Source organism: Tessaracoccus sp., assembly GCF_016714275.1.
Classification (GTDB): Bacteria; Actinomycetota; Actinomycetes; order Propionibacteriales; family Propionibacteriaceae; genus Arachnia.
In genome coordinates, this window is the sequence record NZ_JADJNP010000003.1 from 1 (window position 1) to 56,082 (window position 56,082).

The window sequence follows — 56,082 nt, forward strand, 5'->3', positions numbered from 1 at the left end:
GGCGATGGTGAAGTTCGCGACCGCGATACCCGACGGGGCGAACCTCAGCTCGGGTCTGCGGTGAGGGCCGACGACGGTGATGAGGGTGTCGTTCGCCACGGCTCAGCCCTCCCCGAGCTCGGCCCGGCGAAGACACGCGTTGGTGTTTGATCCCGGCGAAGTCGACGACCATACAGAGGCACCCGACCGGCCATTGCTGCCCGCCGCGTACGCCTTCGCCTGCGGCGTGGCCCTCTGATCGGGTTTTCGACCCCGCCGCGCTGCACGGCGGCGACCTCGACGACCTCCCCGGTACGGCGGGTATCGATCACGTCGTCGCCGACGATCGCCCACCGCTGCGTCTTCAGGCGGTCACCGCGGGGGAGGACACGGTCCCGGGTGATCGACTCCGGTAGTGTTCCTCGCACCAGGCCAGCAGCGCGGCCTCGTCGGGGACCTGGATAGAGTCCTTCGTGCGGGTCAGAGTACACGCAGGCCGAAGTCGGTCTCGAGCTGCTTCGATCGGGTCTGGCGGCGGAACGCGTCGGCTTCGGCCTTGGCGTCGTCGAGTGCCGCCTTCAGGCCGTAGGACAGCAGGTAGGCGCGGCGTACACCTCAGCAGGTGTCATCTCGACGGCGGGTTGGGGTGTGTTAAGAGCATGGCTGGGCTCCGCTACCTGGGCGAGGTAGGTTTCGAGGGCCTCCCGGTCGGGGAGGGCTGGTGAGGTGGTAGCAGGGACGCAGTTCCGCTGGTGAGAATCGCTCGCCGAGGTGAGGTCTGGTCGGCCGCCGGGGCGGCGGCGTAGAACAGGCGCTCTTCGCGGGAGGTGATCCCGAGACGGTCGGAGTGCGAGAGGAGGTGCCGCATCCGGTCCCCGTCGGCCACCGAAGCCGCAACGAGCGCGGCAGGCGCGCCCCCCGCAGGCGCGGCGGCGGGTTCCTCGGCGGCGCGGAGGCGAAAGCATTCCGCGGCGCTGCCGCGTAGGTCTCCTCGCCCTTCCTCGACCACTGCGAGAGGCGGCGAAGTCGGTAGCTGAGATCGGCTCGCCGTGGTGGGTCATCCACCAGCTGTCGAGGCGCTCCCATGTCGGCAGACCTTCTCCGCGCGGGCGAGGAGATCGGCAGCTGCCTGTGTATCTCGACTGCGAGCGACGCTGCCCGTCCGGGTGTCCGGTAGCTCCGATCCGGTCACCTTGTCGATCCCGAGGCGCCACACGTCGGGCGCAGTCCGGCCGACGGGAACGGGGTGAGTGTCCGGATCGGTCTGATGGGCAGCGGCGCAGACACCCGTGATGACCAGTCGGTGCGGGACCGCATTTGGATGGTGAGGGTCACGTCGTGGGGCGGCGACGCAGCAGGCCTCGACCTTCCACTCCTTGTCCTTTGTCGGCTGGTCATGCGGTCCGCGGCGGTGACGAGTTCGAAGCGAGCGGTGCAGGGATCACGAGGCCGCGGTGCGCGCACGCGTCCATCAACCTGCACGCCACTTCGCAGCGGCCTTGTTCCACAAGTCGACACCGATCGACACGTCATCAACCAGGGAACGAAAGCCTTACCGACCTTCGCGGCCCTCGGGCCCGCGGCACAATTCCGCGATCGTCTGGGCCTCGTCGGTGAGCATCAGCCACCATCGACATCGAGTCGAGGACGATCGAGCTCGGCTGCGTCTCCTCGGTCTCAACCGCGTTGACCGCTCGGACGGCGCCCAGAATCCCAGTGTAGGGCCGTCAAAAGTAACTCAAACGATGTCGAAGTCGCTGACCAGGCCATGGAGTTCGTCAGGGTCGTCCCTCACGCCACCAGGTGATCCGGTAGGTGCGGCCGACGAGAGGCGACTTCGATGCCTCGGCGGCGGCCAGGACTTCCGGCCTTGTCCATGCCGGCGAGGAGGATCAGCAACCACGCGGGCCGGTTAGTGGGTTTTGCGGGCGCAGCGGTTCGTAGTCCCGCTTCCGTTGAATGCGGACCTGAAGTCGGTGGTGGCGGCCTTCTCCCGGAGCGCCACGCCACGCCCTCGCCAGAGCTGGTGAAGGTGGCCATGATCCAGGTGCCCACGGGTCGCCAACACCGGCGATCGGTTCGCCAGTCATGAGTTGCGCGCGCGCCATCTGCCGTCGGCCTCGCGTGTGCAGTGATGCAGCTGCTCCGGAACGGGCTGAGAGCAGGGACCTGGATGCTGACCTGCACATCGGCGGGGAGGAGAGAGCGACGGCAGATGCGGCTCGAGGATCAAGGCGTGGTAGGTCACCAGCTCCTCAACCTCGACCGGGCAGTGGCCCGATTCGATGAAGCTTGAGGCGGAAGTCCCGCACCAGGTCGCCCGACGGCGTCACGGATCTTGTCAGCCTGCTCGCGCAGGCCTTCAGCGCGGCAGCCCAGGCTGCAGCTCGTCGGTCTCGATCAACTCCGCGACGTCGGGAGCGGTCGCTCCTTGTCGCACTCCACCGCCAGGCGTCGCGGCGAACCAGGTAGCCGGTGCAGGACCCACATGGGAAGACGACGGCGCTCACAGCGTCACCGCCAGCCACACACGATCGCGAACCCGACCATGCCCACGAAGGCTGCGACCCAGCCGAACAACGCCCAGCCGGATCCCAGAACAAGAGGCCCGCTCGAACGCGCGACTGATTCGGGTCAGGAAGGTTGCGGTTCATCGCGTCTTCCCCCTCCGCGACAGCCCCTTGACGTCCTCGACGAGGTGCGAAGGGAAGGATCGGAAGGGGACCGCAGGGGTGCGGCGTCGCAGTGAAGCCGCACCGTGCCGGTACGGGCGTGCGCTTGCAGCTCGTCCCGCGACAGGCCGGTCAGCTTGACGGCCTCGCGGGAGGACGGGACTCGCTCGACCGGCACGGTTGTGAGAGGCCGCATCCGCGGGCGTCGCGATAGCGGTGGTCATTGGTTTATCTCCGATCTTGAGGTGCGCAGATGATGAGCGCGCGGCAGTGATGAGCCAGAGCCCGGGGCCGGTCACGCCTACACTCCGCCGCTTCCAGTTCAGCCTTGACGGCCTCCCGGATGCGCTTCCTCTTCCTGGCCCGCCTGGCGGATAGCGACGGCGGTCGGGTGCAGCGCCTCGTGGGGCTCACACAGCGCGATGGCAGGCGAGCAGGCCCGGGGCGTCGGCCCGGGGCGACCTCGGCACCCCTGGATTCCGGGCCATCCCTCGTCCTGGAGACCGGCTCACGGAGCTGGTCAGGTCTTGTGGTGCGTAGCAGCCGACGGTGACGCCAGCCGTTCTGCGGTGGGGCCGTACAAGGCGTCGCCGGAGGGCAGAACCTGGACGTGGGGCCAGCCGCGGAACCATGCGCGCTCCGAAGTACGCGCCCTTCCCGAGAAGTGCGCGCCCCTGAGGTCCGCGCCCGTGGAGTACGCGCCCGTGAGGTACGCGCCCGTGAGGGTACGCGCCCTGAGATCCCGCGCCCTAGGTACGCGCCCGTGGTACGCGCGCCCGTGGTACGCGCCCGTGAGAGGTACGCGCCCGTGAGGCCGCGCCCCAGGTACGCGCCCGTGGTACGCCCCTGAGGTCCGCGCACGTGAACGCGCCGCGTGGTACGCGCCCCTGAGATCCGCGCCCGTGGTACGCGCCCGTGAGTCCGCGCCCGTAGTACGCGCCCGTGGTACGCGCCCGTGGGCCGCGCGGAGGCCGTGAGGTACGCGCCCGTGAGGTCCGCGCCCGTGAGGTACGCGCCCGTGAGGTCCGCGCCCCTGAGGTACGCGCCCCTGAGGTCCGCGCGCCGGCCCGCTGCGCGGGCCGCCTCGACGATCTCAAGCACCTGTGCTCTCGTCATCAGGTGGAAGTAGGGTTGGCCACGATCCGATGTCCTTTCTAATTGATCTGTCGCCCACACCCGCTGCCGCGGGTGAGGGCATCTTTCATTCGGTCGGGTGAGGCCGGGGCGATGAGCACGATGAAAGGTCGGACCGGGATCTGCGCCACGATGACCCATGCGAGTCCCCAGGCGGCACCGAGTCGCGCACCTACCAGTGGGCGTGCTCGAGCTCACCAGCAGTGATCTCAGGGGTCTGCGGGAGCTGGAACACCGGAGCCGCGGTGGGGGTGGCGTAGGCGCCTGTCCTGCGGATCTGAGGGAGTACCTCGGCGGTGATCCAGCGGCGGAACGTGACGGCCTCGGGCTTGTCCGAGCGGATCACGACCTCGTACATGCCCGCCTCGGACACGATGGTCATCTCCTGCGAGCCGCCAGGGGTGCTCATCAGGTGAGCACCCCTCATGTCATCGGCGATCCCGCATCGCGCGACGCGGCTGGGCTTGGCGAGGTCGAGGACCTTGCAGAGATCGGCGAGGACGAACCAGGGCTCGCCGTTGATCTCGACGACACGGACCTGGTGGTCCTCGAACTGGAACGGGGTGATGGAGTTCATGCTGAGTGTCCTTCCGGGCGGTAGGTGTCGTTGATGAGGCGTCCCGTGTTCATGCTCATGCGGCCCTCCGCTTCGACGGGACGGACGCATGGTCCACGGAGACCTGAGACTTTTCGAGCACGAAGAGGTCGTCTGCGACCGGACCTAGCGCCTCCCGAATGCCGCGCACTGTCGCGGCTGACGCGGTGCGTCGATGACCGTGCACCAGGTGGTTGATGGTGGACACGTTGACCCCGGATGCCTGAGCGAGCTGGTAGCCCGACGTGATGTCTCGCGCGGTCATGGCGGCGTGCAGACGGTCCAGCGAGGACAGGCGGAACCGAGCGCGCGAGTCGGTCACGCTTGCCGACTTCTTTCGGACCCAGGTGGGCTGCTTGTTCATTGATCGAACCTCCTGTGGTACACAGTACACGTGTACCGTGTACCGCGCAAGAGTGCATAGGGTTGTGCACCCTGACGGCGCTCTGATTGGCGGTTGAGTAGGGCTATCGGAGTTCAACCCGTGTAATTTGTGCACATGTCCTACACACTGCCCATTGCACTAGTCGGCGCGCATCGTGCACGGTGGCTGTCGTGAGCGATCTGTCGACCTACCTCGCAAACGCGAAGCTGGACCGCAGCATCGACGACATCGCGGCAGCAGCCCGGCGGGGCGGCCATCCGCTCAGTCGTAGCGTCATCGCGAAGTACCTTCGCGGCGAGCACGGCACCAACCCGCCGGAGTCAACGCTAGCGGCTCTGGCGGTCGGGCTCGGCGTCGACGTTCGGGAACTGCGCCGTCTGGCCGGCAAGCCAGCGGGGGAACTCGGGCCGTACGTCCCGACCGCGGAAGCCGCGTCGCTCACGCAACGTCAGAGGGACGCCCTCGATCAGATGATCAAGGCGTTCGTGAGTGAAGGAGGTAGCAATGATGGTTCGGCACCTGAGGCGAAGAAGAGGCTGCGCGTCGTCGACGGCGCGATGACGCCGAAGCACGAAGCGATGGTCGACGACGGCAACGTGATGGTCGACTGGGCCGCAGCCGACGGCAGCGACCTAACTTCACCCCCGTCCGCACGCGACGGCAGGGGACATGACACAATCAACACAGCCCGCGATCCACAGCAGGACGCGGGCGAAGAATCACAAGACGACGGCGGGATGAACCCCGCGTAGGTGGGGAACATGAAGAGGACCGCGGCTCTGGGGCTGATCGCGCTCGCGGCACTAACCGCATGCGGAGGAGCCGCCACGCCGGCACCGATGGTGGCCGTCACCGTAACGGCGCCCGGCCCTACGGTCACCGCCACGGTGATGGTGCAGCCGCTCCGGGTCGACTCGCTTGACGAACTGAAGGCCGAGCTGGCCGACGTCGGGCTCACCTGCCCAACCTGGGAGGAGCGGCTCGACGAGTACGGCGCGAAGTGCGCCGACCCTCGCGTTATCGCTCACTTCTACCCTGAGGTCGAGGGCAACGACATCGACCTGACCGTCACGATGGGCAGCCTGCTCACCCATGACCCGGGTGTTGCGGTCTACCGGATGCCCTTCAACTGGGTGGTGTCCGTGCCCGAAGGGTTCGCCGACAAGGTGGAGGCTTGGGGTGGGTTCCGTGTCGAGTGAATCCGGCCCCGAGTATGTCGAGCCGACACAACCCGATGAGCCAGCCCAAACGGCGGCCTGGATCGAACCGCCCATCCCACCCGCGCCCCCGGCGAAGACAAGGCCGCGGTGGATGATCCCCGCCATCGCGGCCGTCGCAGGCCTCGCGCTCGGCGCCAGCATCGCCGGCGGGATCGCCGAGAGCACCATCAGCAAGTGGAGCGCGAAGGTCCACACCCTCACAGCCGAACGTGACCACTTCAAGACCTCATTCGCGACCGCCACCGAGCAGCGCGACGCCGCACTGGGCGCTATGGACGAAGCAAAAGACGCCGTGGCCCGGCGAGAGGCGGCCGCCGACACGTGGGAAGCTCAACTCGATGAGCGAGCCGACGGCCTCGACGACCGCGAGGCGGAGCTTGACGAGCGTGCCGACGAGTTGGACGACCAGGAGTCGAGCCTGACCGCGAGAGAGAAGGCCGTCGGGATCGCCGAGAAGAAGGCCGAGGCGAAGTCGATCTACGAGGGCGTGTGGATGGTCGGCGAGGACATCAAGCCCGGCGAGTACCGGCTCCGCGAAGCCTTCACCGGAGACATCTGCTACTGGGAGATCAGCAAGGATGGCCGGATCGTTGACAACGACTTGGTGACCGGCGGTCGCCCGACCGTGACCCTGCGCAAGGGGCAGGAGTTCAAGAACCAGGGCTGCGGGGTCTGGGGCAAGCTCTGACGGCTGGTGCGGTACCTTGAACCGGGCACGTCGCACGTCGGGGAGGAAAGAGGATGGATCAGAATGAGGGGCTTGGACCCGACACACAGGAAGGCGAGGTAGCATCGAGCCATGAGCAGCGAGGCAATCTTGAACGGGTTCCGGAGTATTCGCCTGTTCCCCACGGAGACGGTCCAGGGGCAGATCCGGCAGTCGCACGAGCGGCAAGCGCAGGCTATCCAGCGATTGAGGACCCTCTCCCCGGGATCGACCAACTCGTCACCGTCCAGACCCTCGAAGCGCTAGTCCAGCGCCAGTGGATCGGCCCGATGGCCGATCCCGAAACACTGGCTCGCTACGACCAAGTGGTACCTGGGATGGGGGAGCGCCTGTTGAAGGTCTACGAGTCCCAGACAGTTCAGGTATCAGATCGAGAAGACGCGATCGTCAAGAACCGCCACGAGATCGACAAGAACGGACAGGCTTGGGCGGGCATGCTTGCCCTGGTTTGCGTGCTGGCTGCCATCCCGATGCTGGCGCTCGGCAATATCGCTGGCGGCGCCATCATCCTTGGAATGCCCGTGGTTGTTTTGATCGGATCGTTCATCCCCGCGAAGAAGAAGGACGAGTAACCCCTACCTCTAGGGGTGGGGGCAAGTTTCTGTCGGACCCGCCCGCAATAATCGTCCGCATGTTCGATCCCTGGCAGGTGTTCGCAGCGCTCCCCGGCTGGCAACTCCTCTGGCAACCCGTCCCCACACGCGCCCAAATCTGCTGGTCCCGGCGCACGATCCTTCTCGACCCGCGCCTCCCCGTCCCCGCCCAGCGCGTCGCCCTCACCCACGAACTCGTACACGTCGCCCGTGGCCCCTACCTGCTGCGTGTCCGGCGCCGCGAGGAAGCCGCCGTGCGGCGCGAGACCGCGCTCCTGCTGGTCGACATCGTGCACCTCGCCGACGCGCCGCCGCATGGTCCCGCTGCGCGGTCGTGATCGCCGACCAACTCGACGTCGACGCCGATACCGTCACCGCGCGAGCGGAGGCGCTGACCCTCGACGATCGCGCCTGGATCGATGCCCGCCTCGAATACGTCCACTTCCCCTGAACGGAGACCCCGGCATGGCAATCCAGGATCTGTGGCGCGGCCGGGATGGTGCGCCGACCCGCCGCAGCGGAACGGGGAAGCGGTGGCGCGTAGTCGTCGAGGGCCACCCCACCAAGGCCTTCGAGATCAAGGCCGACGCAAAGGAGTGGGAGCGGAAGCTGCTCGCGCAGGCACCCTCGAGGCCGAGGCCGGCGGTGCCGCTCGACGGCCTGATCGACGAGTACCTCGCGGGGAAGCAGCACCTCAGCCGAGACTCGATCAACGCTCTCCGCGCGGGCGCCGGCCACGTCCGGGCTCGCTTCGGCGACACGATGGCCGGCGACATCGACCACCAAGACGTGCAGGTCTGGGCCTCCAACCTGCAGGCCGAGCACGGTCCGCGGCAGCCGGACGGCACCCGGGGGCTCCGCCCGGCCGCCGCGGCGACGAAGGCCAAGGCCGTGCAGGTGCTGCGCTGCTCTCTCGACATCGCGGTCAAGCGCGGGCACCTGGACAGCAACCCCGCCCGCGGCGTCGATGTCGGGAAGCCCGCGAAAGACGACCCGCAGTTCCTCACGATCAAGAAGCTGCGCCGGCTCGCCGTGGCGGCCGGGGAGTACCGCGCGATGATCTGGCTGCTCGGGACCTGCGGGCCGCGGATCAGCGAGGCCGTCGCCGCGAACGTCGGCGACGTGGATCGGAAGCGGCGACGGCTGCGGATCCCTAAGTCGAAGAACGGAGAGGCCCGCGACGTGCCGATCCTCCCCGCCGTCCTCAAGCTCCTGGATCTCGACCGCGACCGGACGGAGCCGCTCTTCGTGTCCCCACGCGGAGCCCGGCTGAATGCGGACAACTGGCGGGCGCGCGTGTTCACGAAGGCCGTCAAGGCGGCGAGGCTTCCGAAGATGGACGTCCACGATCTGCGGCACACCGCAGCCTCTTTGATGATCGCCTCGGGAGCTACCGTTAAGGATGTCCAGTACGCGCTGGGGCACAAGTCCGCGAAGGTCACACTCGACCTCTACGGGCACAGGTTCGCGGCGCATCTCGGCGGGGCTCGCGAAAGGGGGGTCGAAGAGTGGGGGGGAGGTTGTAGACGCAGACTCGATCGGGCTCGCCTAGGTTCGTACCGAGATGGCTTTGGACTAGGGATGACGCTGCCCTGATAAGGCAGAGGTCACTGGTTCAAGTCCAGTTAGGCCCACCGGCATAAAACCCTTAGTCAACGCCAGTTGGCCGGGGGTTTCGTCGTTTCAGGAGTGTCTGGTCTGCCTGGCGCGCTCACGGGGCTGGCAAAGCGAATGGCGGGCGAACTTCGACCAGTGCTCCGTCCACGATGCGGAGGGTCCGATCTGCCCAGTGCGTGAGTGTTTCGTCATGCGTTGCGAGGAGCACGGTGAGCCCGTTGTTGCATGCCTCGTCGATCAGGCCGATGATCGAAGTTGTTGTGGCGGCGTCGAGGGCTGAGGTTGGTTCGTCCGCGAGCAGTAGTGCCGGACCGACTGCGAGGGCTCTTGCGAGCGAGACGCGTTGTCGTTGTCCGCCGGAGATTGCGGATGGACGTCTCCGGTGGGTCTCAGGGTCGAGACCGAGCCTCGCGAGCGTGTGGTCGGTAACCTCCGCGGCAGTTGCCCGCGACTGCCCGCGCAGAAGTTGGAGGGGGCGCCGAACCGCGGTGCGGACTCGATGTGCCGGGTTAAGTTCTTGGTACGGGTTCTGGCCGACAACCTGGACGGCTGCGCGTGTCTCGGTATCGCGTTCCCGCACCGTTCGGAGGGGGATACCGTTGAGTCGCAGTTCCCCACTCTCTGGGTGGTGCAGGCCGGCGATCGTGCGCAGCATTGTGGTTTTCCCGCTCCCTGACGGGCCAAGGATCACGACTCGCTCACCTGCGTGAATCTCCAGCGCTTCGACGCGCAGCACCGGTGTGGCTCCTTTGGGTTGTGCCAGGACGAGGTTGTTGATCTCGAGGAGCACCCGTCTGGGCCTATCGGGCGTCCGGCTCGTGTGCGGACGGATCGGGGTCGGATGAACGGGGTCGAGTGAGACGACGTCGTCGGCGAGGACGGAGAGTCTGTCGTCGTGGGTGACGATGAGCACTGCTGTGCCGGCCGCGCGCGCCGCCGCCAGCTGGGTGTGCACGGCTGCTGCCGCGTCTGTATCGAGTCCCCGAGTGGGCTCATCGAGTATGAGCAACCGCGGCTGCGGCAGGAGGGCGCGGCATAGCGCGACTCGCTGTGCTTGCCCGCCGGAGAGCTGGCCGGGTTTGCGGCTTGCGTACGTCTCGTCGAGTCCGAGCTGCGCGAGCAACTCCGTCGCGTGGCGGCGGGCCTCTGGAGTATCTCTCATGTGTTCGACGGCGAGGGAGAGGACGCTGTGGTGAGGGTGCAGGCTTGCGCCTGATTCTTGAGCGCAGACGCCCACTTCGCGATGGCGCCAGCGTCTGGCTTTGGTGCCGGTGGGTATGGGCTGACCTGTCCAGGTCACGGTTCCTCGGATACGGCGCAGGCCTGGTGGTAATGCCCCGAGCACGGCCGACAGCAGCGTTGACTTTCCGCTTCCCGATGGGCCACGCACCGCGACGATAGTGCCGGGCCTGACCTGAAGCGTTGCGCTGTCCAGCACACGGAGGCCGTCTTCGCTCGCGATCGTCAGGTCGCGCACGTCGAGACCGGGACTCATCGACGTTCCCGGGCGGTGATGCCGGCCGAGGCGAGCGCGATGCCACAGGCGAGCACGGTGAGCGCGATGGCCGGCGCGACGACGGCCCCGGGGTTGAGCACCGCGCCGGGAAGGTCTTCGCGCAGCATGAGCGCCCAGTCGGGCGCGGGTGGTCGTGCCCCGAAGCCGAGCACCCCGAGCGCAGAGGCGAGCTGCAGGGCGACGACGAACCGCATCCCGATATCGGCTGTGACGATCCCGGAGAGCGCCGGCAGGATCTCGCGCCCGAGGATGGCGGTCGTGGTCTCGCCGCGAGCGACAGCGACCTCGACGAACGCGGCATCCTTGATCTGGCGGGTGCTTTCGCGGATGAGCCGGGCGGTGAGTGGCGCACCGATCAACACCGAACCGACGACCACGGCGACCGGGCCGGGAAGAGCAAGTGCCAGCACGAGTGCGGCGAGCAGGACGGGGAACGCCAGCAGTACATCGGCGACTGCCCGCGTGGCGCGGTCGAAGAGACCGCCGCACCAGCCGGCCAACATACCGAGGGCGGTGCCCAGCACCGACGTCGCCAGCCCACCGGCCAACGCTGTGAGGGAGAGCATGGTTCCGCCGTGCAGCGTTCGTGAGAGCACATCCCGACCGAGCGAGTCGGTGCCAAGCAGTGCTGTCGCCGACGGCGTGTCCCATGGCTGCCCGACCACGGCGTTGATCGGATACGGCGCAAGGATCCCGCCGGCCATCGCCAGGAAGAGCATGACCGCGGCTAGTGCGATCCGCACGATCGTCACGATGCGCCCCGTTCTCTTCGGTAGGCCGTGATATCGCCGAGAAGGTCGGCAACCAAGAGTCCTGCGAGCACCGCGATCGCGCCGAGCATCGCGATGGCCTGCACGACGGCGACATCTCGGGTGGCGACGCCGGTCACCAGCATCTCGCCCAGACCAGAGATCCCGAACACGGCTTCGACCAGTGCCGTCCCCGCGATGAGGGAACCGCCGACGACCGCGGACACCTGCACGATCGGCGCAGCGAGCGGCCTCGCCAGATAGCGCATCGCGACTGTGACTCTGGGCACTCCGCGCAGGCGGGCATCGCGAACGTGAGGGGAGGTGATCGCGTCGACGGCTGCTCCGCGGATCAACACCGCTGCGAATGCTGCTGAAGGCAGAGCCAAAGTCGCCACGGGCAACACCAGCCGATCCGGTTGAGCGAGCGGGGGCACGCCTGGGGCGAGGAAGGACACGGCCGGGAACCAGCCGAGCACACCTGCAAACAAGGCGATGAGCCCTACCGCGACAACGACCTGCGGGATCGCGACTGCTGCAGTGAGGCCGACACCGGCCGTGCGGCGTCCTCGTGCAGCCGCCCGAGCTGCGGGAACAGTCGCGGCAGCGGCCAGCGGGATGGCGATGAGAACCGCGAGGCCGGCGAGGGTCGCCGTGATTGGTAGGCGCTGCGCGATCATCTCGCTCACCGGACGCCCGGAAACTGCCGAGGCGCCGAGATCTCCGTGCAGAGCGCCGGCCGCCCAGGCGAACCAGCGCACGATCGCCAGGCGGTCGAGCCCCTGTTCGGCGCGGATCCGCTCGATGTCCTCTGGCGTCGCGTAGCTGCCCGCCCGGATCTCGGCCGCGTCGCCGGGCATCAGCTCGACCGCCAGCCCGACGAACGCGCACACCGCAACCAGTGCCACCGCGGCGCGCACGAGACGGGCGGACAGCCTGCGGATCACCGCTAAGACGTCTTCGACAACTGATCGAGATACAGCCGCGAGAACCCAGGACCAGTCGGAGCCCCCGTCACCCCTTCGGCAGCGAGGTCGACTCCGTCGCCGAAGCCCCAGACCACATACCCGCCGTCGAGCTGTACCTCCCGCTGCAGCTCACCGAACATCTTTGCGCGCTCAGCGTCGTCGGCCGTGGCGAGGGCCTCAGCGAACGTCGCATCCCACTCGGGGAAGGTCCACGCGGTCTCGTTCGCAGGCGACGGCGAGATGAGCGCGATGCGGGCGAGATCCGAGAACGGGATGCCGCCGTAGTAGCCGATGTAGAACGGGGCGCTTCCCCACACCTGGGTGAAGTAGGTGTCCGCCGGTTCAAGCGACACCTCGACACGGACCCCCGCCTCAGCGAGCTGTTCGGCCGCGAGTGTGGCGGTGGTGTCCATCCCCGGATACATGGCGGTGCTCTGCAGTTTCACATCGAACCCATCGGGATAGCCGGCTTCGGCCAGGAGCGCGCGGGCGCGCTCCACGTCGCGGGTGCGCTGCTCGATCACCGGGCCGGCGTTCGGGGAGAGCACGTCGTCGCCGACGCTGCCCAGGCCGAGGAACACGGTGTCAACGAGTGCCTGGCGGTCGATCGCCAGCTTGATCGCTTCGCGTACCTTCGGGTTGTCGAACGGGGCGGTGTCCAACCTCATGACGAGCGGATATAGCGTGACACCCGGGCGCCGCACTACCTGAGCATCACCGGACTGTTCCGCCGCGCGCGCGGCAGCAGGGCTCACATTGCCCGCGAAGTCCGCTTCACCGGAGGTCACCGCAGCCGCCCTGGCCTGCAGATCGGGAACCGCCCGCAGCTCGATCGTCTCCGCCGGCGGCTTGGGCCCCCACCAATCGTCGTTGCGCTTCAACGTGGTGGTCTGAGCATCCGAATCGGTGACGACGAACGGGCCAGAACCGGGAACCGGAGACGTGAAGTCATCCGAGCCCTCCGGAACCACCATCGACACCGCCTCGAGCGCCTGCGCCAATCCCGCGTTCGGGCTGTGCAGCACGATCCGCAGAGTGTGGTCGTCCGGCGCGGACGACGCAGCACCGTCCACCTCGGCGAGACGCCCGAAGTTCTCTGCGCCCATCTGCCCGATCCGCTGCAACGAGTACAGGGCGTCGGCGGCGCGCACGGGCCTGCCATCGCTGAAGGTCACGCCCTCGCGGATCCTGATGGTCCACGTCTGCAGGTCAGGATCCGGCTCCCACGATTCGGCAAGCGCCGGCTCCGTACCGCCCTTCCCGTCCGGCCGTGTCAGGGCGTCGTAGACCAGAGCCGCGCGCACGGCGTCCGATTCGTTCGCGAACGAGGAATGCGGATCGAGTGAGCTCGCCGTCGGCGAGCCCGCGACGACAATACGCAGCGGGTCGCCACCAGAGCTCTGGCCGGGCTCAGAACCGGCACCAGGAGCCGAACAGGCCGCGAGCGTCACTGCGACGACGGCGACGACGGGCCAAGCCCTCCAACGGCGACCTGGCGCACGGGATGTTCTCAGGAGTGTCCTTCGAATCTAGGTTAACATGAGAGTGACAATCACTCTCAATAACGTAGGATCCTAGTATGACCGAAGACTTCTACACCGACAACGCCGAGTGGTATGCAGCGCTGGTCGCCGGAACCAGGGGCGAGCTCGATGCCGCGGTGCGTGACCTCCTCGGGCCGCTACCAGGCGGCGCCGTCGTCGACATCGCTTCCGGCGTCGGCAGCTGCCTGCCGGCGCTGCAGGACCTGGGCGCGGAGCGGCTGTTCGCCGTCGAACCGTCCAGGGCCATGCGCGCCGGCCTCATGACGACCATCGCCCATGATCCAGAGCTGATGTCGAGGACCACGATCGTCCCGATGGCGTTTCCCCAAGCTCTGGAACACCTGCCCTCCCAGTGGTCGGCCGGAATCATGTTCAACGCGATCGGACACCTCGAAGACAGGGCGAGTTCAACTGGTCGATGCAACACCGCCTTGTTCGAGTAACTGTAGCTGTTCGGTGAATACCTCGGCGGGGGTCTTCCATCCGAGGGTCTTGCGGGGCCGGTTGTTGAGGGCGAGAGCAACGGCCTCGAGGTCGTCGGCGGTCCATCGGGACAGGTCGGTTCCCTTCGGGAAGTACTGGCGTAGCAGCCCGTTGGTGTTCTCGTTCGTGGGCCGCTGCCAGGGGCTGTGGGGGTCGGCGAAGAAGACCTTCGTGCCGGTGTCGAGGGCGAACACGGCGTGACCGGCGAGTTCTTTGCCGCGGTCCCAGGTGAGGGTCTTGCGGAGTTGTTCGGGCAGCTTGGTCATGGACGTGGTCAGTGCGGTGTTCATCGCGACTGCACCGTATCCGCCCAGCGCGGGACCGTTCTTAACCCGCGGGGTCTCGCCCCAGCCGTCCAGCCGGGGTAGGTGGACCAGCAGTGTCGAGCGGCTGCTGCGCTCGACCAGGGTGCCGATCGCGGAACGTCCGGTGCCGATGATCAGGTCCCCTTCCCAGTGGCCGGGCACGGCACGATCGGCTGCCTCAGCAGGGCGTTCGCTGATCACCACATCCGCGGTCACATGGCCTTGCGGCTTGTTCTTGGTCCGGGCGCGAGGCACGCGTAGCGCGCGCCCGGTACGCAGGCAGGCGACCAGTTCCCGCTTCAACGCGCCGCGTCCTTCGATGTACAAGGACTGATAGATCGCCTCGTGGCTGATACGCATGGACTCATCATCGGGGAAATCGATCTTCAGCCGATGGGAGATCTGTTCCGGGCTCCAGGCGGTCGACCAACGGCGGTCCTGCCGAAACGGCTTGTTCCTCCCCTTCCACGCCGTTGCCCGGGGCCCGGCCACGACCGTGCCGTCCGGGCGGCGCACCTGCCCGTCAAGGCGGTCCTGGACGTAGGCGTGCAACGCCGGGTTGGTAGCGAGTTTGGCCTTCTTGGGTCGCTTCGCTGCTTGCTGTGCTTTCCACTGCGCCACTCCAGCGCGATAGCCCCGCCGATCAGCCCTGGTGGCAGCGTTGCGACGCAGCTCACGAGAGATCGTCGAGGGATCCCGACCGATCCGGCGAGCGATCTCCCGCACCCCGCGATCCTGAGCGTTCAGCACCGCGATCTCCTCCCGCTCAGCGAACGACAGATAGCGGCCAGTGGGCTCAACAAGACTGATCGGTGTCATCCCGCCAGCGTGACGGAACCAGCGCGACGCGACCGGCGTCGACACGCCCACGCCCACCGCCGCGTCCTCGGTCCGGACCCCCTGGGCGATCAAACGCCAGAACGCTCGCTGCACCGCGCGCGACGGCTCGGGCCGCCCCGGCGACCGCATCGCCGGCCGCAAGGCCCGATCCGCTGCCCACTGCCGACGTGCCCCCACCGGCTGCTCCGGCCACGACTTCCTCGAACCCGCCACCACACACCTCCATGATCGAGGTGTTGCGACGACCGATTGAATCCGCCCAGTGAACGCATGATGCTGTGGAACACGCTTCGGGACAGACTGGCACCCGGGGCGCGATTCGTCATGACACTCCAACCACCCAGCGAGGTCACGACGCTTCCTTGGATGGACTTCGGAGACGTGGCGGTCGGCGAGCACAGAATCGTGACACGCGGAAAAGCCGACCCCATCGATGCGACGCATGTGCTCTGGACAATCGAATGGACACTGCTCGACAGCACGGGCGAGACCCTGGAAACCAGAACACGAGCGCATCGTTGGCGGGCCCTGAGCCGCGCTGGCGTCACCATCGAAGCAGGCCACGCCGACTTGGTACCCGTGAACACCTCTGAGCACGCCCTCGTCGTGGCCTTCGAGCGATCGTGACGCCGGAGCATGGATGCCGCTAAAATGCATGCATGACGATCTCCATCACGGTGCGGAATGTCCCCAACGAAACGCGGGACGCACTCGCCGAGCGTGCCGCACGGACTGGGCGCTCCCTCCAGGAGTACCTGGCGGGCGAGCTCAACCGCCTTGCATCCGAGCCGAGCGTCGACGAGTGGCTGAGCGAGTCGAGGCGGCTGGCCGCGACTATCGCGCCCGAAGTGGCTGAGAACATCCTTGAAGCGAGAGAGGCCGATCGCAGGTGAGCGCTGTTATCGACGCGTCGGCCCTTCTTGAGGTGGTTCTTGACCCCAACGCGGGCGCCTTGGCTGGGCGTCTCGTCGGCGAAGATCTCCACGCCCCTGCGCACGTCCGCGTGGAAGCAATGAACGTTCTGCGCCGCCAACGAAATGCGGGGCTGCTCAGCCCGGCGCAAGCGGAAACCGCCGTCGCCGCCGTGATGGCGGCGCCCCTCCGACTCTGGCCGTTCGAGTCTGTCGCGGATCGCGCGTGGGGACTCGGCGAGAACGCCACCACGTACGACGCCGCTTACCTCGCCCTCGCGGAGCGGCTCGCAGCGCCGCTCATCACCCACGACGCCAAGCTCCCGCGCGTCCCCGGAGCGAGGTGCGCGGTCGAAGTCTTCTAGCTGCCACCCTGGCTGTTGAGCACACCCAGCTTTCACGAGTGCTGCACACCCAGCACCGGCTGCGGGTCTGCGTCATGCTGAGCGATGTCGAGGCCGCCCAGGCCACGGCTTCCGGCTGGACGAACTGACGCGCCGGCTTGCCCTCCGCCGGTCAATTGGGGAGGGGTGTAGGAGGAATCTGACCGGGATGACCGCCGTTCCCGCGCACCTGCATATCGCCGAGGACGACAGCGACGGCGAGATCACGGGGGATCCCGCCGGCCGACCCACTTGAGTGGACAGTCTTGGTACTTAAGTAGATCGCTGGCTCTCCCGGCGTCATCTGGCCAGGGTCTTGAGGGTCTTCACTGTTAGCGTGCTGGACGCGGGTTCCTTCCCAGCCATGGGTGCCGTCCCCAGGCTGAGCAAGGCCGGAGTCCGTCACGTGAGCCGAATGGCCGGTGGGGGTTTCCCCGGTCGTCGCTCCTGCTCGTGTCGCGCTACACGAGCGGAGCGGCGGCCGGGCAACCTTATTTCCCCTCATCAGTGGCCATTTGAGCACCTTCTCGGTCGACGCCGACCGCTCCCTCTCCATCTGCCTTCGGGGTGTCCGAACGCGCGCCACGCGGGCGCAGTTGACAGGTCAACCACTTTGGGTCCATGATGCTCTCGCTGGGCAGTCAACTAAAGTTGATTCTGGATCAACCTTGGGAGACCCAGTACACGTGGCGAAGGTCATGCTTGGGGGAGCGCGACTGAGTTGGTGGGGGAAAAGATGCCGTCAAAAATGGGGTGCCCTTGTGGGCGAAGGTGGGATCGTTGCGGTCGGATTGGCCCTGCGTGAACGCGTTAGGACGAGCTATCTTACCCCCACCGCCACCAGGTCTTTTTCCAGGCTCCCGGGCAACGATAAGCCCACCCGCCGCCAAACAGCACCCAAATACCGGGACACACCCCTAGGTGTAGGTGATTGTCGGTCGCCGGAGCTCAGGGAACGTCTCCTAGTTGACTTGCGAAACGCGCTGAGTCATGATTCAGGGGCCAGCGGTGCATGACTGACTAGACCAGTGTTGCAGCGGAGATGCGCGCCTGGCAGATCTTGACAGAGGTTAAGCGTGGGGGACGCACGACCAACTCGGTGGGATAGAAGTTGGCCAACGGTGAGGCTTTCCCAAGAACGCAGAAACGGTCGTTGAGGTGGGAGAGCCTCAATGTGCCCGCGCTTTGTCGCGCCCTCATTGTGGCCCTCACGGCATTGGCCCTTTTCACGGTCCCCATGGCCTCTTCATGGGCGGAGGGAGCCGCTGGGGAAACACCGGAACCCGCAGTTCCGGTGTCAGCCGAGCTTCCTGATCCCGACGCGACGTCGCCTGCGGAAGACCCCGAGGCACAGGATCCAGAGGATCTCTCGGAGGAGCCGACAGGACCTGCAGAAGTGCTGGACCCGCAAGACCAGGAAAAGCAGGAACCCGCGGATTCGGAGCCGAAGAAGGATCCCGGCACAGCGCCTGTCGATGACGCCGAAGCGGATCCGGACAGGGATGAGGAGCCTGAGTCCACGAAGAGAGAGGCTGCGGACGAGGAGTCCGTAGGTCCGGCGACGAATGCGCCAGGGAAGGCACCGGCTCTCCTGGGTGTTGGCGTCACGCCGATGTCGGTGCCGAGCGGGTCCTACTGCACGATCCCCGGTATCTTCAGTCTCGATCACCACGATTCCAGCACGTCGAATGTACGGTCTCAAAGGCTGGCGAGCCAGGGAACGGACGGGGTCGTCGGTGCCCAGGATTGGGATACGGACGGCTTGGCGATCGCGACCGACGGCAGCGCGTCGTTCGCTGCAATTGTGACGAGTGGAACACTAAGAATCCACAAGCTTCTGGCCACCGAATCCACCCATACCCAGGACTATTGGGGCAACACCGGCCTCGGGAACCCCTCGAATGGTGTGAGAGTCGGCGCCATGAAGAAGGTCGGCGCCCACGACTACTACTACTTCGGCGGCTTCCGGGTGACCGGGGTGCTCGTCGCCACCGTCACCCTCGAGCTCTACGCCTACAACACGTCGACCAAGGTCTTCATCGGGCAGGTCGCCAGGATGGAGGTCGCTACGAGTGTGGTCATGGCTGCTGCCCACGGGCTCGGTCGGCGATATCGCCTTCGACGCCCAGGGCAGGATGCTCATTCTTTGGGGCTCCACGGTCAGTCTCTTGAACTCCGAGATCTTGCGGCTCGACACCGTGCCGACGACGGTGTGGAACGGGACGACGGTCCTCGCGGTGACGCACCTTTCGTCCCCCGCCCACGCGCTCCTCCTGCCGTGGGTGGGGATGGCGTTTGACAGTGCGGGGAGTCTCTGGCTCGCCAGGAAGCAGGCTGTTCTCACCGGCGGAACCGTCTTCGCGAAGGTCGACCCTGCGGTGGGAACGCTGACAGGAACCGAGACGAAGTCCGACTTCGTCGCCATCGATCTCGCGAGCTGCTGGCCCAAGGATACGACCCTCACGCTGCAGAAGACGCTCCCCAACGGCCGTTTCGTCGCCACCGACCAGTTCACGCTTACCCTCGCGGAGGGCCCGACGGAACGGGCAACGCGGACGACCACCGGCACCGGGTCCAGCATCACCTCGCTCGCGGCGGGTCCGGTGACCGTCACCTCAGGGCAGGTGTACACCATCAGCGAGAAGGGCGCGGGAACGCCGACGGCGGACCTGACCACGTACACGAGCAGCTATGTCTGCACCTGGACGGATAGCTCGACGCTGGGCAACGGCGTCCTCACCTACAGTGCGGGGACGGGTGTGTCGTCCGCCACCCTTCCCGCGATTCCGGCGGGCAAGGTGGGACAGACGCTCTCCTGCGTGATCTCCAACCCGACTTGGGCCAGATTAGTCAGGTTTTCGCGAGTCGGTGGATGAGGGCCTGGGCGTCGGTGGGGAGTGGTGTGGCGGCGTGGACGATGTGGCCGTTGATGTTGAGTTCGAAGGTGCGGTAGCGTTTCAGGGTGCGGACCAGACGGCGTAGGGAGAGCCCCGTGCGGTGTTCGAGTTCGTGGCCAACAGCCATCGCGGCCATCACGATGGTCAGGTGCGCATCGATCGAGTCCTTCTTGCGGTGGTAGATCGGTCTGGCCTTCAGATCGGTCTTTGACATGCGAAATGCCTTCTCAATCCGTAGAAGCTGGCGGTAGGCGTTGATCACTTGCTCGGCGTTGAGGTCGATCTGGTTGGTTTCGTAGCCCTTGATCCCGGCCAGCGCGGTGTTCTTCTCGGCGAGTTCGTAGTTCACGGTCTTGGTCGGCTTGTGGAGGTCGACGTACCGGTTGCGTTTCACCGCGGTCTTCCCCGCGACGGCGTCTTCGGCTTTGCGGACCTGTTCGGCGATGCCTTTCCGGGACCGCCGCGCCCGGTCGGCTGAGTACTGGTAGTAGGTGATCGAGTGCGGGATCCCGTCAGGGCCTCTGCCGCTGCGATCAGCGATCGTCCAGATCTGCCCGTCGACATAGTCGGTGTCGGGGTGTTCGCGCCGCCACCGCGCGATCGGGTAGGGCACCTGAGCGAACTTGGTGCCGAGGATGTAGCCCAGTCCGGCATCGATGATCGACTTCTTGTTGCCGGCCGAAAACATGCCGGAGTCGGCGACCACGGTGACTCGGGTCAGGTCGTAGGTGCGTTGCAGCTGCTCGATCATCGGCAGCATGGTCAGCTTCTCGGACTTGTTGCCCTCGAACGCCGCCACCGCAAGCGGGAACCCTGTCTCATCAGCCAGGAGCCCGACGGTGATTTGGGGCTCCAAACGTCGCTCTTTCGAGTATCCGGGTATCCGGAGCTCGTCAGGGGGTGTCGGTCTCGAAATACAACGTGGTCACATCGAAGAGCACCAGGACACCGGGGCCGATACCCGCTTTGGCTGCGCAGGCCCTTGTCAATCCGTCTTGGAACCCTGGTTTCGCGTACACCGGGAGCCGGCGCTTGATCGTGCGGTACGACGCGGACCGGATGCCGATCTCGGCCAGAGTCTCGATCGAGTCGAGCTTGGAGCCGGGATGCACGATCCTGGCCATCACCAAATGCTCGAACACCTCGTCACCATTAGTAGCGGTGTCGAACCCCAGGCTGCGGTACACGCCTTGGATCGCGTCGATGAGATACCCGGCACGCTCCCCAGCGATCGCGAGCGGCGCCTCCACCGAGCCGGTCGCAGCCTTGGCGGCGTCGCCGTCGAGAGCCAGCCGAGGTTGCCGGTCGTCGATCAAGCGCTGCGCACGCGCGTTCAGCAGTACGAGTTCTTCGTCAGTGTGAGCCGAGCCGATGTGATCAGAACAGGCTTGTTGTCACGGTAGTGCCAGATCACCTGCACCGCACGGGCACCAGAGGCCGTCGGCACCACACGGATCCGAGGCAAAACCATGCCTGAACCCTACCCACACTCCCAGATTTAGTCAGGAAAACAGGCCTTCCCAGACACTGTCACCCCTTGTCACAAAGGGTTCAACCAAGCAACTTTCCAAGGCGTGGCCCAAGTCGGGTCGCCACCGACCAGTTCACGCTTACCCTCGCGGAGGGCCCGACGGAACGGGCAACGCGGACGACCACCGGCACCGGGTCCAGCATCACCTCGCTCGCGGCGGGTCCGGTGACCGTCACCTCAGGGCAGGTGTACACCATCAGCGAGAAGGGCGCGGGAACGCCGACGGCGGACCTGACCACGTACACGAGCAGCTATGTCTGCACCTGGACGGATAGCTCGACGCTGGGCAACGGCGTCCTCACCTACAGTGCGGGGACGGGTGTGTCGTCCGCCACCCTTCCCGCGATTCCGGCGGGCAAGGTGGGACAGACGCTCTCCTGCGTGATCTCCAACACCGCCAAGGCCCCGCCCCAGCTGGCGCTCCAGAAGAGCATCGCCGGCCGCTTCACATCCACCGATCAGTTCCGAATGGACGTCCGGCAGTCCGGCAGCTCGACCGACCTCGCAACGGCCACCACGACCGGGTCAACCACCGGCTCGCAGCTCCCGCTGGCGGGACCCGTCACCGTCACCCCTGGTGTCGCCTACACCATCGCGGAGACAGGAGCGTCGGGCGCGAGCCTCGGTAACTACACCTACTCCTACGCGTGCACGTGGTCGGGAGGCGGCACGCTGAGCGGCACTGCGTTGGCCTACTCGGCCGCGACCGGCCGCGCCCAGGCGACGCTGGACCCCATTTCTACCGGCAGGGAGGGGCAGACGCTGAACTGCGTCCTCACCAATCAGGCCAAGGGCTGGGTCACCTGGGAGAAGGTCGACGATGCCACCGGAGCCGCGTTGGCTGGCACCGAGTGGAGGATCACCGGTCCTTCGCTGCCCGGCAGCGGGGTCGACGTCATCGACTGCGTGGCGGCGAACGACGCGGCATGCCCCTCGGGTGACCACAAGGATCGCGACTCGCGGCCCGGCCACTTCCGGATCGACGGCCTCGTGCACGGCAGCCACCAGCTCGTCGAGACCGCGAATCCACCGGGCTACGTTCTCGACCCGACCGTGCGGAATTTCATCGTCTCCATGGGTGCGGGCGTCAATGCCGGCACCGTGAGGAACGTCCCGCTCCCGGGCGGGATCGCGTGGGAGAGCGTCGACGCCGCGGCATCCAGCGTGCACCTGAAAGGGTCGACCTGGAAGATCGTCGGTCCCGACCCGACGACGACAGAGCGGGCCGTTGCCGATTGTTTCGGCACCAATCTGCCGAGCGCGGGGGTCTGCGCCGTCGATACGGACGCGCGTCCGGGTCGCTTTGCGGTGGAGAACCTCGCATGGGGGAGCTACCAGCTCGTCGCGACCACGGCGCCGCCCGGCTACGTGCTTGACCCCACGCCGCACCCGTTCGTGATCGCTGGGACGGCGCTGGAGCCGTCGCTTGGCCAGATCGGGAGCACCGTTCGGGTCGGCCCGGCACTTCCTCTCACGGGCGGCCTCGGCCGCGACCATATCTACCTTGCGGGAGCATCCCTGCTCCTGCTGTCACTGGCGGGCTTCGGGTCTCAGCGACTCCGCGCCGGCCGCATCACGCGGAGGGCATGATCATGCGCCGCACCACACAGCCTGACGAGCCCGCGGGCGCGACAGCACAGATAGATGAGAAAGGAAATCGCATGATTGAGAGGAACACGCTGTCCCAGCGCCTCACAGCGAGCGTGGGGGCCTTTGCACTGGTGGCCATGGGGTTACTGGGGACGGACGTTGCCAACGCCGACCTCGGTGCCGCCGGAACGCCGCCGGGCAACGCCGCGCCCGGAACGACCGGTCAATTGACCGTCCACAAGCGTGCAGGCGCGCACGACGGAACCAGCCGTGATGACGGCACCGTCAACGCGGACCCGGGCGGCACCGCGCTGGCCGGCGTCGAGTTCACCCTGCAGCGGGTGGGACTCTTCACCGGTGGCACCTGCGTGGCCATCAACCTCGCCACGACCGAGGGCTGGGACGCCGCGGCGACTGCCCTCGGCACGCCCCCTTCCCCGCCCGCGGTGACCCCGGCCGAGGGTGACCTCTGCGCCGACGGCGCAGCTACCGTCCAGACGACGGCTGGCACCGCCGGTTCGACCACGTTCGCGGAACTGGCGCTCGGCCTCTACTACGTGACCGAGACCGACGCGCCGGAAGACGTGGTCGAGCGGGCGCTTCCGTTCTACGTCACCGTGCCGTTCCCGACGGGGACGAACCTGGCAAGCCCTACCCAGTGGCTGTACGACATCCACGTCTATCCGAAGAACTCGGTGGCGGCCAAGCCGGTCAAGACGATCACCGAAGAGCCGGACGCGTTCGTCGTCAGCTCCGACGTCACCTGGATCATCGACCAGGTGATCCCGACGCTGCCCGCACCGGGTTCTGAGTTCTCGTCGGCCGTCCTCACCGACGTCCTCGACGGCCGTCTGTCCTACGTCTCTTCCACCGTCCAGGTCGTCGACCCGGCGCTTCCTGACGGCGGCGGCAGCCCGACGGTGCTCGACACCCTCACGACAGCCGCCGTCGACGACCCGGCGGGAACCCTCACCTGGGCCCTCAACGCCACGGATCTCACGACGCTGAGGCAGCACATGGGCAAGACCATCCGCATCACGCTCGTCACCACGGTCGACGAGGTCGGCAACGGGACGATCCCGAACACCGCCGTCACGAGCAGCTTCAACGGCCGCACGCCGCAGGCTTCCGAGAGCGCGCCCCGCACCTACTGGGGCAACCTCGAGATCACCGCGGTCGACAAGGACTCCGACGTCGGTCTCATCGGGGCCGAGTTCGCCCTGTGGGCGGCGACCGGCGGCACCTGTTCCCTCACGGCGCCCGGAACGCCCGCGGTCGCTACGGGGACCTCGGACGCGAACGGGGTCGTTCAGTGGCTCGGCGTCACCCCGACCTCGCCGCTGGGCCTGTGGATCGCCAACTCCGACACGGCGATGGCCAGCCCGAACAAGGCCTACTGCGTCTACCAGACGAAGGCCCCTGCCGGCTACGTCCCGATCACGGCAGGCACCCTCACGACCGTCACCTCCAACGGCGGCACCGCGCTTGAAATCGACATCGACAACACCAAGCGCCCCGGCCCGGACCTGCCGTTGACCGGTGGCACCGGCACCGCCATCTTCGGCGGGGTCGGCCTCGCGCTGATCGTCGTCGCCGTCGCTGTCGGCCTCTCGACCCGCCGTAAGCGGGCAGCGAAGTGAGCTGACGTCGATGCCCGATTCCGCGCAAGGTCGCCGTCGCCGCTGGCGGATGCCCTGGGTCAATGCCGGAATCGGGCTGATCGCCTTGATGGGCGTCGTTGTGATGATGTATCCGCACGTGGCGAGCTGGGTGGCGCAGTACTACCAGAGCCTGGTCATCGAGGACATCGACGCAGCTATCGACGCCGCGCCGACCGCCCGGCTGGAGAAGGAGATCGAGCGTGCGCGCCTGTACAACGACGCGTTGACGGGCGGCGCGCTCGTCTCCCCGGAAAGCAACATTCCGACGGGGGCGGGCACTCTCGATGCGGATGTCGACTACTTCTCCCTCCTCAACGCGGGCGACGGCGTGATGGGAAGATTGCGGATCCCCTCCATCGCCGTCGACCTTCCCATCTACCACGGCACGTCCGACGAGGTGCTCGAGACGGGCGTGGGGCACCTCCAGGACACCTCGCTGCCAATCGGCGGCGCGTCCCAGCACTCCGTCCTGACCGCTCACCGGGGACTACCCTCAGCGACCCTGTTCAACGACCTCGGCAAGATGAAACGGGGGGAGACCTTCACTGTGGAGGTCTTCGGCGAGGTTCTCACCTACCGGGTCATCGAGACGCAGACGGTGCTGCCGGACGAGACGCAGTCGCTGCGACCGGTGTACGGCGAGGATCTCGTCACGCTGGTCACGTGCACCCCGCTGGGCATCAACACGCACCGTTACCTCGTCACCGGGTCGCGGGTGATCCCCACGCCCATCGAGGACATCGAGAGAGCGGGGACGCGCCCGGACATCCCCAGCTTCCCGTGGTGGGCCGTCGGCCTGGGCGCCGCCGTGCTGGGATACGTCGGCTTCGTCGCGTGGAGCGGTCGAGTTCGCGCGCCCAACCAACTGCTACCGGCGGTAGTTGATTTTCGAGAGGCGGAGGGTGACAGAAACCGGGACCGGTTCGGCATCCCGAAACGCCCCGGTATATCGTTGCCCGCGAACGCGCGCGGGGGCAATGGCGAGGAAGGCGACTGACGGTGTCAGCGCCACGGCCCGAACAGGAACCTATGAGCAAGAGCTCATCGGCGCGAGCCCCGCGCCGGCAGTGGGGTGCGGAGCGCAAGACCGCACCCATGGCGATCATGCACACGCCGCCGTCGATGCGGAAGATTGTGCTCGGCCGGATCGCGATCTTGACCACCGTCGTCGCATGGCTGATGTACGTCATCACGACGGTGATGCGCGAGTTCATCGAGGGGGATGCGCAGACGCTGCGCTTCGTCCTCGAGTCCGTCTCGTATCTGCTGGTCGTGACCTTCCTCTCCTTCTCGGCGCTGATGTACCTCACGGCCCGACAGGGTGCGTTGTACCGGTTCCGCGACCACATGCGCGTGCCCCGCGGACCGCTCGACCAGCACTTCGCCGGGGACTACCCCCACGGGATCACGGTCCTGATCCCCTCGTATCGCGAGGAACCCGAGGTCATCACCAAGACGGTGTGGTCGGCCGCGCTGCAGGAGTTCCCGCAGAAGCGGATCGTGCTGCTCATCGACGACCCGCCCTTCCCCGGCGACCCGCGGGACCAGGAATTGCTGGACTTCGCACGCGAGCTGCCCGGCCGCATCGCGGCGGAGCTGGAGGAACCACGGGCGCGGCTCGCCGCCGGCTCGGAATGGCTACGTGACGCACTGAGCGGGGGCAACCCTGCGATGGTCGAGATACTGGCCCGTGTCGCCGACGACTACGGCTTCGCCGCAGACTGGTTGGAGTCCCGCGCACAGGCCCACCCGTTGACCGACCACATGGACTCGTTCTACGTCGACCGCGTCCTGATGGGGCTCGCCGGAGACCTGCGGCTCACGAAGATCGCCCTCGACGGAGCCCTCGCGCAGGACGCGACGCCGACGCCCGAGCGCCTGATCCAGCTGCAGGACCGCCTGGTGCGGATCTTCACGGCTGAGCTGTCCTCGTTCGAGCGGAAGCTCTACGCGTCGCTGTCCCACGAGGCGAACAAGGCCATGAACCTCAACGCCTACATCGGCCTGATGGGCGGGCGGTGGAACGTCGAACCCACCGCCGACGGTGATGTGCTCGTTCCCGCGGCCGACGGCGAGCCCTGCGACCTCGACGCGCCGTGGACCGAGTACCTGCTCACTCTCGACGCCGACTCGATGCTCCTCCGCGACTACTGCGTGCGCCTCGTGCGGCTCCTCGAGGAGCCCGGCAACGAGCGGGTCGCCGTCGTGCAGACGCCGTACTCGTCCTACCGCGGGGCGCCCAGCCGCATCGAGCGGATCGCCGGCGCGACCACCGACATCCAGCACATCCTCCACCAAGGCCTCACCTACTACGGCGCGACCTTCTGGGTGGGCGCCAACGCCGTGATCCGACGCTGCGCGCTGGAAGACATCGTCGAGCGGCAGACGGTCGGCGGATTCGAGATCGCCACCTACATCCAGGACCGGACGGTCATCGAGGACACCGAGTCCAGCATCGACCTCGGCACGCACGGATGGACGCTGGTCAACTACCCGGAACGACTCAGCTACAGCGCGACCCCTCCGGACTTCGGCTCCCTCATCGTGCAGCGCCGCCGATGGGCGAACGGAGGCCTGCTGATCGTTCCGAAGTTCATGCGTCAGCTCCGCGAACGCCGCTTCCGCCGCGACCACATCCTGCGCCGCGAGGTGATGCTCCGCATCAACTACATGGTCTCGATCGCGTGGGCCAGCGTCGGCCTGGTCTTCCTGCTCGCGTACCCGTACGACAGCCGCCTGCTCAGCCCCTGGGTGATCCTGGCCGCGGCGCCGTACTTCCTCTGCATGGCCTCGGACCTGCGGGAGAGCGGTCACCGCGCCACGGACGTGTTCCGCATCTATGGGTTCAACCTGGTTCTGCTCGCGGTCAACCTTGCGGGATCGTTCAAGTCGATCCAGCAAGCCATGACGAACGCCAAGATCCCGTTCGCTCGAACGCCGAAGGTGCAGGATCGGACCGCCGCACCGGGCATCTATGTGCTGGTGCCCTACGCGATCGTCGCGTTCTCCGTCGTCACGTTCGTGCGCGACATCCAGGCCCACAACTGGGGCAACGCCGCGTTCGCGGCGCTGAACGCCCTGCTCTGCGCCTGGGCGATCGTCGCCTACATCGGCATCCGGAACTCGTTGGTCGACATGGCGCTCGGCGTCGTCAACTGGCTCTACGTCCCGGTGAAGCCCGCGCGGAAGCAGGAGACGGCGCCTCCGCGCGAGCCCCGTCCGGTCGATTGGGCCGGCATCCTCTACCACGGCGACCGGCGTCTGGGCCGGGACGTCGCCCGCAAGAACGACCTGCGTCGCCGGGTCAGCCCGCGCTGAGCGAGAGAGCACCACATGTCGAAGAGATTTCCTGGTCGTAGGCTGTCCCCGTTCCGGGCGACCCTGCTCCTCATGGTCGTCGCCGCGTTGGCAGGCAGCGGGGTGTACGGCGTCGGATGGTGGCGCGACGCGCAGGCGGCCGAGGGCAGCGAGCCCTGGTTCGCCGCCTACGTCGACGCCACGGCCACTCCCGCCTACCCGTTCGAGGCGCCTGCGGCCGCGACGGACGGCAACGTCGTCCTGAGCTTCATCGTCGCCGCGGGGCCCGGCCGGTGCGAAGCCAGTTGGGGCGGCTACTACTCGCCGGACGAGGCGCAGGAGAAGCTCGACCTCGACCGTCGCATCGCGCGGCTCCGGCAGTCCAACGGTGAGGTCGTCCTCTCCCTCGGCGGGCAGGCCAACAGCGAACTCGCGCTCGAGTGCGACACCGTCGATGAGCTCTCGGCCGAGTACGCGCGCGTCGTCGAGCGCTACCAGCCCGCGGCCATGGACCTCGACATCGAGGGGCCGGCGCTGGCGGACGTCGCCTCCCGCACCCGGCGCGCGCAGGCCGTCGCCGACCTCCAGGCGAGCCTCGATCACCATCTCCCCGTCTGGCTGACGCTTCCCGTCGGCCCGGATGGCCTCACGCCCGACGGTGTGGCCACCGTCCAGGCCTTCCTCGAGGCCGGGGTGCGTCTCGACGGCGTCAACATCATGACGATGAACTTCGCGAACGCGGAGGCGGCGACCGATCAGTCGGCGGTGGCGATCGCGTCGCTTCGGGCGACGCACCGCCAGCTCGTCGCGCTCTATGCGGATCGCGGCAAGGCCATCGGCTCGATGACCGCGTGGCGCATGATCGGCGCGACGCCGATGATCGGACAAAACGATGTCACCGCCGAGGTGTTCACGCTCGACGACGCCCGTCGCCTGCGCGCCTTCGCCGAGGAGAACCAGCTGGGCAGGCTGTCCATGTGGTCGGCGAATCGGGACGCGTCGTGCGCCCCCGCCTACGTCGACCTCTCCGTCGTCTCCGACTCCTGCAGTGGCGTCAACCAGGGGGAGGAGCTGTTCGCAACGATACTGGGCACAGGATTCGACGGCGCGCCCGCGGGCGGCCAGGGGGTGGGAACGGCGGCGCCGACGGTGCGCCCGGAGGAGATCACCGACGACCCGGCGACCAGCCCTTACCCCATCTGGGACCGTGACGCCTCGTACCCCGCGGAGACAAGGGTGGTGTGGCGACGCAACGTCTACGAGGCGAAGTGGTGGAGCACCAACTCCCAGCCCGACGACCCGCGCGTCGCTCCCGCGGACAGCCCGTGGCGCCTGATCGGCCCGGTCCTTCCCGGGGAGAAGCCGCTACCGCAACTGAGCCTTCCCGACGACTTCTACGCGGCCTGGGATCCGAAGGAGATCTACGTACAGGGCCAGCGGGTGATGCTCGACGGCATCGCTTTCGAGGCCAAGTGGTGGACGCAGGGCGACAACCCCGCCTCCGGCCAGGCCGATCCTGGGTCATCGCCGTGGCGCACCCTCACTCAGGAAGAAATCGGAAAGCTCCTCGAGGGCTGACCCGCCCATCGGGTTCCCTCCGGGGCAACCTAGCCTCAGGGGAGGCGCGCTCGCAGTCCGTGGTGCGTCAGACGCTCCACCATGGCGTCGGCGGACAGCGGCGCGCCGAACCGGTAGCCCTGCATGTAGCGCACGCCGGAGCGGATGAGCTCGTCGAGAGTCTCGTCGTCCTCCACGCCCTCGACGACCATCTCGACATCGAGGTTCCGGGCGAGCATCGCCATGGATCGCATGACCATTCGAGGCTTCGGAGAGTCCATGCCCCTGCTCAGCGCCTTGTCGATCTTCAGCACGTCGAGCGGGAACTGCAGGAGTGAGAGAAGGGTGGAGGAGTCGCGCCCGAAGTCGTCGAGGGCGATGCGCACGTTCTCCTGGGCGCGGAGCCGCTCCAACTCCTGAATGGTCTCCTCGGAGGCCCGGTTCAGCGACGTCTCGCTCAGCTCCAGCGTGAGATGGACACCGTTGCAGCCTTCGACGCGGCTCATCGCCTCCAGGAAGGCGGGATCGGTGACCTGCTCCACGTTGATGTTGACGTGTACGTCGAGGAGCTCGGGGGCGATCTGCTGGAAGCGGCACATATCGCGCACGGCCGTGTCGATCACGTGAGTGCTCAGCTCGGTGAGCAGCCCGAGCCTGCGCGCTTCGTGCACGATGAGGTCCGCGGTGATGCCCTCCAGCTTCGATTCGTGCGGACGGACCAGCGCCTCGAAGGAGACGATCTGGTTCGTGGCCCCGTTGACGATCGGCTGGTAGACGAACGTGAGCTTGCGCTCCCGGATCGCCGTCGCGATCGTCTCTACCAGGTTGACGGCTCCGCTCGGGCGGATCTCGGACTGCGGGGAGGAGCCGGGTACGTGTCTCCCGCGAGCGGCGTACATGCGCGCGTCGGCAGCTTCGACGAGCGACCCGATGTCGGTGGTGCCGGGCGGGGCGTAGGCCAGCCCGTGTGACAGCCACAACGGGATAACGGTGTCGCCTGCGACGAACGGTGCGCTCACCTCGTGCAGGAGCAACTCGACGCGCAGTTGCGCCTCCTCCTCGTTCGCCACGCCGGCCAGGATGAGCACGAACTCGTCGCCGCCGACGCGCGCGACGACGTCCGCTGTGGAGAGGAGCAGCCGCATGCGCATCGCGATCGTACGGAGGACCGCGTTCCCGGTCTCGTGTCCGTGGTGGTCGTTGATTGCCTTGAAGCCGTCGACGTCGACGTACACGACGGCGAATCCGTCCTCCCCGACCGTCGTCGCGAGCGCCTCGCGGAAGCCGTGGTAGTTGGGCAGGCCGGTGAGGGCGTCCGTGACGGCTGCGGACGACAAAAGCTCACGCTCGCGTTGGGCAGCGGACATGGTCACGGCGATGTGCGCGATGGCGTCCAGCACCCGCTGGTCTTGCACAAGGAAGGGCGACTGCGTCGTGCCGCGCCGAGCCACCAGATAGCCCTCGGTGAGCGGCGAGACAATCTCGTTGACGTTGCGCTCGTCCCTGTCCTGCAACGCGACGGTGTATCTGGGCAGCGCTCGCCGCGCGAACTGCAGGGCGTGCGACTCCACGCTGACGTTGTGGGCCCAGGGCAGTTCGAGGGCCGCGGCGAGGGTGCCGGAGAGCTGGGCGGATACCGTCCGAGACTCCCGGAACACACCGCCGGCGAACGCCGCGATTCCGATGAGGAAACTGGCGAGGCCGCCGGCCCAGAAGGGGCCCATGCTTCCGCTGTGCACCGCGATGAGGTCTTGGACGGAGAGCCCGACGATCGATGCCACGGAGATCGCCACCCAGGCCATGACGAGTCGACGCAGCAGCAGCTCGCCGAAGGCCTTACGACGGCTGAGCTCGACCACGACAGAGAGCCGGATGGTGGAGATCATCAGCCTGGTGAGGAGGTAGGCGGCGACGAACACCACCACCGTGATCGGCCAGGGCACGCCCGCTGCGTCGAGCAGGCCCTTGACCACCATGGCGACGAACGCACATCCGAAGAGGTACGAGGTCGTCTCCGAGGCGTCCCCGAGGTGCCGGAACCGGGCGAGCGAACCGAGGAAGTAGGCGCTCATCCACACAGCAAGGGCCTCGGTGGGCGGGACCGTGTTCAGCGCGATCAGGAGCATTGCGGGCGCGGGGCTGACGACCATCGTCGCGTCGATCCGGGAGATCGTGACGGTGAGGGCCGAGGAGGCGAGGGTGCTGACGAACACCACCAGCATCCACAGCGGGTCGCGCACCGGCGAGGCCGTGATCCAGAAGTACCCGAGCAGCGACGCGACGAGGACCGTCCAGATTGTGCCCCAGATGAAGACCGCCCGGTCGCTCAGCCGGCGAGGAACCGCAGGGGTTCGCGCGAGAAGCTCCAGCACCGGCCTGGGATTCATCATGCGCTCACCTAACCGCCCCCCGAGAAGCAGCGGCAAACGCCGATCCACTTTCGGCGACCCGGGGTGATGACAGTGGACGAGCCGACCCCCGCAACTAGGTGTTTGCCGCGTGGCCCGGAGGCGGGGCGCGGAGGCCGTGGCACGATCGACGCGTGCGCAGGGCGGCGCCTGCCCTCGCAGGCGAGGAAGGACAGCCGTGAACGAAGACGACATCCGGAAGGAACCGACCGTTGGCGACGTTCCGCCGTCGGACCCGAGCCTGGCTGACGACATCGTCGGCGCGCCCGACGACGCCAGTGACGGCGCGACCGGGGCCGGTGACGGTCCGCGCATCTCGACCCGGACGGTGGTGATCGCGGGCATCCTCGTGGTCATACTTGCGTTCCTTGCAGGCTTCATCGGGGCTCGGATGGGTTCTGCGTCGCCCCCGAAGCCGGCGCCGACGGTGACCGTCTCGGCGTCTCCGGAACCGAGCGACCCGTCGCCCAAGCCCACCGACGTCTCGCCCGAACCCGACAAGCCCGAGGCCGTGGTGCTGCCGGCGGGAGCCGACGTGCGCGCCGGAATCGGCGTGCCCGACTCCGCTCACGGAGAGGAGGGTGACGTGTTCATCGACCTGGAGTCGGCGGATGTCTACGTCCGCGGCGCCGACGGCTGGCGCCGCGCCGGAAACATCCGCGTGTCCGCTGTCGAACACCTGACCGGCGAGCAGGGGGAACAAGGCAAGGCCGGTGAACAAGGCTAGCAGGGAGAGGCTGGCGAACAGGGTGAGCAGGGTGAGCAGGGCAAGCCGGGCGCTCCCGGGGCCTCAGGGGAGCCGGGCCGCGACGGCACTCAGTTAGTGTTGGGCACGGAGTCACCCTCGGGCGAGTGCATCGACGGCGATGTCTTCATCGACACCGCCGAGGTGCGGTTCTACGCCTGCACCGCCGGCGCCTGGACGCCTGCTGGCTGAATCCTCATCAGCACTACCCAAAAAGGCCCGAAGCTTAACTGGTTTTCCGTCTCGTGACGAGAGGTGTCTCCGAAAGTGGTTGACATTGTGTACTTTCGGGCATAGGCTCCGGATCACGGAGTCGCTTGCGAAGCAAGCCGACCCGACGGTGGAGTCAGGTCTAGGGGGCGAAACCTGCCGTACGTCGGCGCCCATCTGGGGGGAAGGGTGCCGGCGCCCCACCGATTTCTTCCAGGAGGTCCCGCGGAAAAAGGCTTGCGCCTGCCGCGGGACCTCTTGGTTTGTCAGCGGCTGAGCGCCGCCGCCTTCAACTGCGCAAATTCGGTCTCCGAGATGGTGCCCGCGTCGAGGAGGGCCTTTGCCTTCGCGATCTCATCAGCGGGGCTGGTGCCTGCGACGTCGCGGATGTATTCCTCGGTGCGCTCCTTGTTCTGCTTGGCGACAGCACCGCTGCGCTGGGCCATGCCGTCGCCGCGCGCGATGAGGTAGATCAAGGCGGTCAGGAACGGCAGGAAGAACAGCGCCACCAGCCAGAGCGCCTTCGCCCAGCCCGACAGCTTGGTGTCGCGGAACAGGTCGGTGACCACCGAGAAGAGGGCGATCAGGTACGCGATGAACGCGAAGATCCAGAAGAATGTCCAGATGACATCCCAGATGGTGTTGAAAAGAGACATGGAAAACTCCTTGTTGGGTGCACATTGTCGGCACCTCAGCTTAGTTGTCCGAGCCGCCCCGAAAGCGGCGCTGAACGCCCCCACATATAGGGGATCTCCCTCCATGCCGGCGCGGAGGAGTCACTAGACTGGCTGAAGCAGCACCGCGACGCCGAGGATCGGCGGTGCCTGCTGTGAAAGGGAACCAACCATGAGGCTACTTCGTACGGCGGCCCACACGGCCGTCGCCGCCCACACCGTCTCGCGCGTGCAGCAGCGCAATGCCGCCAAGCAGCAGCGCGCCGCCGCTGCCGCCCCGGTCGCGTCGCCAGCTCCAGCACCCGCGTCGCCAGCTCCAGCACCCGCGCCGACAGCGCCCGTGGCGCCCGACACCGGCGCCATGCTCGAGCAGCTCCGCCAGCTCGGTGAGCTGCGCGCCGCGGGCGTCCTCACGGACGCGGAGTTCGAGGCCCAGAAGGCCCGCATCCTCGCCTCCTGACCGGCCTCCCGGCCGTCGCCGTCCGACCCGAAAGGACACGCCATGCCCCGCTTTCTCATCCAGATCGTCGTGAACCTGCTGACCGCGACCATCGCCCTCACGGTGGCGGGGCCGTGATCGACGGCGTGACCGTCCGCCCGACGGGCCTCATCACCGCCGTCGCCGTGTTCGTCATCGCCAACGCGCTCTTCACGCCGTTCATCTTCAAGATGGCCCGCAAGTATGCGCCGGCGGCGATGGGTGGCATCGGGCTCATCTCCACCCTCGTCGCGCTGCTGATCGCCTCCGCGCTGGGCGACGCGCTGACCATCTCCGGCTTCATGCCATGGGTGCTCGCCACGATGCTGGTGTGGGTGATCACCGCGTTGGGCGGCTGGGCCGTCATGGCGTGGTGGATGAAGAAGCGGGTCCAGGCGCGGCGTGACGCAGAATAGGACTGATGACCGCCAAGATCACCGATGCCTCGCTGCGCACGTTCGTGCTGCAGCTGGGGGAGAAGCACCCGCCCATCCGCCTGGGATCAGCTGACCGCACCGTAAACGACCCCGATGCCGTCCGGCGTCGGTTCTCCCACGTCATCGACTATCTGGCGAGGGTCGAACTCGAGGTCGACCGCAACGTCCTCGAGTTGCTCACGATCCTGCCGAACGTGAGCGAGGTCGACCGGATCTTCTACCAGGACGTCTGGTACGGGCAGGAGATGGCGCACGGGCATCTGCTCGATCAGCTGCAGCAGGACATCGGCATGGCGCCCGCAGAGCCGTTCATGACCATCCCCGTCAGGATGAAGCTGCTCGGGGCGCTGGCGCACTGGGAGCCGATTCACGACATCTCCCGGATGCTCTACTACCTGACCGGCGCGTCAACGGAGCGGCAGGCGGTGATCGCCTACTCGACGTTGATCAAGAAGCTCGACGAGATGGGCGAGCGGGCCATCTCGCAGACAATCATCCATCCCATCAAGCAGCAGGAGCCGGGACACTTCGCGTTCTACCGGATGTCGGCGGAGAAGATGATCCAGGACGGGGAGCTGAAGCCCTGGCAGGTCTACGTCACGAAGCAACTCCGCTCGCGCGCCTTCACGATGGTCGGCGTCGACTACGTCAAGGCTTACCAGCGAGACATGGGCGGGGTGCTGACCGAGCTGGACCTCGACATGGAGCTCGAGGTCTACGCCAAGGAGATCGGAAGGCTCGAGGCGAAGCTGCTGTGGGCCAACGAGAACGGCATGGAGTTCCCGCCCTACTTCCTGAAGGCGCTGCGCGAGTCCGTGGAGATGTACCGCGGCAACAAGAGCTTCGAGCGCCCGGACCCGCACGCCTTCGTGTTCTGATCCGCGCTGGTTGAGCCGACCGCGACGCGCGATCACGGCGGCTCTCCGGCACTCGCGCGCCGGCTCACCCAGCGTTCAGTTGGCGGCGAGGAAAGCGCGGTAGTCCTGCTCGGAGATGTCCGCGTACGCCGTCGACCAGTCCGTGACGGCGCGGGCGATGTCGTCGTTCCTTCCGATGTAGCCGACGACGGCCGCCGCGTTCGGCGACTGGCCGTGCGCCCGGGCCAACGTGATCGCGCAGGCCGCGGCATAGGTAAGGAATGGCGCGTCGTCGAGGAGTTCGACGTCGACCCCACCCTTCATGTCGTGGAACTGGCGCACGTACAGATCGGCCTCGGTGGTGCGAAGATAGCCGAGGAACGGATCGGACACCGCCTGCTGGATGCGCTGCATCGCCACGACGCGCTGGCCCTGGCCCGACGCCTCGATGGCGCGCGTGAGTACCTCGGGCTGCTGGATGCCGCCGTACTGTTCGAGGACCGAGCGGTTGGCCTCCTTCGACTGGAGGATCAGGGCGTTTCCGTCGCCGTCCTGGAACAGCGTCAGCGAGCAGCGGGTGCCGACGCTGCCGACGCCGACGACGCGGCGTGCCCAGTCGACGGCGGTGTAGTGCTGCAGCAGGAGCTGGATGTCGTAGTTGGCGGAGACGCGGTACCGCTCGAGGTAGTCGGTGAAGAGGGCGAGGGTCTCGGGCTCGTGCGGGGTCATCGTCGGGTAGGCGTGCACGAAGCGGAGGGTGCCGTCGTCGCCCCTCGTGGTGAGCTTGCTGACGGCGCGCGCGCCGGTGCGCTTCTGCGCGGCCGCGATGGACTGCCGCAGCGCCCTGCGGGACTGCTTGTCGGCACGTTCCAGCCCGGCCTCGGCGGTGAGGTGGGTGAAGTAGCGGTCGGTCGGCGAGAGCGCTATCCCCGCGTAGAGCGTCCGCTGATAGGAGGCGGCGGCGTGGAGCGCGGCCTTGCGGACGAATCGGGGGGCGCTGTTGCGGGCCCGGGCGGCGATGACGACGCTCGTCACGAGCCGTTTGAGGTCCCAGTCCCAGGGCGCCCAGGCGGCCTCGTCGAAGTCGTTGAGGTCGAAGACCAGCGTGCGCTGGGGTGAGGCGTAGAAGCCGAAGTTGGAGACGTGGGCGTCGCCGCAGGCCGCGACCAGCTGACCGGTGTGCGGGGCGCCGGCGAGGTCGGCGGCCATGAGCGCGGCCGTGCCGCGGTAGAACGCGAACGCGCTGGACGACATGCGCTCGGTGCGCAGGGGGATGAGGTGCTGGAGCCGGCCGGCGTTCTGCTCGTCGAGGATGCCGAGCGGGTCACGGGGCCCGGTGGCGAGGGCGGCGAGAGACTTCCGGGGGACGGAATCGCGCAGCCGGCGGCCGGCGTCGAGGAGTTCACGGCGTGAGTGAGTGGGCATCAGGACACCAGGTTTCCGATAAGGGCGGCCATCCCCATGGCGGCGAGGCCGATGAGGAGGGACCGCAGAATGGTAGGCAGGGCGTGGGTGCGGGCGAAGCGGGAGAGGATCAGCGAGGTCAGGGTGAGCGAGATCACGACCGCGACGATCTCGAACTCGTCGACGAGGGCCTGCGGGACAAGGAAGGCGACGAGGACGGGCACGAGCGAGCCGACGAGGAAGAAGAGGCCGGAGCCGAGGGGCCTCGGTGAAGGGCTGGCCTGGGCTCACGACGTCGTGGATGCCGTACTCGGTCTCGAGTTGAGCGGTGAGCGCGTCGGCGGTGCTCAGCTCCTCGGCCACCTTGCGGGCGGTCTCGGCGCTCAGTCCCTTCTCCTGGAAGTGATGGGCCAGCTTGGCCATCTCCTCCTCCGGGCTGAGCTCGAGAAGCCGCTGCTCCTCGCGGATCAGGTCCTGCTGGACCTCGCGCTCCGCGGCCTCCTCCGCGTACTTCACCCCCGCGACGGATACGGCGCCGGCGAGGGCGGCGATCGCCACGACGACGCCGACCGGCTGCGACGTCGCGATCGCCACGCCCTCGGCCGAGCCGGCGATGGCGAGTACCCCGTCGTTGGTGTCGGCGACGCGCGAGCGCACGTACTCGGGCGTGAGGCGGCTGCGCCACGACCCGGGCTCGCGTTCGGTCATAGGCGAAATCTAGCGGTGCTCCCGAGGGTTGGGAGTGCGATTTCGTGACCGCATCACCATCTCAGGGAGCGTGCTTCCGCGGACGATCAGCTCCGGAAGCAGCACGGTCGCCTCGTGCTGATGATGGGGGTCGTCCTCGATCTCCTCGAGGAGCAGCGCCGCGGCGCGCGCGCCGATCTCGGTGGCCGGCTGGCGCAGCGTCGTCAGGGGACGCGGGCGGCGAGCGCGAAGTCGGTGTCGTCGTAGCCGATGACCGCGATGTCGTCCGGCACCCGGATGCCGCGCTCGGCCAGCGACGTGATGATGCCCATGGCCAGGATGTCGTTGGCCGCGAAGATCGCGTCCGGGCGCTTGGCAGCGGGGCGGCTAGCGATGACCTCGCCGGCGTTGACGCCGCCGCGGACGAAGTAGGTCGACGCCACGACCTCCTCGTAGGCGATGCCGAGCTCCTCGCACGCGGCGCGGGCGCCGTCCATGCGGCGGGCGATCTGGGTGAGGTGCACCGGACCGCGCACCAGCGCGATCCGGCCGCGGCCCAACGCCGCGAGGTGCTGCACGGCCATGCGCCCGCCGGCGAGGTGGTCCGCAGTGACGGAGCAGTGCGCGGGGCTGGGGGCGTCGGCGTCGACGTAGACGGTGGGCACGCCCCGCCGCATCGCGGTTCGGAAGGCCGGCTGCGCGGTCGCGAAGGGGTTGAGCAGCAGCCCCTCGACGCGCTGCTCCTCGAACAGCCGCACCAGGCGCTCGGCGGCGGCGACGTCGTGGTAGGCGCTGCCGACGAGCGAGGAATAGCCGTGGGCGGAGAGGACGGCGTCGGCGGAGCGGATGATCTCCGCGTAGAACGGGCTGGTCGACTCGCTGATCACGAGGCCGACGGCGCGGCTCTCCCCCAACCGGAGCGCGCGGGCGGCGTCGTTGCGGATGTAGCCGAGGTGCTCGATGGCGTCGGTGACGCGCGCCCGGGTCGCCGACGCCACCCGGTCCGGGCGGTTGAGCACGTTCGACACCGTGCTCAGGCTCACGCCCGCCATCGTCGCCACGTCACGGACGGTGACCGCACCACTCTTTTGCATCGGGGGTCAATCTATCTGTTCCGCGTCAGCTGTCCGCTTCCGCTCTTGCCACCGAGGCAATGAGCATGATCCTCGACTCGTTGCGCCTGAAGCGGCGTTATCAGCAGACAACGCGTCTCAGACCGCTTTGGGCCGAGGATCATGCTCATTTTCGTAGGACGGCAAGGGCCAACGGCTTACGGGACCAACAGCACCTTGAGTGCGTTCGGTGCGCCGTCGGCCATCTTGAACGCCTCGTCCCACCTCTCAAGCGGGAACGTGTGCGTGACGAGGCCCTCCGTGCGGATGCGCCCCGACTCGATGCCCTTGATCACCGCCGGGTAGGTGAGCCCGGACAGGTGCGACCCGACGATGGTCAGCTCCTTGCCGTCGCCGATGACGTTCCAGTCGGCGGTGACGAGGTCGGCGAACACGCCCATCTGGACGAAGCGGCCGTGGTTGATCAGGCAGTTCAGGCCCTGATTCACGCTGGCGCCGCTGCCCGAGGCCTCGACGTACACGTCGACGCCGAGGCCGTCGGTCAGCGCCCGCAGCTCGGCCTCCAGGTCACAGGTCGTCGGGTTGAACACGTGGTCCGCGCCGAAGTCCTTGCCCAAGGCCAGCCGATCCTCGCGGACGTCGATGCCGATGATCAGCCGCGGCATCGCCGAGGCGACGATGGAGAGCATCGCCAACCCGATCCCGCCGAGGCCCGCGATCACGACGACGTCGCTGTGTCGGATGTTCGCCTGCTCGATGGCGTGCATGCCGCACGCGATCGGCTCGACGAGCGCCGCCTGCTCGTTCGTCAGCGAGTCGGGCACCTTGTGGTTGCGCGCCGTCGAGGGAAGCTTCACGTACTCCGCGAAGCCCCCCTTGCAGCAGTGCTTGAACCCGTACACCGCGGAGCGGGTGCACATCCAGTAGGTGCCCTCCGCGCAGAACCGGCAGTCGTCGCAGGGCACGATCTGCTCCGAGATCACGCGGTCGCCGATCTCGTAGCCGGTCACGCCGTCGCCGATCTCGACGACCTGCCCGACGAACTCGTGCCCGCCGGTGACGGGGGCGTCGATGTAGCGGTCGGCCTCGGACGTGCCCCAGATGCGGATCCCGCCGTGGAACGACTTGGTGTCGCCGGCGCAGATGCCGCAGGCCAGCACCTTGAGCAGGATCTCCCCGGGGCCGATGGTCGGTACCGGGACCTCCTCGTGGCGGTAGTCGTAGGGCCCGTGCGCGACGACGGCGTGCATGGTGGTCATGAGTTCAGGTTCCTCTCAGCGCCGAGTCGGCTTACTTGCCGAACATCTCGTCGTAGTACTCCTGCGCGTTGGTCTTGTCGATGACCGTGATCGGCATGAACTGGTCCTTCTCGACCGTCTCGCCGGCGAGGAGGCCGGTGGTCATGTCGACGAGGGTCCGGCCGTGCACCTTGCCGCCGCCAAGGCTGATCGACGACTTCTGCGGGTCGCCGTTGATGATCGCCTGGATCTCCTGCTGGGTGGCGTCGATGCCGAAGAGGCCGAACTTCTCGAAGTCCGTGACGCCGGCGCTCTTGATGCCCGCGTTCGCGCCCGCCGCGCCGCCGCCGCCGATGGTGGCGATGACCTTCATGTTCGGGTTGGCCTGCAGGAAGTTCTCCGCGTTGGCGACGCCGTCCTCGGCGGTCAGCGCGGGGGCGGTGGCCACGAGCTTGGCGTTCGGGGCGCCCTCGGCGATGGCGTCCTTGATGCCGTTGGCGCGGTCGATGATCTCGGGGAAGGTCGGGAGGTCCATCAGGCCCCACTCGATCGGCTCGTCGCCGTAGACCTCCTTGATCCACTTGGCCGCGAACTCGCCGTTGGCCCAGCCGGTGTTGTAGGCGTCGACCAGCAGCTGGCTGTCGACGTTGGTGAGCACCTGGGTGTAGCCGATGACCTTGATGCCGGCGTCCTGGGCCTTCTTGGTGACCTCGGTGAGCGCGTTGGACTCGACGGCGCAGATGATGATCGCCTTCACACCGCTCTGGATGAAGTTCTCGATCTGGGTTACCTGCTTGGCGGAGTCGTTCTGGGCGTCGACCGAGGTGATCGCGATGCCCTTCTCGGCGCCGTAGGCGATGTCCTCCTTGGCCAGCTCCGCCCATACCGGATTGCCGAGGTCGGCGAATGTCATGCCGACCTGCGTCTTGTCGGAGTCGCCGGCCCCGCCGGGGGTCGTGCCGCCCGAGCAGCCGGCGAACACCATCGTGAGTGCGACGAACATCGCGACGAGGATCTTCCTCATGGTGGTTCCTTTCTGGACCTTTGTTCCGCCTAGGGATCTAGGCCGGGACGTTTTCTGGGTTGATGGACTTCAGTTTCTTGGTTCGGTCGCCGCTGGCCTTCGACATGGTGTCGTAGATGAAGTGCCCTAGGTTTTCTGCCGCTCCTATGCGGGTTGCGGCTCTCGGTTGAGAGTCGCGTAGTGGGCTTGTTCGAACTCGGCGGGTGTGGCGTAGCCGAGGCTCGAGTGAAGCCTACGGGTGTTGTACCAGTCGACCCACCCGGCGGTCGCGTACTCGACGTCGCCGATGGTCCGGTAGGGGCCGTCGTGGAACACGGTCGTGCGGATGCATTCGGTCTTGTAGAGCCCGTTGATGGTTTCCATCAGCGCGTTATCAAACGCGTCGCCAACGGACCCGATCGAGGGGGCGATGCCGTCGAGAGCGAGCTTGTCGGTGTAGGCCAGCGAGACGTATTGAGACCCGGCATCCGAATGCGCCCGGAGTTGCTCGGGCCGGATCGGGTGCCCTTCACGCGCTCGCTCCCACAAGGCCATGCGTAGCGGGATCATCACGAGCTCTGTGTGCTTGGTGGTCTGCGCGTGCCAGGCGACGATGCGTTGCGAGAACACGTCGACGATGAACGCGACGTAGACCCAGCCCGCCCACGTCCGGCAGTAGGTGAAGTCCGTCACCCAGGTGTGATCCGGGCAGGGTGCGGTGAAGTCTCGGTTCAGCAGGTCACCGGCACGGACCCCGTCTTTCGCGGGGATCGTGGTGCGCACGCTCTTGTCGCGGCGGATGCCCGACAGGCCGAGCGCGCGCATGGCACGATCGACCGCGCCCCGCGACGCAGTGGGGATCGAGGTGCGGCGGATCAGGGCGGTCATCTTCCGGCGCCCGTAGAGGCCCTCCGGAGTCAGCACACGACGCATCGTCCCGTCGCGTTCGACAACGGTCCACGCTGCCGCACGGACCGCATCGTGGACCTGCGCGTCCGTGATCGTCCGCGATGCGATGACGCCTTGCCGGTGGGCTCGGTAGGTGCGCGCGGCGATCTTCACGCCCTGCTCACGCAGGACCCTGATGATCGACTCGACCGCGTGACCTTCAGCTCTCATCGTGTCGATGAAGCCCAGCATCAACGGTTGCGGGGGTCGAGTTCCCCCGCGAAGAAAGTCGTCGCCGCGCGCAGGATCGCGACATCCTCCCGCAGGCGACTGTTCTCGGCCTTGAGCCGCTTGATCTCCGCATGCTCGGCACTGGTCACCCCTTCACGGGTGCCATCGTCGATATCGGCTTGCAGCACCCACCGGCGCACCGACTCGTGGCCTACCCCGACCTGGCGGGCAACGGCCGCTGACGCGGCCGTCAGCGACGGATACTCCGACCGGTGCTCCCGCACCAGCCGCACCGCCCGATCACGGAGCGCGGGATCGATCTTCTTCGGCATGACATACATCCTTCCAACTCAAAAGAATGCGGCATCAAACCTGAGGCGCTTCAAGATGACCGCGGCGGCAAGGATCGATCCCTTCATGACGAGCTGGATGTAGGCGCTGACGTTGGCCAGGAGCAGGCCGTTGTCGAGCACGCCGACGATCAGCACGCCGACGAAGGCGCCGAACATGGTGCCCTTGCCGCCCATGACGCTGAGGCCGCCGAGGACGCAGGCGGTCAGCACGCTGAACTCGAAGCCCGCGCCGGTTGCCGACTGGGCCGAGTTCAGGCGAGCGAGCATGAGCACGGCTCCGACGGACGTGAAGAGGCCGCAGAGCGCGTAGACGAGAACGATGTTCTTCTTGACGTTGACGCCCGAGAGGCGAGCGGCCTCGACATTGGAGCCGAGCGCGTAGAAGTTCCGGCCGTGGGTCGTGTAGTTGAGGCTGAACACGCCGACGGCCCAGATCAGCAGCATGATGATCAGAGCGACGGGGATGCCGGGTCCGATACCGGAACTCAGCACCGAGAAGCCCTGTGGGAAGCCGATGATCGGCAGGCCCTCGGAGATGAGGTAGCTGACGCCGTTCAGGACCATCATCATCGATAGCGTGATGATCAGCGGCGCGACCCCCGTGAACGCGATCAGTGCTCCGTTCGCGACGCCGACGAGCGTGCCGAGCACCATCGTCAGAAGCACCGCGAGCACCCAGGGGACGTCGAAGTTGGCCATCAGGACGCCGGCGACGACGACGTTCAGCGAGATCTGGTAGCCGACCGACAGGTCGATGCCTGCCGTGATCAGCACGAAGGTGAAGCCGACCGCGCAGATGCCGATGTCGCCACCTGCTTCGCGATGTTGAAGAAGTTGCTGACGGTCAGGAACTGGGGGGTCCAGATGCTGAAGGCGACGATCAGTGCCACGAGGACCAGCACGATGCCGATCTCCTTGGCGTGCGCCATTAGTTTCGTGTTCATGCGACTCCGCTCGCCATGGCCAGGATCTTCTCCTGGTCGAATTCGGGTTTGGTGAGACTGCCGGCGTACCGGCCGCGACAAAGGACGATGAGCCGGTCGGACATGCCGAGCAGCTCCTCCATGTCGGAAGAGACCATCAGGATGGTCTTGCCGGCCGCGGCCAGCTCGTTCATGATCAGGTAGATCTCGTGGCGGGCGCCGACGTCGATGCCGCGCGTGGGCTCGTCGAAGATCAGGATGTCGGTGTCCATGGCGAGCCACTTCGCCAGCACCACCTTCTGTTGGTTCCCTCCAGAGAGGTTGCCCACCTTCTGGGCGACGCTCGGCGTCTTGATCTGGAGCGACGTCCGGTACTCGTCAACGAGCTGGTTCTCGCGGCGTCGGTCGACGACGCTGAACCGCGAGAGGCGCTTCAGCGAGGGGAGGCTGACGTTCTCCTTGATGGGGAGGTTCAGCAGCACGCCGTGGCGCTTGCGGTCCTCGGGGACCAGGGCGATCCCCGTGCCGATGGCGGCGAGGACATTCCTGGTGCGGGCTGGGCGGTTGTTGACCTCGACGGTGCCGGAGTCCGACGGCGCGGCGCCGAACAGCATCTCCATCAGTTCCGTGCGCCCGGCGCCGACGAGCCCGGCGAAGCCGAGCACCTCGCCGCGGTGGGCCTCGAAGCTGATGTCGCGGACGCCGTTGCCGGTGAGGTTCTTGACGCGGATGGTCGGCTCGCCGACGTCGTGGGTGCGTTCCGGGAACGTCTCGCTGAGCTCGCGCCCGACCATGAGGGTGATGAGTTCGGCCCGGTTGGTGTCCTTGACGTCGCGTGTGGCGACGTACTGGCCGTCGCGGAGGATCGAGACCCTGTCGCCCAGGTGGAAGATCTCCTCCATTCGGTGCGAGATATAGATCACCGTCACGCCTTGCTCGCGCAGCGTCTCGACGACCTCGAACATCGCCTCGACCTCCGTCGTCGTCAACGGCGCCGATGGCTCGTCCATCACGAGGATTCTCGCGTTGCGAGCGAGGGCCTTTGCGATCTCGACGATCTGCTGGTAGCCCGTGGTGAGGTCCTGAACGAGCGTACGGGGGTCGATGTTCACCTTCAGCCGCGCGAAGAGCTCGTTGGCGCGGGCGACCATCGCGCGCCGGTCGAGGACCGGTCCCTTCATGATGTAGTCGCCGAGGAAGATGTTCTCGGCGGCGCTCAGCACGGGGACCAGGGTGAACTCCTGGTAGATGACCGCGATCCCGAGGTCCTTGGCCTGCGGCGGGGTGAGGCCTTCGTATCGGTTCCCGTCCATCTCGATCCAGCCGCTGGATGGCTGGTGCGCCCCGGCGAGCGTCTTGATGAGCGTGGACTTGCCCGCGCCGTTCTCGCCCACGAGTGCGTGGACCTCTCCGGCTCGGAACTCCATGGACACATCAGAGAGCGCAATCACTCCCGGGAACTGTTTCGAGATGCCGTGAAGGGACAGCAGCGAGCCCTCCACCCGGGCATCCCCAGGCGGGCTCGACGGTGCCGAATGACTGTTCATCGTCAACTCCCTTGTATGACGTGCGCGTCGTTTGTGGCGCGACAAGGCGACAGTATCGTAACGTTGCAATGATGTACGGGGTTTGTCTGAGAAAATCTCCGACCCGCCCACCGTTGTTCGCCCCAGTGTCAGGTTCCTCGTTCAATCTCGTCTTACAAGCTACTAAGCCGAGCCGCTGCCGCGCGACCCCGCACGCCCGCTGCCCTGCTTCGAGTGCAGGTGTGGGGAGCCACACGCCAGGGATACGGACGAGCGAAGGCGCAATACTAAAACGTTGCAAACATGCCGTCGCCGTTCCGCTTGCCCTCGCTCGTGAAGCCAGCGTTCCCCCGCAACGCCTGTCTACCGACGAAGGTGCCTGTGTTACGCCGTGACGCCTGCCCTGAAAGGCCCGACAAGGCAGGCGTCACGACGTAGCGCTGGCGGCACCGTTGGAGCGCTGGCTCCACGGTACGAAACGCCGGCATCACGGCGTGAATGCAGGCTTCTGGCGTGCCCTGGGCCGGTCGATTAGGAAGGGTGTAGGAGGAATCTGACCGGTTGATTGAGTGTGACGAGTTGATGAGTGTGACGAGACAAGAGCAGAAAGCGAGCCCGATTCCGGGCGCATCTGAGGGATCCGACGACGCGACGACGGAGCGCGTGGTGGCCCTCATCGACGAGCCCGAAACGGTGGCGAACGGGATGACGGCCGTGCCGACCGAGATGCACATAGCCGAGGACGACACCGACGGCGAGATCACCGCGAAGCTGCGCAGACAAGGCGTTCGTCTCGGACGGGGAGGTGTGGCGCCTGCGGTGTTCTGGCCGGCCCTCGCCGTGATCATCGGCGTGGGCGCCGTCGCCATCGCGCTTCCGGATCGGACCGCCGAGGTGTTCGGCGGCGTGCAGTCCTGGATCGTCGCGAACCTCGGCTGGTACTACGTCCTGCTGATCGGTGGGTTCGTCGCCTTCGTGTTGTTCGTCGGGTTCTCGCGGCTCGGCACCATCCGGCTGGGTCGCGACGACGAGGCGCCGGAGTTCGGGCTGCTCTCCTGGTTCTCGATGCTGTTCGCCGCGGGAATGGGCATCGGCATGGTCTTCTACGGTGTGGGGAGCCGCTGATCTATGCGACCGTTGCGCCCAAGCCGGGCTGGTCCGGAGGGCAGGAGGAGATGGCCGGGCTCGCGATGGCGCAGGCTTTCATCCACTGGGGACTGCATCCCTGGGCGATCCACGCGGTGATCGGGCTTGCGCTCGCCTACGCGATCCACCGTCGGGGCCGGCCGGTATCGATTCGGTGGGCGCTCGAGCCGATCCTCGGCGACCGGGTCAAGGGCTGGATCGGCGACCTCATCGATGTACTCGCGATCTTCGGGACCCTACTTCGGCATCGCGACGTCGCTCGGCCTCGGTGTGCAGCAGATCGCCGCGGGCTTGGAGGCGATCGGGGTCGTCGATCAGGCGGACCTGACCCTGCTCGTCGTCCTGATCGTCGTGATCACCTTCCTCGCGACGCTGTCGGTGGTGAGCGGCATCGGCGCCGGCATCAAGTGGCTCTCCAACATCAACTTGTCCCTCGCCGGGTTCGTCATGATCAGCATGCTGCTGCTGGGGCCGACGCTGTTCCTGCTGGAGAACTTCGTCGAGTCGCTCGGGACCTATCTCGGCAACGTGCTGAACATGACCTTCGACATCGGGACCTACCATGGCGAGACCGGGCACAGGTGGTTCGCCGACTGGACGATCTTCTACTGGGGCTGGTGGATCGCGTGGGCGCCGTTCGTCGGCGTCTTCATCGCCCGCATCTCCCGGGGGCGAACGGTGCGAGAGTTCATCGCCGGCGTCCTGCTCGTCCCTTCCCTCGTGGGATTCGTCTGGTTCTCCGTCATGGGGGGATCCGGCCTCTACCGCCAGCTGTTCGGCGCAGGTGATCTCGTCGACGACGGGGAGATCCACCTTGAGGGGGTGCTGTTCCGGATTCTCGGCGACCTGCCCCTCGGCGGCATGTTCTCGGTACTGGCGATCATCCTGATCGCGATCTTCTTCATCACATCGTCCGACTCCGGCTCTCTCGTCGTCGACATGCTCGCCTCGGGCGGGCATCCGAACCCGCCGACATGGTCGCGGGTGCTCTGGTCAGCGCTGGAGGGTGGGATGGCGATCGCGCTTCTCGCAGCCGGCGGCCTCGGGTCGCTGCAGGCTGCCTCGCTCGCGACCGCCCTGCCGTTCAGCGTGATCCTTCTTCTGATGTGCGTAGCGACCTTGCGGGGGCTGCGGTACGAACTGCGCGCGAGCGACCTGGCTGCTCGCCGCGAACGTCTGAACCAGGCGACGGCGCACATCACCGGCGAGGTGTGGGACAACGTGCCCGACAACCCGAAGCTGCGCTCCTACCTCGACGATCGGATCGATTACCGCGTGTCGCGCAGCCTGGGGATGCTCGGCGCGGGAACCCGCGCGCGAGGGCGACGCCGCCGCTGAGCGTAGTGGCGGTGAATCGTTGCCCGGCGAGGTTTGGCGGATCAGGATCTGGGTATTGCACAGATAGAGAGATCGACCGTCAACGAGAGGAGAGCGACATGCCCAACCCGACACAGTGTCCGGTCTGCAAGATGGCCGTGGATCCGCAGAAGGCTCCGGTTCAGCACTACAACGACGAGGAGTACTTCTTCTGCTCAGAGCACTGCGAGGAGCAGTTCCTGTTGGACCCAGGACGCTACTCGTAGGCCCCCAACGGGGACGGGCGGCGGAGCATTACGCTCCGCCGCCTTTTCGCGCCTGCGGTTTCGCTGCGTCCGGATCCGCGAGCCCTATGAGGATCTGGCGAAGAAGGCACGCGCGGAGTCCGGTCTGGGAGCCTCGCGGGCCATCCGTGACAGCGGGCCGGCCTTCAACGAGTGATCGGTGTCCGAGAGCCGGGTTTCGGTCGAACTCGTCAACCGGCTCCCCTGCTGAGCCATGTCCGCGGGGGTCGATGGTCGGCGGCGCGCCGGTCGGGGAGGGGGATCGGTCCCGTCTGGTCGTCCTTCGGTGGCAATGGTCGCTGTAATCGTTGCCCTGACTGTCCAAACCCGGAACCTTGTGTAGGTAGCCGGGTTCCTGGGTAGGGACATGACCATGAACGAACAGAAAGCGCAGCACGAAGCGATCAACGAGGCCGCGGAGGAACTGGCGACGAGAGACGGCGGCTTCCCCGAACAGGAGCAGCAGCCGCCTGGCCTCACGTCCGAGATGACCCCGGTGCCCGACCATGGCGAGGGGACATGGATCGGCCGCGGCCGCCTTGAGGGCCTCAGGGCCCTCATCACCGGCGGCGACTCCGGTATCGGCCGCGCCGTCGCGATCGCCTTCGCCAGGGAGGGCGCCGACGTCGCCATCAGCTACCTTCCCGAGGAACAGTCGGACGCGGAGAATGTCGCGGAGTGGGTGGAGCGCGAGCAGCGTTCCTGCATCCTGCTTCCCGGCGACATCCGCGACGAGGCCACGTGTCGGCAGGTCGTCGACGACGCCGCGGCTCAGCTGGGTGGGCTCGACGTCCTGGTGAACAACGCGGGCTTCCAGTGGGCCCGCCGGCCCAACGGGCTGGAGGACGTCACCACCGAGGAGATGGACCAGGTGTTCCGTACCAACCTCTACGCCCTGATCTGGATCACGCAGCAGGCCCTGAAGTACATGAGCAAGGGGCAAGCATCATCAACGTCAGCTCGATCCAGGCCTACGAGCCCTCCGCCTCACTGATCGACTACGCGGCGACAAAGGCGGCGATCAACAACTTCAGCGTGAACCTCGCGGACGAGCTGGGTCCGCGAGGCATCCGGGTCAACGCCGTCGCGCCTGGTCCGATCTGGACCCCGCTGCAGCCCGCAACCAAGGAGGGCGAGGACATGCCGGGCTTCGGGGAGAACACTCCGCTGGGCCGCGCCGGTCAGCCTTCTGAGCTGGCGGGAGCCTTCGTGTTCCTCGCCTCGCCGCTGGAGGCTTCCTACGTCTCCGGTGCCGTCGTCGGTGTGACCGGCGGCCGGCCGGTCTTCTAGGGCCTGGTACGGAAGCGGAAGATCACCTAACGAAGGAGCCCGACGTGACCACGGATCCCTATGAGGATGCCCCGCCGAGTGACACCGCTGCCAACGAGTTCGCTGGCAAGGTCAAGCGAGAGTGGGGAGACATGACCGACGACGAGCGCGTGGAAGCCGAGGGAGCCAGGCAGGAGTTGGAGGCCGAGACCGACGAGCCCGCGGACCGTGAGGCCCGCGAGGACGCCGAGCGCAACCGCCGCAGCACCAACGGCCCGATGGGCTGGTAGTCCGAGGTCCCACCGGGTGGCCGACCACGCTGCGGGAATGGTCGGCCGCCCTCTTCGTCTTACTTCCGGGGCGGGACGTGCCGCCCGTCTCGGCGATCTGAACGTCGGTCCAGGCTGGCGGGACGGCGAGGGCCGCGATGCGGTCGATCTCGGCCCTCCTGCGGATCCGACGGCCCCTCACGCGGTAGACGAAGCCGCCGTCGCTCCTCTCCCGAGTAGTCGGTTGCCGCCGTCCCCGGCAGTCAGCCATCCCGATCCGCGTCCCTGCGGATATCGCGGGCCTCGCTGATCAACTCCTGCTTCGCGCGCCGATCCTTCTCCGCGACGCGCGTGTCGCGCGGCGGCAGCTGGATGTCCTTCTCCGCGGGCCGCCCCTCCTGAAGTTCCCGGCCCCGCTCGATCTCGGCGTCGAACTCGGCACCGAAGAGGAGCGCGAGGTTGCCGATCCACACCCAGAGGAGGAACACGACGACGCCGGCCAGCGAGCCATACGTGCGGTCGTAGCTCGAGAAGAGCGCAACGTAGAGGCCGAAGCCAAGGCTTGCGACGGCGAGGGCGACGATCGCAAGGAGTGCGCCGGGGCTCACCCATCGGAACGCTGGCTGTTTCACGTTGGGGGTCGCGTAGTACAGCACCGCCACGAGGAGCATGACCACGAAGACGAGCAGCGGCCACTTGAGGTAGCTCCAGGTGGTTAGGGCAACCGAGCCAGCGCCGATGGCGTCCCCGAGCACCTGGACGACCGGGCCTGAGAGCACCAGTGTCAGCACCGTCACCGCCAGCGCGGCGACGGACAGGAGCGTGACGAGGAGCTGCATGGGCCGCAGCTTCCAGAAGGGGCGACCCTCCGGCACCTCATAGATCCGGTTCATGACCCGGGTGAACGCCGCGACATACCCGGAGGCAGACCACAACGCGACGAGGATGCCGCCGACCAGGGCAAGGCCGGCTCCTGGAGCCTGGGCGAGCTGCGCTATGGGCTCCCGCAGGGCAGTCGCCGTGTCGCCTGGCGCGATCTCTTCGATCAAACGGAGGATCTCGTTGGCCACCTCCTCCCGTCGACCGACGAGGCCCACGAGGGAGAAGGTGGCGATGAGCGCGGGGAACAGGGCCAGGATGGCGTAGTAGGTGAGACCGGCGGCCGCGTCGGTGCACTCGTCCGCTACGAACTCGCGCAGCGTCCTCTTGAGAATGTGCTTCCAGGACCTGCGTGTGAGCTGCGTCGGGCTATCCGGCACTCTGAACCTGCTCTCGCACGTTCTCGACAGTCTCGGACATACCTGCTCCTTTCGTTGGCCCGCGAGGGCGCATGTGTGTAGTCATGTAACCGATAACTGCTCGGTTGAAACGCGGTCCGCGGGCTCCGGCTGGGAGTGGCCCTGCGGAGCGAGGAGCAGCGCGATGAAGTTGGGGCATACTTGGGGAAGGCAACCGTTGCCGTACTGGCGAGGTCTTCTCGCTCTGGAAGGATCTCCATGGCACAGCGGTCTGGCACCCCTCATTTCTCTTCTCGCGCCCAGCCGGTGTCGTCTGGTCCCGCGTCGGAGCAGCCGACACTTGTCCCCCTTCCACCGTGTCGGAGGAAGAGGCGCGCGTCCACGTCATCGACGCTGAGTGGCGCCGCGCAGTGATGGAGTCGATCCGCGACGGATGATCATCTTCGACTCCGAAGGGCTCGTCATCGAGATGAATCAGGCCTTCGCGGACCTTTCGGTTACCGCCTTGAGGAAGGACCGTTTCGGCCTCCCTACCCGTGGTGGCCGACCGAGGAGGAGGACGCGGAGGCTCTCCGGGACATTCGGCGTTTCTACGAGCAGGTCCAGATCGGGGTCGTTTCGAGCGGGAGTTCGTGTTCTACGGCCGGGACCGCGACCGGATATGGGTCCACTCGAGCGGCACGGCGATCCACCACGCGTCTCTCGGGACGACACACCTGCGCGTAGTGCGTGACATCACGCGGGAGCGCGAGGCGCAGACGCGCCGCGCCGCCGCGGCGGACGTGAGCAACGCCTTCGCGGTTACCGACGATCTCGCCGACCTGATCGGGATCGCCGAACACGGGTTCGGACTGCTGTTCGACGGCGAATGCACCATTCAACTCGGCGACGGCGAGGCGAGCCACTGGTTCAACACCACGGAGTTGGCGAGCGTCGATTCCCTGCCGCTGCCGGTGAGGGTGGGGCTCGGTGGAGCACCGAGCCCCGACACCGTTTCCTTGCGGCCCGGCATCCTTTTCGTCCCGCCCACGCCCGGTGTGCAGTGCAGGGCGTGGGTGCAGTTCCGCGTCCGCGCCGCATCAACGTCGACGAGATGATCGCGGCGGACCTCCTTGCGGTCGGTTTCGCGGCCGCCGTTCAGCGGTTGTCCGTGGAACAGGAGACCTCCGACCGTGTGGCCAACCTGCGGGTTGCGGTGGAGAGCCACCGTCTCGTCGGCCAAGCGACGGGAATCCTGGTGGAGCGGCACCACATCCTCCCCGCCGTCGCCTTCGAGCGGCTCCGACGGGCGAGCCAGCGGCGCAACGTAAAGGTCCGGGACCTTGCCCGGCTCGTGATAGAGACCGGACTCGAGCCTGAAGAGGCCTAGGACCTGTTGCGAAAGCGGAAGATGGCCTACTGCGCAGCGCCCTGGCACGCCGTCTGCTTCGTTGCACTCGTCGACGGGAGGGCCGACTAGCGTGTTCCTCCTGCGCCGTGCATACGACGCACCAGGACGCTGCTCGCTACGGCCACCGCCCCAGTGCCTCGCCGCATTGCGGGTGGTCACGCAGCCTGCAGGGCTTCGTCGGTCAGGGGCGCGCGGAGGCGGTCCAGTGCGCGACGCAGGATGCGGGAGACCTGCATCTGTGAGATGCCCAGCCGTTCCCCGATCTGGACCTGGGTCAGGTCGTCGGCGAAGCACCAGGTCACGATGCGGCGCTCCCGCGGCGAGAGGGTCGCCAGCGCCGTCCGGAGATCCACCCTTTCCACGACATCGCTGATACCCGTCTCCTTGGAGGGGAGCGCGTCGCCCAGGCAGACCCACGAGTCATGGTGGACAGGGACGTCCAGGGAAATGGGGCGGTAACTCGTCGCGGTGTCGAAGCAGGCCCGCACAAGCGTGGGATGCGCCTTCAGATGGGCCGCGACCTCGGTGTCGCTGGGATCGTGGCCCATCTCCTGAGCCAGCTCGGCGCGCGCCTCCTCCACCTGTGGGCGCAACTCCTGAATGGTGCGCGGCGGGCGGACGACCCAGCAGCAGTCGCGGAAGTATCGCTTCAACTCGCCGGTGATGGTGGGGACGGCGAACTTGACGAACGCCCTGCCCTCGCCGGGCCGGAACCGCTCGATCGCCAGGAGGAGACCGACGCGGGCGACCTGCTGCAGGTCGTCGGGATCGGTGCCGTGCCGCGCGTAGCGATGAGCCAGAGCGTCGCTGAGGGGAAGGTTGGTCTCGGCGATGGCCTCGACGATCTCTTGACGGGCGACCGGGTCTGTCGTGTCGGCCAGTCGTGCGAATAGTTCATGGGTGCGCTGTTCGCGCTCCGTCACCGTGGATGTGGTCTCGATCCCACGCGCCATGGCAACTCCCTTCGTGAGGGGCCAAAGTCGGCGCGTGGTTGGACCGCTTTGACTAACCCCAGGGTTGCACGGCAGGTGGCTCTTGGCAACCCCTCAGACCGGACAACCAAATAGTTGAGCGATTGCTCAAATTACCGATAGACTGATATTGAGCGATTGCTCAAGAAGATGGGAGACCTGATGGCGAGTAAGGCGGACAGGGCCGATGCGACCCGTCGACAGTTGATGGCCGGGGCCATCGTGGTGCTGCGCGAGCACGGGTATGCCGGGGCTTCGGCCCGTGTGATCGCGGAGGCGGCGGGCGTGAACCAGGCACTGGTCTTCTACCACTTCGGCACGGTCAACGAGCTGATCGCCGCAGCCTGTCTTGCGAACACGAGGGCCCGGGTGGACAACCATCAGGACGACTTCGCCCGCGCCGGCTCAGTAACGGAACTGCTGGACGTCGGCCGTCGCATCCACGAGCAGGAGCGAGACCTCGGAAACGTCGCCGTGCTGGCCCAGGTGCTGGCCGGGGCGCAGCAGCATCCCGAGCTGGCGGGCGTCGCGCGGGAGTCGCTCCAGCTATGGATCGGCGCTCTCCGGGCGGCTCTCGATCCGTTGGTCGAGCGCAGCCCGCTCAAAGGGCTCATCGAGGCCGACGCGTTGGCCCGGCTGCTCGCGGCCGCGTTCATCGGCGTCGAGTTGTACGAGGGGAGCGGGTCGTCCAGCGACGTGTTCGAGGTGCTGCGCCCCCTCTGCGTCGCGGCCGACCTGGTCGTCGGCCTCAACCCCGTGGTGAAGCAGGCGCTGCGCTCCCAAGTGAAGAGCGCGATCCGGAAGTCGGCGCGGAGCACGCGATGAAATACGTGATCGCGGGCGGCTCGGGATCCCTCGGTCAGCGCCTGGCCCGGCGGTTGGAGGCGGACGGCGGAGGGGTTGTCGTGCTCACCAGGGATCCGTCTCGAGTCCGGCATGGGCGGCCCGTGGCGTGGGACGCCCGCACCGTCGGGCCGTGGGCGGCCGAGCTGGAGGGCGCCATCGTCGTCAACCTCGCCGGCCAGCTGGTGGACCGGCGTCCCACGAGTGCGAACATCAAAATGCTGCGGAGCTCGAGGGTCGACGCGACCCTCGCGCTGAAGCGGGCCGTAGCCGAGAACGGCTGGACCGCGCCGCTGTGGCTCCAGATGAGCTCGCTGGCCGTCTATGGCGACGCAGGCGACCTCATCCTCGACGAGTCGGCGTCGCCGGTGCGTCCATTGCCGCAGATGACCGGCGTTGCGGAGGCCTGGGAGCGGGCGGCGGACGGCGTTGCCGCCGACCGCGTCGTCGTCCTGCGGACCGGCATCGTGCTGGACGTCGGTACCCCGGCGCTGGACCGGCTGGTCACGCTCACGAGGCTAGGGCTGGGCGGCCGGATCGCCAGCGGCAGGCAGTGGATCAGCTGGATCCACATCGATGACTTCCTCGGAGCTGTCTGCCACATCATCGATACGCCTGGCATCAGCGATGTCGTCCACGTCACGAGCCCGGCTCCGGCGCCTAACCGTGACCTCATGGCCGCGCTGCGACGCGCGCTTCGTCGTCCGCCGGCCCTGCCCACGCCCACGCAGGCCGCGAGGGCCGGCGCCTGGCTGATGGGCACGGACCCGGCCCTCGCGCTCACCGGCCGCCGTTGCGTCCCCGCCAAGCTGGAGGGCGCGGGCTACGAGTTCGCGTGGCCGATGATCGACTCGGCCATCGCGGATCTCCTGCGCAGGTGAGACTATCCGCGACGGCTGAGCCTCGATCCACCGGTGGGCGCCGTAGCGAGCGGCACCAGACAGGTGCACGGGCAAGCGCTGGACGCGAAGGCATACCGGACACGTCTGTTGAGCGGTCAGGGCGAAGCCAGTGTTCCCGGATGGGGCCCGCGTAGTAGGCGCAGATCGGTGGATCGAGGTTTAGGAGCGTGCCCGGATGAGAGAGGCGGTCGCGCGGGCCAGCGCCGCAGGCGCGGCGCCGGCGCGCTCGAGGGAGCGCAGGGCGGCACCGGTGATCGGGGCCGTTGCGGGGATCACCAGCCTGCTTCCCGGGGAGACCTCCGCGACGCCCGCCGAGATCCGGTCGGTGAGCTGCGTGTTCCCGGCGCGCAGGATGGCTCCACCGAGGACGATGGGCACCGCCGACGTGAACAAGCGGATGATGCCTTCGCTGAACAAGATCGCCAAGAAGGCCGTGAAGGAGCGCGACAAGCGCGTTCTCGTGGTCTCGAGCGGGCTGTCGATCACCTGTGTTCTCGATGGCCTGGGTGTTGACATGAAGACCGCAATCTCGAACGTGGCCGTCAGCAAGCTGGTCTACAAGAACGGCAAGTGGACCGTGCTGACGGTGGGCGACACCAGCTACCGCCAGTAGTCCCTCTGGGAGAGCAACGCCGGCTGTGCCGCCATCCGTGTAACTCCACGGTTGGCGGCACAGCCGTTTCACGCTCATGCGGGCTGCACAAGAGCCACACAGGGATCGCACAGGACCGATCGGTTGACTCGTCTCACAGTCGAGAGGCTGATGAGAGGAAAAGAAGATGAGACGAATCACCAAGATCACCGCCGGCGCCCTCGCCTCGGTACTGCTGTTCGCGGGCTGCACCGCCGCCGGGACGACATCGGGGCAAGGCACCTCAAGCCAGACCGCCGCCGGTACCGGGAGCACAACCGGGAACGTCGACACCTCGTCGGCCCAGGCGTCGTCGTCGTTGGAGCTTTCCGCGAGCCCCGAGATCGACTGGAGCAGCCTGCCCACGACGGACGTGACCCTGACCGACGACGGCCTCGCCATCACGGAGGCTGGCACGTACGTCCTCACCGGGACGTCCAGCGGGCAGGTGACCGTTGACGTCGACGGCGATGTGCGGATCGTCCTCGACGGTGCGACGATCGCCAGCACCGTCGGCGCCGCCATCCAGATCGACAACGCCCAGACAACGGTCCTGGAACTCGCCGACGGCTCGACCAACACCGTCTCCGATGCCGGCACGCGCGCTGACGAGGAGATCGACGGCGCGATCTACTCCTCCGACGACCTGGTGATCACCGGCGGCGGCACGCTGAACGTCACGGCGGCGTTCGCCGACGGCATTGTCGGCAAGGACGACCTGTGGATCGAGTCAGGCACTATCACCGTCACCAGCGCCGACGACGGCATCCGCGGCAAGGACTCGCTGACCGTCAGCGGCGGTACGCTCACGATCGACGCCACGGGCGACGGCATGAAGTCCAGCAACGACACCGACCTGGGCAAGGGGCAACTCGCCATCACGGGCGGCGACATCACCATCTCCACCGGCGACGACGCGATCAAGGCCGAGCAGACCCTCTGGATCTCCGGCGGGACCATCGACATCGCGGAGTCGGTCGAGGGGATCGAGGCGCCGGTGATCGTGATCGACGACGGCCAGATCACCCTCAACGCCTCCGACGACGGCATCAACGCGTCGGCGTCCGAGATCATCACGGATGGCCTCAGCATCACGATCAACGGCGGGAGCCTCACGATCGCCATGGGCCAGGGCGACACCGATGCCATCGACAGCAACGGCGACCTCACCATCTCCGGCGGCACGCTCGACATCACCGCGCAATCGCCGTTTGACTTCGACGGCACCGGCACCCTGAACGGTGCCACCGTCACCGTCAACGGTGAGCAGGTCACGGAACTGACCAACCAGATGATGGGCGGCCCGGGAGGCATGGGCGGCGGCCCCGGCGGCGGAGGTGCTCCCGGCGGGCGGTGACCTGTCGCTCAGGGTCGGTCGAGGCGGTAGCCGACCCCGCGGACGGTGCGGATCAGCATCGGCTTCGACGGGGTCGGCTCCACTTTTGCGCGGAGCCGCTGCACGACGGCGTCGACGAGCCGGGAGTCCCCGGCATATCCGTAGTCCCACACCCGCTGCAGCAGTTGGTGACGGCT

53 protein-coding genes, 1 tRNA gene and 6 pseudogenes (1 of these 60 only partly in view) are annotated in these 56,082 nt (G+C 67.2%); 33 read left to right on the forward strand and 27 right to left on the reverse strand.

The annotated features are described in order from the left end of the window. Positions 1-3,171: 3,171 nt before the first annotated feature. The 4 genes and pseudogenes from IPJ61_RS22215 to IPJ61_RS13185 all read right to left on the reverse strand — a co-directional run. Positions 3,172-3,369: pseudogene (locus IPJ61_RS22215) on the reverse strand (hypothetical protein); the annotation flags it as partial. A gap of 266 nt (positions 3,370-3,635) precedes the next feature. After that, positions 3,636-3,926: pseudogene (locus IPJ61_RS22220) on the reverse strand (pentapeptide repeat-containing protein); the annotation flags it as partial. Positions 3,927-3,957: 31 nt separating this feature from the next. After that, complete coding sequence (locus tag IPJ61_RS13180) at positions 3,958-4,362, reverse strand: BRO-N domain-containing protein (RefSeq protein ID WP_297108231.1); 405 nt, start codon at positions 4,360-4,362, stop codon at positions 3,958-3,960. A gap of 55 nt (positions 4,363-4,417) precedes the next feature. Further along, positions 4,418-4,744 (reverse strand): helix-turn-helix domain-containing protein, encoded by a 327-nt coding sequence (locus IPJ61_RS13185; protein ID WP_297108234.1) that lies wholly within the window; start codon positions 4,742-4,744, stop codon positions 4,418-4,420. 191 nt (positions 4,745-4,935) lie between these two features. Between IPJ61_RS13185 and IPJ61_RS13190 the strand changes: the two genes are divergently transcribed. The 7 genes and pseudogenes from IPJ61_RS13190 (at position 4,936) to IPJ61_RS13215 (ending at position 8,939) form a co-directional block, all read left to right on the forward strand. Continuing rightward, positions 4,936-5,517, forward strand: coding sequence for a helix-turn-helix domain-containing protein (locus tag IPJ61_RS13190; RefSeq protein WP_297108236.1), 582 nt, complete (start codon positions 4,936-4,938; stop codon positions 5,515-5,517). Between the two features lie 9 nt (positions 5,518-5,526). Beyond that, positions 5,527-5,964 carry a hypothetical protein gene (locus IPJ61_RS13195; protein WP_297108239.1) on the forward strand — a complete coding sequence of 146 codons (438 nt, stop codon included), beginning with the start codon at positions 5,527-5,529 and terminating at the stop codon, positions 5,962-5,964. A gap of 112 nt (positions 5,965-6,076) precedes the next feature. Next, the gene (locus tag IPJ61_RS13200; protein ID WP_297108242.1) at positions 6,077-6,673 is read left to right on the forward strand and encodes a hypothetical protein; all 597 of its coding nucleotides are present in this window, start codon (positions 6,077-6,079) and stop codon (positions 6,671-6,673) included. Between the two features lie 53 nt (positions 6,674-6,726). Beyond that, entirely contained in the window at positions 6,727-7,284 is a 558-nt protein-coding gene (locus IPJ61_RS13205) for a hypothetical protein (RefSeq protein ID WP_297108245.1), read from the forward strand. Between the two features lie 59 nt (positions 7,285-7,343). After that, the gene (locus IPJ61_RS13210; RefSeq protein WP_297108248.1) at positions 7,344-7,643 is read left to right on the forward strand and encodes a hypothetical protein; all 300 of its coding nucleotides are present in this window, start codon (positions 7,344-7,346) and stop codon (positions 7,641-7,643) included. A gap of 718 nt (positions 7,644-8,361) precedes the next feature. Further along, a pseudogene (locus IPJ61_RS22225) lies at positions 8,362-8,763 on the forward strand (tyrosine-type recombinase/integrase); the annotation flags it as partial. Positions 8,764-8,845: 82 nt separating this feature from the next. Continuing rightward, positions 8,846-8,939 (forward strand) — tRNA-Ile (locus IPJ61_RS13215). A gap of 77 nt (positions 8,940-9,016) precedes the next feature. Here the strand turns inward: IPJ61_RS13215 and IPJ61_RS13220 are convergent. Genes IPJ61_RS13220 through IPJ61_RS13235 form a run of 4 tightly spaced genes read right to left on the reverse strand, consistent with a single transcriptional unit; the run spans position 9,017 to position 13,459 of the window. Then, on the reverse strand, positions 9,017-10,417 hold the full coding sequence (locus tag IPJ61_RS13220; protein WP_297108251.1) for an ABC transporter ATP-binding protein: 1,401 nt from the start codon (positions 10,415-10,417) through the stop codon (positions 9,017-9,019). Then, positions 10,414-11,181 carry an ABC transporter permease gene (locus IPJ61_RS13225; RefSeq protein WP_297108254.1) on the reverse strand — a complete coding sequence of 256 codons (768 nt, stop codon included), beginning with the start codon at positions 11,179-11,181 and terminating at the stop codon, positions 10,414-10,416. Before IPJ61_RS13225 ends, IPJ61_RS13220 begins: the two co-directional genes overlap by 4 nt. Before the next feature lie 5 nt (positions 11,182-11,186). Further along, on the reverse strand, positions 11,187-12,134 hold the full coding sequence (locus IPJ61_RS13230) for an ABC transporter permease (RefSeq protein ID WP_297108256.1): 948 nt from the start codon (positions 12,132-12,134) through the stop codon (positions 11,187-11,189). A 2-nt stretch (positions 12,135-12,136) separates the two neighbouring features. After that, positions 12,137-13,459, reverse strand: a complete 1,323-nt coding sequence (locus tag IPJ61_RS13235) for an ABC transporter substrate-binding protein (RefSeq protein ID WP_297108258.1) — start codon at positions 13,457-13,459, stop codon at positions 12,137-12,139. A gap of 275 nt (positions 13,460-13,734) precedes the next feature. On the opposite strand from IPJ61_RS13235, the gene IPJ61_RS13240 reads away from it, so the two are divergent. Beyond that, a complete protein-coding gene (locus IPJ61_RS13240; RefSeq protein WP_297108261.1) occupies positions 13,735-14,142 on the forward strand; it encodes a class I SAM-dependent methyltransferase in 408 nt (135 codons plus the stop codon). Here the strand turns inward: IPJ61_RS13240 and IPJ61_RS13245 are convergent. Further along, positions 14,107-15,456, reverse strand: a complete 1,350-nt coding sequence (locus IPJ61_RS13245) for an IS30 family transposase (RefSeq protein ID WP_459251304.1) — start codon at positions 15,454-15,456, stop codon at positions 14,107-14,109. The two genes, IPJ61_RS13240 and IPJ61_RS13245, sit on opposite strands and share 36 nt — an antisense overlap. A 237-nt stretch (positions 15,457-15,693) precedes the next feature. Here IPJ61_RS13245 and IPJ61_RS13250 point away from each other — a divergent pair, with 237 nt between their 5' ends. The 5 genes from IPJ61_RS13250 to IPJ61_RS13270 all read left to right on the forward strand — a co-directional run bounded on the left by IPJ61_RS13250 (position 15,694) and on the right by IPJ61_RS13270 (position 19,497). Next, complete coding sequence (locus tag IPJ61_RS13250) at positions 15,694-15,954, forward strand: hypothetical protein (protein ID WP_297108264.1); 261 nt, start codon at positions 15,694-15,696, stop codon at positions 15,952-15,954. Between the two features lie 32 nt (positions 15,955-15,986). Then, the gene (locus IPJ61_RS13255; RefSeq protein ID WP_297108267.1) at positions 15,987-16,220 is read left to right on the forward strand and encodes a FitA-like ribbon-helix-helix domain-containing protein; all 234 of its coding nucleotides are present in this window, start codon (positions 15,987-15,989) and stop codon (positions 16,218-16,220) included. After that, a complete protein-coding gene (locus IPJ61_RS13260; RefSeq protein WP_297108270.1) occupies positions 16,217-16,603 on the forward strand; it encodes a type II toxin-antitoxin system VapC family toxin in 387 nt (128 codons plus the stop codon). Before IPJ61_RS13255 ends, IPJ61_RS13260 begins: the two co-directional genes overlap by 4 nt. Before the next feature lie 1,312 nt (positions 16,604-17,915). Continuing rightward, positions 17,916-18,920 (forward strand): ICP22 family protein, encoded by a 1,005-nt coding sequence (locus tag IPJ61_RS13265; RefSeq protein ID WP_297108273.1) that lies wholly within the window; start codon positions 17,916-17,918, stop codon positions 18,918-18,920. Then, positions 18,910-19,497, forward strand: a complete 588-nt coding sequence (locus IPJ61_RS13270) for a hypothetical protein (protein WP_297108276.1) — start codon at positions 18,910-18,912, stop codon at positions 19,495-19,497. Before IPJ61_RS13265 ends, IPJ61_RS13270 begins: the two co-directional genes overlap by 11 nt. Here the strand turns inward: IPJ61_RS13270 and IPJ61_RS13275 are convergent. Genes IPJ61_RS13275 through IPJ61_RS13285 form a run of 3 tightly spaced genes read right to left on the reverse strand, consistent with a single transcriptional unit; the run spans position 19,472 to position 20,989 of the window. After that, positions 19,472-20,434 (reverse strand): IS1634 family transposase, encoded by a 963-nt coding sequence (locus IPJ61_RS13275; protein ID WP_366505403.1) that lies wholly within the window; start codon positions 20,432-20,434, stop codon positions 19,472-19,474. The two genes, IPJ61_RS13270 and IPJ61_RS13275, sit on opposite strands and share 26 nt — an antisense overlap. Next, complete coding sequence (locus IPJ61_RS13280) at positions 20,412-20,834, reverse strand: hypothetical protein (RefSeq protein WP_297108279.1); 423 nt, start codon at positions 20,832-20,834, stop codon at positions 20,412-20,414. The genes IPJ61_RS13275 and IPJ61_RS13280 overlap by 23 nt, the downstream gene beginning before the upstream one ends. 17 nt (positions 20,835-20,851) lie before the next feature. Beyond that, entirely contained in the window at positions 20,852-20,989 is a 138-nt protein-coding gene (locus IPJ61_RS13285) for a hypothetical protein (protein ID WP_297108283.1), read from the reverse strand. 66 nt (positions 20,990-21,055) lie between these two features. On the opposite strand from IPJ61_RS13285, the gene IPJ61_RS13290 reads away from it, so the two are divergent. The 5 genes from IPJ61_RS13290 (at position 21,056) to IPJ61_RS13310 (ending at position 29,175) form a co-directional block, all read left to right on the forward strand. Further along, a complete protein-coding gene (locus IPJ61_RS13290; protein ID WP_366505642.1) occupies positions 21,056-22,639 on the forward strand; it encodes an MSCRAMM family protein in 1,584 nt (527 codons plus the stop codon). Between the two features lie 71 nt (positions 22,640-22,710). Then, positions 22,711-24,279, forward strand: a complete 1,569-nt coding sequence (locus IPJ61_RS13295; protein ID WP_297108288.1) for a SpaH/EbpB family LPXTG-anchored major pilin — start codon at positions 22,711-22,713, stop codon at positions 24,277-24,279. 10 nt (positions 24,280-24,289) lie between these two features. Further along, positions 24,290-25,297, forward strand: coding sequence for a class C sortase (locus tag IPJ61_RS13300; RefSeq protein WP_297108291.1), 1,008 nt, complete (start codon positions 24,290-24,292; stop codon positions 25,295-25,297). Positions 25,298-25,329: 32 nt separating this feature from the next. After that, a complete protein-coding gene (locus IPJ61_RS13305) occupies positions 25,330-27,618 on the forward strand; it encodes a glycosyltransferase family 2 protein (RefSeq protein WP_297108294.1) in 2,289 nt (762 codons plus the stop codon). A 15-nt stretch (positions 27,619-27,633) separates the two neighbouring features. Further along, complete coding sequence (locus IPJ61_RS13310) at positions 27,634-29,175, forward strand: chitinase (protein WP_297108297.1); 1,542 nt, start codon at positions 27,634-27,636, stop codon at positions 29,173-29,175. Positions 29,176-29,210: 35 nt separating this feature from the next. On the opposite strand, the gene IPJ61_RS13315 is transcribed toward IPJ61_RS13310, so the two are convergent. Continuing rightward, entirely contained in the window at positions 29,211-31,544 is a 2,334-nt protein-coding gene (locus IPJ61_RS13315; RefSeq protein WP_297108300.1) for a putative bifunctional diguanylate cyclase/phosphodiesterase, read from the reverse strand. A 196-nt stretch (positions 31,545-31,740) separates the two neighbouring features. On the opposite strand from IPJ61_RS13315, the gene IPJ61_RS13320 reads away from it, so the two are divergent. Next, a complete protein-coding gene (locus tag IPJ61_RS13320) occupies positions 31,741-32,289 on the forward strand; it encodes a hypothetical protein (protein ID WP_297108303.1) in 549 nt (182 codons plus the stop codon). Between the two features lie 494 nt (positions 32,290-32,783). Here the strand turns inward: IPJ61_RS13320 and IPJ61_RS13325 are convergent, their stop codons facing one another. Next, on the reverse strand, positions 32,784-33,173 hold the full coding sequence (locus tag IPJ61_RS13325; RefSeq protein ID WP_297108306.1) for an SHOCT domain-containing protein: 390 nt from the start codon (positions 33,171-33,173) through the stop codon (positions 32,784-32,786). A gap of 190 nt (positions 33,174-33,363) precedes the next feature. On the opposite strand from IPJ61_RS13325, the gene IPJ61_RS13330 reads away from it, so the two are divergent. The 3 genes from IPJ61_RS13330 to IPJ61_RS13340 all read left to right on the forward strand — a co-directional run bounded on the left by IPJ61_RS13330 (position 33,364) and on the right by IPJ61_RS13340 (position 34,984). Continuing rightward, positions 33,364-33,651, forward strand: a complete 288-nt coding sequence (locus IPJ61_RS13330) for an SHOCT domain-containing protein (RefSeq protein WP_297108308.1) — start codon at positions 33,364-33,366, stop codon at positions 33,649-33,651. 113 nt (positions 33,652-33,764) lie between these two features. Continuing rightward, positions 33,765-34,085, forward strand: a complete 321-nt coding sequence (locus IPJ61_RS13335) for a phage holin family protein (RefSeq protein ID WP_297108311.1) — start codon at positions 33,765-33,767, stop codon at positions 34,083-34,085. 5 nt (positions 34,086-34,090) lie between these two features. After that, on the forward strand, positions 34,091-34,984 hold the full coding sequence (locus IPJ61_RS13340; protein ID WP_297108314.1) for a GTP-binding protein LepA: 894 nt from the start codon (positions 34,091-34,093) through the stop codon (positions 34,982-34,984). A gap of 75 nt (positions 34,985-35,059) precedes the next feature. On the opposite strand, the gene IPJ61_RS13345 is transcribed toward IPJ61_RS13340, so the two are convergent. The 9 genes from IPJ61_RS13345 to IPJ61_RS13380 all read right to left on the reverse strand — a co-directional run bounded on the left by IPJ61_RS13345 (position 35,060) and on the right by IPJ61_RS13380 (position 44,310). Beyond that, on the reverse strand, positions 35,060-37,075 hold the full coding sequence (locus tag IPJ61_RS13345; RefSeq protein ID WP_297108317.1) for a DUF2252 family protein: 2,016 nt from the start codon (positions 37,073-37,075) through the stop codon (positions 35,060-35,062). A 9-nt stretch (positions 37,076-37,084) separates the two neighbouring features. After that, a complete protein-coding gene (locus IPJ61_RS22240) occupies positions 37,085-37,282 on the reverse strand; it encodes a substrate-binding domain-containing protein (protein ID WP_366505686.1) in 198 nt (65 codons plus the stop codon). Then, positions 37,279-38,148: a LacI family DNA-binding transcriptional regulator gene (locus IPJ61_RS13350; RefSeq protein ID WP_297108320.1), complete on the reverse strand. Its 870-nt coding sequence runs from the start codon at positions 38,146-38,148 to the stop codon at positions 37,279-37,281. The genes IPJ61_RS22240 and IPJ61_RS13350 overlap by 4 nt, the downstream gene beginning before the upstream one ends. A gap of 176 nt (positions 38,149-38,324) precedes the next feature. After that, positions 38,325-39,386: an alcohol dehydrogenase catalytic domain-containing protein gene (locus tag IPJ61_RS13355; protein WP_297108323.1), complete on the reverse strand. Its 1,062-nt coding sequence runs from the start codon at positions 39,384-39,386 to the stop codon at positions 38,325-38,327. A gap of 31 nt (positions 39,387-39,417) precedes the next feature. Then, positions 39,418-40,389 (reverse strand): sugar ABC transporter substrate-binding protein, encoded by a 972-nt coding sequence (locus IPJ61_RS13360; protein ID WP_297108325.1) that lies wholly within the window; start codon positions 40,387-40,389, stop codon positions 39,418-39,420. A 144-nt stretch (positions 40,390-40,533) separates the two neighbouring features. Next, a protein-coding gene (locus IPJ61_RS13365; RefSeq protein WP_297108328.1) for an IS3 family transposase occupies positions 40,534-41,819 on the reverse strand; the annotation gives its coding sequence in 2 pieces (ribosomal slippage) (positions 40,534-41,546 and positions 41,546-41,819; 1,287 coding nt in all). A gap of 18 nt (positions 41,820-41,837) precedes the next feature. Continuing rightward, complete coding sequence (locus IPJ61_RS13370) at positions 41,838-42,614, reverse strand: ABC transporter permease (RefSeq protein WP_297108330.1); 777 nt, start codon at positions 42,612-42,614, stop codon at positions 41,838-41,840. Continuing rightward, positions 42,608-42,784 carry a hypothetical protein gene (locus IPJ61_RS13375; protein ID WP_297108333.1) on the reverse strand — a complete coding sequence of 59 codons (177 nt, stop codon included), beginning with the start codon at positions 42,782-42,784 and terminating at the stop codon, positions 42,608-42,610. The genes IPJ61_RS13370 and IPJ61_RS13375 overlap by 7 nt, the downstream gene beginning before the upstream one ends. Beyond that, a complete protein-coding gene (locus tag IPJ61_RS13380) occupies positions 42,781-44,310 on the reverse strand; it encodes a sugar ABC transporter ATP-binding protein (protein WP_297108336.1) in 1,530 nt (509 codons plus the stop codon). Before IPJ61_RS13380 ends, IPJ61_RS13375 begins: the two co-directional genes overlap by 4 nt. A gap of 705 nt (positions 44,311-45,015) precedes the next feature. On the opposite strand from IPJ61_RS13380, the pseudogene IPJ61_RS13385 reads away from it, so the two are divergent. From IPJ61_RS13385 to IPJ61_RS13405, 5 genes and pseudogenes are all read left to right on the forward strand, one after another. After that, positions 45,016-45,611, forward strand: a pseudogene (locus IPJ61_RS13385) (BCCT family transporter); the annotation flags it as partial. Between the two features lie 37 nt (positions 45,612-45,648). Beyond that, the gene (locus IPJ61_RS13390; RefSeq protein ID WP_297108342.1) at positions 45,649-46,773 is read left to right on the forward strand and encodes a BCCT family transporter; all 1,125 of its coding nucleotides are present in this window, start codon (positions 45,649-45,651) and stop codon (positions 46,771-46,773) included. Between the two features lie 98 nt (positions 46,774-46,871). Next, positions 46,872-47,018, forward strand: a complete 147-nt coding sequence (locus tag IPJ61_RS13395; protein WP_297108345.1) for a YHS domain-containing protein — start codon at positions 46,872-46,874, stop codon at positions 47,016-47,018. A 505-nt stretch (positions 47,019-47,523) separates the two neighbouring features. Further along, a pseudogene (locus IPJ61_RS13400) lies at positions 47,524-48,326 on the forward strand (SDR family oxidoreductase). Between the two features lie 44 nt (positions 48,327-48,370). Then, positions 48,371-48,595 carry a CsbD family protein gene (locus tag IPJ61_RS13405; protein WP_297108348.1) on the forward strand — a complete coding sequence of 75 codons (225 nt, stop codon included), beginning with the start codon at positions 48,371-48,373 and terminating at the stop codon, positions 48,593-48,595. A gap of 100 nt (positions 48,596-48,695) precedes the next feature. Here the strand turns inward: IPJ61_RS13405 and IPJ61_RS22245 are convergent. Both IPJ61_RS22245 and IPJ61_RS13410 read right to left on the reverse strand, forming a co-directional pair. Next, positions 48,696-48,845 (reverse strand): annotated as a pseudogene (locus IPJ61_RS22245) (hypothetical protein); the annotation flags it as partial. After that, positions 48,838-49,833, reverse strand: a complete 996-nt coding sequence (locus IPJ61_RS13410) for a YihY/virulence factor BrkB family protein (protein ID WP_297108350.1) — start codon at positions 49,831-49,833, stop codon at positions 48,838-48,840. The pseudogene IPJ61_RS22245 and the gene IPJ61_RS13410, both read right to left, overlap by 8 nt. A 704-nt stretch (positions 49,834-50,537) precedes the next feature. Here IPJ61_RS13410 and IPJ61_RS13415 point away from each other — a divergent pair. Next, positions 50,538-50,909: a hypothetical protein gene (locus IPJ61_RS13415; RefSeq protein WP_297108354.1), complete on the forward strand. Its 372-nt coding sequence runs from the start codon at positions 50,538-50,540 to the stop codon at positions 50,907-50,909. Continuing rightward, positions 50,906-51,181 carry an ANTAR domain-containing protein gene (locus IPJ61_RS13420; protein ID WP_297108358.1) on the forward strand — a complete coding sequence of 92 codons (276 nt, stop codon included), beginning with the start codon at positions 50,906-50,908 and terminating at the stop codon, positions 51,179-51,181. Before IPJ61_RS13415 ends, IPJ61_RS13420 begins: the two co-directional genes overlap by 4 nt. Positions 51,182-51,357: 176 nt before the next feature. On the opposite strand, the gene IPJ61_RS13425 is transcribed toward IPJ61_RS13420, so the two are convergent. Continuing rightward, positions 51,358-52,155: a sigma-70 family RNA polymerase sigma factor gene (locus IPJ61_RS13425; RefSeq protein ID WP_297108361.1), complete on the reverse strand. Its 798-nt coding sequence runs from the start codon at positions 52,153-52,155 to the stop codon at positions 51,358-51,360. A gap of 180 nt (positions 52,156-52,335) precedes the next feature. Between IPJ61_RS13425 and IPJ61_RS13430 the strand changes: the two genes are divergently transcribed. The 4 genes from IPJ61_RS13430 (at position 52,336) to IPJ61_RS13445 (ending at position 55,906) form a co-directional block, all read left to right on the forward strand. Then, on the forward strand, positions 52,336-52,998 hold the full coding sequence (locus IPJ61_RS13430) for a TetR/AcrR family transcriptional regulator (RefSeq protein ID WP_297108364.1): 663 nt from the start codon (positions 52,336-52,338) through the stop codon (positions 52,996-52,998). Continuing rightward, a complete protein-coding gene (locus tag IPJ61_RS13435; RefSeq protein ID WP_297108367.1) occupies positions 52,995-53,897 on the forward strand; it encodes an epimerase in 903 nt (300 codons plus the stop codon). Before IPJ61_RS13430 ends, IPJ61_RS13435 begins: the two co-directional genes overlap by 4 nt. Positions 53,898-54,093: 196 nt before the next feature. Then, positions 54,094-54,531 (forward strand): histidine phosphatase family protein, encoded by a 438-nt coding sequence (locus IPJ61_RS13440; protein WP_297108370.1) that lies wholly within the window; start codon positions 54,094-54,096, stop codon positions 54,529-54,531. A 166-nt stretch (positions 54,532-54,697) separates the two neighbouring features. Then, complete coding sequence (locus tag IPJ61_RS13445; RefSeq protein WP_297108373.1) at positions 54,698-55,906, forward strand: carbohydrate-binding domain-containing protein; 1,209 nt, start codon at positions 54,698-54,700, stop codon at positions 55,904-55,906. An 8-nt stretch (positions 55,907-55,914) separates the two neighbouring features. Here IPJ61_RS13445 and IPJ61_RS13450 read toward each other — a convergent pair whose 3' ends face one another. Then, a protein-coding gene (locus IPJ61_RS13450; RefSeq protein WP_297108376.1) for a response regulator transcription factor crosses the window boundary here: on the reverse strand, positions 55,915-56,082 show its final stretch. The gene runs 510 nt beyond the window's last position; only the last 168 of its 678 coding nucleotides appear in the window; the start codon falls outside the window, past its right edge; its stop codon occupies positions 55,915-55,917.

Bases quoted from the DNA above. Each gene is read 5' to 3' on its own strand.
- IPJ61_RS13250 (WP_297108264.1), top strand. From the start codon at position 15,694: ATGGACTTCGGAGACGTGGCGGTCGGCGAGCACAGAATCGTGACACGC.
- IPJ61_RS13420 (WP_297108358.1), top strand. From the start codon at position 50,906: ATGATCGCGGCGGACCTCCTTGCGGTCGGTTTCGCGGCCGCCGTTCAG.
- IPJ61_RS13375 (WP_297108333.1), bottom strand. From the start codon at position 42,784: ATGAACACGAAACTAATGGCGCACGCCAAGGAGATCGGCATCGTGCTG.
- IPJ61_RS13210 (WP_297108248.1), top strand. From the start codon at position 7,344: ATGTTCGATCCCTGGCAGGTGTTCGCAGCGCTCCCCGGCTGGCAACTC.
- IPJ61_RS13195 (WP_297108239.1), top strand. From the start codon at position 5,527: ATGAAGAGGACCGCGGCTCTGGGGCTGATCGCGCTCGCGGCACTAACC.
- IPJ61_RS13440 (WP_297108370.1), top strand. From the start codon at position 54,094: ATGAGAGAGGCGGTCGCGCGGGCCAGCGCCGCAGGCGCGGCGCCGGCG.
- IPJ61_RS13425 (WP_297108361.1), bottom strand. From the start codon at position 52,155: ATGGCGCGTGGGATCGAGACCACATCCACGGTGACGGAGCGCGAACAG.
- IPJ61_RS13380 (WP_297108336.1), bottom strand. From the start codon at position 44,310: ATGAACAGTCATTCGGCACCGTCGAGCCCGCCTGGGGATGCCCGGGTG.
- IPJ61_RS13240 (WP_297108261.1), top strand. From the start codon at position 13,735: ATGACCGAAGACTTCTACACCGACAACGCCGAGTGGTATGCAGCGCTG.
- IPJ61_RS13270 (WP_297108276.1), top strand. From the start codon at position 18,910: ATGGCGTTTGACAGTGCGGGGAGTCTCTGGCTCGCCAGGAAGCAGGCT.
- IPJ61_RS13205 (WP_297108245.1), top strand. From the start codon at position 6,727: ATGGATCAGAATGAGGGGCTTGGACCCGACACACAGGAAGGCGAGGTA.
- IPJ61_RS13295 (WP_297108288.1), top strand. From the start codon at position 22,711: ATGATTGAGAGGAACACGCTGTCCCAGCGCCTCACAGCGAGCGTGGGG.
- IPJ61_RS13315 (WP_297108300.1), bottom strand. From the start codon at position 31,544: ATGATGAATCCCAGGCCGGTGCTGGAGCTTCTCGCGCGAACCCCTGCG.
- IPJ61_RS13185 (WP_297108234.1), bottom strand. From the start codon at position 4,744: ATGAACAAGCAGCCCACCTGGGTCCGAAAGAAGTCGGCAAGCGTGACC.
- IPJ61_RS13395 (WP_297108345.1), top strand. From the start codon at position 46,872: ATGCCCAACCCGACACAGTGTCCGGTCTGCAAGATGGCCGTGGATCCG.
- IPJ61_RS13350 (WP_297108320.1), bottom strand. From the start codon at position 38,148: ATGCAAAAGAGTGGTGCGGTCACCGTCCGTGACGTGGCGACGATGGCG.
- IPJ61_RS13300 (WP_297108291.1), top strand. From the start codon at position 24,290: ATGCCCGATTCCGCGCAAGGTCGCCGTCGCCGCTGGCGGATGCCCTGG.
- IPJ61_RS13390 (WP_297108342.1), top strand. From the start codon at position 45,649: ATGTACTCGCGATCTTCGGGACCCTACTTCGGCATCGCGACGTCGCTC.
- IPJ61_RS13200 (WP_297108242.1), top strand. From the start codon at position 6,077: ATGATCCCCGCCATCGCGGCCGTCGCAGGCCTCGCGCTCGGCGCCAGC.
- IPJ61_RS13305 (WP_297108294.1), top strand. From the start codon at position 25,330: ATGAGCAAGAGCTCATCGGCGCGAGCCCCGCGCCGGCAGTGGGGTGCG.
- IPJ61_RS13310 (WP_297108297.1), top strand. From the start codon at position 27,634: ATGTCGAAGAGATTTCCTGGTCGTAGGCTGTCCCCGTTCCGGGCGACC.
- IPJ61_RS13345 (WP_297108317.1), bottom strand. From the start codon at position 37,075: ATGACCGAACGCGAGCCCGGGTCGTGGCGCAGCCGCCTCACGCCCGAG.
- IPJ61_RS13360 (WP_297108325.1), bottom strand. From the start codon at position 40,389: ATGAGGAAGATCCTCGTCGCGATGTTCGTCGCACTCACGATGGTGTTC.
- IPJ61_RS13445 (WP_297108373.1), top strand. From the start codon at position 54,698: ATGAGACGAATCACCAAGATCACCGCCGGCGCCCTCGCCTCGGTACTG.
- IPJ61_RS13220 (WP_297108251.1), bottom strand. From the start codon at position 10,417: ATGAGTCCCGGTCTCGACGTGCGCGACCTGACGATCGCGAGCGAAGAC.
- IPJ61_RS13355 (WP_297108323.1), bottom strand. From the start codon at position 39,386: ATGACCACCATGCACGCCGTCGTCGCGCACGGGCCCTACGACTACCGC.
- IPJ61_RS13245 (WP_459251304.1), bottom strand. From the start codon at position 15,456: ATGCGGTCGCCGGGGCGGCCCGAGCCGTCGCGCGCGGTGCAGCGAGCG.
- IPJ61_RS13430 (WP_297108364.1), top strand. From the start codon at position 52,336: ATGGCGAGTAAGGCGGACAGGGCCGATGCGACCCGTCGACAGTTGATG.
- IPJ61_RS13435 (WP_297108367.1), top strand. From the start codon at position 52,995: ATGAAATACGTGATCGCGGGCGGCTCGGGATCCCTCGGTCAGCGCCTG.
- IPJ61_RS13255 (WP_297108267.1), top strand. From the start codon at position 15,987: ATGACGATCTCCATCACGGTGCGGAATGTCCCCAACGAAACGCGGGAC.
- IPJ61_RS13180 (WP_297108231.1), bottom strand. From the start codon at position 4,362: ATGAACTCCATCACCCCGTTCCAGTTCGAGGACCACCAGGTCCGTGTC.
- IPJ61_RS13325 (WP_297108306.1), bottom strand. From the start codon at position 33,173: ATGTCTCTTTTCAACACCATCTGGGATGTCATCTGGACATTCTTCTGG.
- IPJ61_RS13330 (WP_297108308.1), top strand. From the start codon at position 33,364: ATGAGGCTACTTCGTACGGCGGCCCACACGGCCGTCGCCGCCCACACC.
- IPJ61_RS13340 (WP_297108314.1), top strand. From the start codon at position 34,091: ATGACCGCCAAGATCACCGATGCCTCGCTGCGCACGTTCGTGCTGCAG.
- IPJ61_RS13285 (WP_297108283.1), bottom strand. From the start codon at position 20,989: ATGGTTTTGCCTCGGATCCGTGTGGTGCCGACGGCCTCTGGTGCCCGT.